A 57,671-nucleotide genomic window follows, 5' to 3' on the forward strand; every position below is an offset into this window, starting at 1 on the left:
CAAGAACCTCAAGGACTTCTCCGAGAACAACGACTCGACCACCTGATCGATTCGTCTCGTCTGATTTCGAGCGGCTCCCCGGGCGACCGGGGGGCCGTTTTCACTTTAAGCTGCGAGCTTCGAGCTGCGAGTTCTGGGGCTGAAAGCTGAAAGCTGAAAGCTGACAGCTGATAGCTATGAGCTCCCGGGTCGAAGAAGCACCGAGGTGCGAATCAGCAACGCCCGAGCTCGCAGCCCGATCACGGCAGCTCGACCGGGGCGCAGGTGCTCACGCCCGCCCCGACGATCAGGTAGGGCACGTCCTGCAGGAGCGGCGTGACCTGCCCGGCCTGGGTCGAGTCGAGGAGCAGCACCTGGGTGTTCAGGCCGAAGCCGTCGTCGGTGGTGACGAAGATGTAGAAGCGGCCGCCCCAGTGGGCGAAGGCCCAGGCCATCACGTCGCCGGAGAGGTTGGGCAGGGCCCAGCTCTGGCCGTTCACGCCGGTGCCGGTCCCGATCTCCGCCACGTAGGTGCTGGTGGTGCCCGGGAAGTAGCCGTAGAGCTCGGCGCTGCCGGTGCCGGTCAGCTCGGGGCCGTACTCGCCCGCGGCGAAGGGGCCGACGGTGCGGGCCTGGAGGGTCGCCGGATCGATCGCCCCGATGGTGCCGGTGCCCGAGCCGTCCGCCGCGCCGCCGGCGACGAAGAGGGTCTCGTCCGGGGAGCCCGGCGCGTCGGCGACGAAGCCCATGCCGAAGAGCTCGTAGCCCCCCGTCCCCGGGACCCAGGCCTTCCGGGTGCAAGCAGAGGGGTCGGCGGTGTCCACCGCGAAGATCTCGCCGCTGGTGTAGAGCACCCAGGCCTGGCCCTCGCGATCCACCGACATGGAGAAGGGCTGGCCGGCCCCGCTGCCCCACGCCGGCAGGGAGGCGGCGGCGTTGCAGGTGAGGGTGCCGAGGAGCTGGAAGGTGTTCGCGCCGCCCGCGGGATCGAAGGAGAGCAGCTCGTTCGCGTCGTCGACCACATAGATCAGCCCGGAGCCGGCCGCGCAGCCGTTGGAGACGCACTGCCCGTTCTGGCACTCGGCGATGCCGCAGGCCTCGGTGAGGGCGCCGATGCTCCCGTCGGCGTTGCAGGCGTGGACGTCGCCGCCGGAGCAGACGCCGCTCCCGGCGGGGTTGCAGTCGACGCAGCCCAGGTCCGGGAGGCAGCGCTGGGGGGCGCCGCAGGTCTCCTGATCGACGAAGACGCCGTCCTGGCAGACATGGAAGTCGTAGGCCACGCAGCGGGTCTCGCCCGCGCTGCAGTTGGTGGCGCCGCCGTCACTCGTCCCGCCGCCGTCGCCGCCCGTCCCACCGTCGGAGCCGTCCCCTCCTCCCCCGCCGGAGGGGCAGGCGGTGAGGAGCGTGGCGAGGGCGAGCAGGGCGAGCTTCTTCATGGGGTCCTCCAGCGCAGAGCGGGGACCCTAGCATCGGCTGCGAGCTGCGAGCTACGAGCTGCGAGCTGCGAGCTGCGAGCTGCGAGCAACAAGGTCTCCAGCCGCAGACCCGCGAGGCAACGAGCTCGTAGCTCATGGCTCGTAGCTCACAGCCCGATCACCCCTCCCATCGCGGCACGATCGCCAGCGTGCTCGAGGCACTACCGGCCATCGCCGGAACCGCGGTGCTCGAGTGCTGGCCCCCCATCCAGCGCCAGGGGTCCTCGATGCGCACCGGCTTCCCGTCGCGGGTGAGGAGGAAGGCGACGTCGTAGCAGCCGCGCCCGTCGAGCTCGAGGGTGCGGAAGGCCGCCGCGGCGAGGATCGGCCCGTCGCCGGGGGGCCGCACGTGGATCCGCCGCTGCCGGCGGCCCTCGGCCTCGAGGGTGTAGTAGCCGGTGAGGGGGATCAGCCCGCGCCGCCAGCCCCTCGCCCGGGGGCTGTGGAGGAAGCGCTGGAGGGAGGCGGTGAAGCGCCCCGCCCCCGGTCGTCCCAGGAGCATGGTGGTGACGAAGGGATCGCCCGAGATGCAGTAGGCCAGCTGGCCGGTGGAGATCACCGCCCGCGGCTCGAGCCGGACCCGGGCGCGGAGCTCGGGGAGGAGCTGCTGGAGGGTGGGGAGGGTGAGGGATTGGGAGATCGCGTCCATGCAACCAACTTAGATCCGCCCCCTGACACTCCGGCTGCGGGGTCGGGCCGGGGGAAAAGCCGTGCACGAGCACGTGCACGTACACGTGCACGGGTTCTCCCCGGAGCCGGGGTCGGTCCTGGGGTACGATGGCCCCATGCGCTGGGGACTCTGGCTTCTCCCGATCCTGCTCCTCCTACCGGCAACCGCCCGACCGGATGAACCTCCCCCCTCCCCCCTCCAAAATCACCACCAGAAGATCCTCGCCTTCGCCCTCGAGGCCGACGGCGTGGATCCGGTGCTGGCCAGGAACCTCACCCGCCTCTTCACCTTCAGCCTCCGCCAGACCCTCCCCGACCGGGAGGTGGTGGGGCAGTGGGAGGTCCGCGACCTGCTGGCCCTCGAGGGGCAGAAGCAGCTGCTGGGCTGCGAGGAGGAGGGGGGCTGCCTGGCGGACATCGCCGGCTCCCTCGGCGCCCAGGTCCTGGCCACCGGCGCCATCGGGCGGATCGGCAACCGCTACCTGGTCGATCTGCGGCTGATCGACGTGGCCGAGGCGAAGATCCTCCGCCAGGTCTCCGAGCAGGTGCTCGGCGACGAGGAGATGGCGGCCGAGGCGGTGAGCCAGCTCGCCGCGAACCTCGCCGATCCCTCCCGCCCCGTCGGTCAGGGCCTCCTGCAGGTCCAGGGGCGGGGCGAGGTCAGCCTCGACGGCGAGCCCGTCGGCGCAGCCCCCCTCCAGCGCCTGGCGGTGAGCTCGGGCCACCACACCCTCCTCTGGCAGCCGAAGGACTCCCCCCGCCCCACCGGCGAGCGGCAGCTGCGGGTCGACCCCTACACCCTGGTCGAGGTCCTCCCCGAGCCACGGCAGGTGGAGTGGGACCTCAAGGCGATCTACGCCAGCGATGGCATCGGCACCTCGCCCGGCGTGCAGCTCAACCGGAAGGTCGACGGCGCCACCACCAACACCGACACCCAGACCTCGGTGGTCTACCGCTCGCGCATCGGCTGGATGTTCCCGATGGGGGTGGGCCTCCACATCAGCCACCAGCTGGAGGCGGGCTCGGTCGCCATGGACCTCTGGTCCCTCGGCGTGGGCTACCGCTTCGGCGGCAAGCTCCGCTTCCACCAGGCCCTCGATCTCGCCACCGGGACGGTCTACCACCTCGAGGGGCTGCTGGGCGCGAGCTCCTCCGACGACAGCGCTCCGGCCAACGGCGTCATCTCCACCTCGGAGGTGACCTACACCCTCGACCGCTACCTCGAGCTGGGCCTCTCGCTGGGCATCACCTGGGGCGCCGTCGATCTGGGCAACGACAACCGCCTGGCCATCACCTCGGGGAGCCTGATCCTCATGGCCGGCCTCCCCCCCTGGACCCCGAAGGGGCCGCCCCAGCAGAACTTCTACGAGAGCCCCTGGTTCTGGACCGCGGCGGGGGCCGGCCTGACCGGCTTCATCCTCTCGGGGCTGCTGCTCAACCCCCTGCGCGGGCTGACCACCACCGAGCCCTGACGCGGGGCGAGGAAGGGGGAGGCGATCCGCTGCGGATCTTTTCTGCTCGATGCGGTAGATGCAGGCCATGCCTTCCTTCGACATCGTCAGCAAGGTGGACCGGCAGGAGCTCGACAACGCCCTGAACCAGGCCCGCAAGGAGATCTCCCAGCGCTACGACTTCAAGGGCACCGATGCCGCCATCGAGTCCTCGGAGAAGGGCCTCATCCTCAAGGCCAACTCCGAGGGCCGGGTCGACGCCATCTGGGAGGTCCTCCTGGGCCGCCTGGTGCGGCGGGGCCTGGCCCCCGAGGCCTTCACCCGCGGCAAGCACGAGGCCGTCGGCACCCGGGGCGCTCGCCAGACGATCTCGATCCAGGAGGGCATCCCCGAGGACGCCGCCAAGAAGATCACCAAGCTGATCAAGGGCTCGAAGCTGAAGGTCCAGGCCGCCATCCAGGGCGACGTGGTCCGCATCACCGGCAAGAAGCGCGACGACCTGCAGGCCGCGATGCAGCTCCTCAAGGGCGAGCAGCTCGAGATCGCGATGCAGTTCGTGAACTTCCGCGACTGAGCCTGGCCCCGGCCTACGGGGCGTAGGTGTAGGTCAACGCCGCCAACGCATCGATGGCCGGCACCTCGACCTCCTCGCCCACCGCCGGGAGCTCGAAGGGGACGTAGCCGTCGGCGCTCCACACGACCCACACCCGGTCGGCCTGCTCGAGGGCGTCGTCGAAGGTCGCGCGAACGGCGGTCGGGAGGCCCCTCTCGTCGACCGCCTCCATGACGAGCCGGACCCCCTCGATCGAGAAGGGCTCCCCCGCCCGGAAGGGCCGATCCGGATCCAGCATCACCGTCTCGTAGCCCGAGTCGAAGAAGGCCCCCTCGGTGGTGAGCCGGAGGGTCCGCTCGTCGACCCGGCTGACCACCAGCGCGCTCATCCCCGTACTCAGGGTGATGATCCGCTCCGGGGGAGACAGGCCGAGCCCCTCGCGGACCATCCCGGCGTGGGTCGTCCAGAAGAAGTCGAGGCCGTGCAGGATGACGAGGGTCCGGCCGCGAAGCTCCCCGACCCGATCGAGCGAGCGGAAGGCGCTGGTGATCGGCGCCTGGATCTCGTGGGGCTGGTAGGTGCGGAAGGGCTTCGCGAGGGGCGAGAGGACGAGGTGGAAGAGGACCAGCGAGCCGATGAGCAGGCGCGACCTCCGGCGAGCCCAGAACGCCTCGAGGCCCGGCGCCGGGTGGCGGGCGATCAGCTGGGCGATGAGCCCCATCCCGCCGAGGGTCGCCGCGATCAGGTTGCGGTCGGAGGCCTGCGCGGCGCAGGCGGGCAGCAGACTCAAGACCGTGGCGGTGGCCCAGAAGGCGGCGAGGCGGTCGGTCTTCAGGAGCCGCCAGAGGATCGCCACGAAGAGCAGGACGCCGCCCCCGACGATCAGCGTCAGGATCGGCAGGGCCTGGGGGGGCACATAGGCGAAGAAGTCCGACTGCACCGGCGTGAGCAGGCCCTGCAGCAGCCGGGGGAGGCGCTCGGCGGCGGACGCGAGGTAGCGCAGGGGATCCCGCACCGGATCCACGTAGTAGCCCGAGCGGCCCGCGCCGTAGCCGAGGAGATCGTAGGCGACCCGCCACAGCACGCAGACCAGCGCGGCAGGCGCGAGGGTGGCGAGGCGGCGAGTCCATCGGCCGCGCTCGAGGAAGAGCGCGTAGGAGAAGAGGTAGGCGGTGATCGCCAGGGCGGTCTCGCCGGCCAGCAGGCCGAGGGCGAGGGCGAGGGGGGCCAGCCAGGCGCCCGGCCGCCAGCCCTCCCGCCGCCACCGGAGGTGGGCGAGGAGCGCGAGGAGGGCGAAGACCAGGGAGACCAGGGCCTGCCGGTTGGCGATCCAGCCCACCGTGAAGCCGTGGGTGTCGTCGATGGCGTAGAGGAGCGCGGCGAGGGCGGCCAGCTCGGGGGTCGGCATCACCTTCCGGTAGAGGAGGCCGGCCAGCAGGACCAGCGCCGCGTACCAGAGGAGCGAGTGGGCGTGGGCGATCGCCGGGCTGTCGCGCCAGAGGGCGTGGTCGAGGGCGAGGGTGAGCGAGGAGAGGGGCCGCATCAGCCGGGCGTCGAAGCCGTGGGTGGCGTGCCAGGGCAGCCGGCCGGCGTCGCAGGCGACCTGCCGGTGCTCGGCCGCGGGTGGGATGCGGTAGAGGTCGAGGGGGCTGCGCGCCAGGTCGGGGGGCGCGTCCTCGGCCTGCATGGCGAGGTGGAGGAAGTCGTCGAGGACCCGGCCGCCGCCGAGGGCCGGCAGCGAGAGCACCACCGCGAGGGCGACCGCCCACGCCAGGCTGACCCGGCGAACCACGCCAGCGACGAGTCTGGTGGAGAGCGACATCACTCCTCCCGGCAGGAAGTGAAGACCAGCGAGACGTCAGTCTACCGCGGACCGGCTGGCGCTTGGGGGCGCGCGGGGAGCGGGGCCGGGCGCGTGCTCGGGGACCGACTCAGAACGCGTTGGCCGGGCCCAGGTAGAGGGGCGGCCCGCGGAACGCGGCGTCGAGGAGGTCGGCGGCCTTCTCGCTGCCCTTGCTTCCTTCGATGAGGCCCATCGCCAGCAGGCGGCGGGCGGCGCCCTGGCCGGCGTGGATCTGCGCCAGGCAATCGATGGAGAGGTGCAGGCGCTCCTTCACCCGGCGGCCGCGCGCGAGGCGCGCTCCCTCGGGACCGAAGGTGAGGTCGAAGTCGCCGCACTGATCCTCGAAAACCGGATCCTCGATGCGCAGCCCCACCCTCCCCCGCACGCCGTTGAGGGCCGGCGCGGGGTGCTCGGCCAGGGCGTCGGCGAGGCGGACCAGGCGCAGCATGGCGCCCCCGCCCACGAAGCCGGCGGGGCTCATCGGCCCGAGGCCGGCGGGCTGCCCGACGATCCCGCGGTGGCGCGAGACCAGGAGGGCGTCCCCCGGGGGGAGGACCAGCTCGACGGCGGTGTACTGCTCACCGAGGGCCTCGAGGGCGCCCAGGAGGCCGCGGTGGGCGGCGGGGCGCTCGGCGCGCAGCTCGACCACCCGGCAGAGCTGATGCGGGAAGGAGGGCTGGTCGGGCACCTCGAAGAGGAGGTAGCCGTCGACCTTCCCGGTGCCCGGATCCACGTGGACCAGCTGCTCGGGAGCCCGCGAGAGCACCCTCATCTTCCACCACCAGGCCGTGCGCTTCAGCTGCCCGGTGGTGCCCGCCCGCTTGCGCTCGTAGAGGGCGCGAATCGCCGGCAGGTCCCGGGCGGTCGCCCGGCGGACGTTCGTGCGCTCGGGCGAGGCGGGCAGCTGGCCAGGCGCGACCCGCAGGTGATCGCCGGCCTCGACCTCGCCGTAGCCGAACTTCCGGTAGAAGGACTCGCGGAAGGCGTAGAGCATCGAGAGCGCCACCTTCCGCCGCCGGATGTGGTGGAGGACGTCGTGCATCAGGGCCTCGGCCACCCCCCGGCGCCGGAACTCGGGCAGCACCACCACCGCGGCGATCCCGGCGAGGGGCCGATCCGCACCGCAGAGGCTCATCTGCAGGCGCAGGGCCGTGGCGTGGCCGGCGATCGTTCCCCCGATCGTCGCCACCCGGGTGTCGGCGAGGCGCCGGTGGGGGTGCTCCTCGTAGTAGCGCTCCCAGCGCGCCTGCTCCCCCAGCTGGAAGCTCCCCCGGGCGACGCGGGCCAGGGCCTTCTTCTCGTTCTTGCGCGAGGCGCGCAGCTTCGGGGCCGTCGAGGAGGAGCTCGCCATGGCCCGTGCATAGCATGCCGCGTGGTACCCTGGAGCCTCCATGCCCCCCCGTCTCCGGAGCCTGCTGAAGGCGTTCAGTCTCGTCCTCCTCCTGCTGCCGGGGGCGGCCCGGGCCTGGACGCCCTTCGCGACCTGCGGTGCCACCGACAGCCACTGGAGCACCCTCCCGGTGTCCTACCGGATCCACCAGGCGGGCTCGGCCGACCTCCCCTTCGCCACCGCCGAGGCCCGCATCGCCGACGCCTGGGCCGAGTGGGCGCGGCCCTGCTGCAGCGACTGGTCGGTGAGCTACGGCGGGACCACCACCGTGCGGGCCAACGACTCGTCTCCCCTCCACGTCCTCTCCTGGGAGGAGAACAGCTGGCCCAGCTCGCTGGGCAACGTGAACTCCACCATCGGCGTGGCGATGATGGTCTACGGGATGGGCTGCGAGTTCTCGGGCGGGGACATCCTCTTCAACGGCGTGGGCTTCATCTGGACCGACGGCAGCCCCGGCCTGGGCGGCCGCGTCGATCTCCAGAGCATCGCCACCCACGAGGGCGGCCACTTCCTGGGGCTGGGCCACACCAACGTGTCGGCGGCCACGATGTACCCGGTCTACGACAACGGGATCGCCCAGCGCAGCCTGGACGCCGACGACGAGGCCGGGGTCTGCAGCCTCTACAACCGCAGCTGCGGTGAGATCGCGTGCGAGAACGGCGTAGACGACGACGGCGACGGCGCCACCGACTGCGTGGACTCCGACTGCAACGGCCGGGCCTGCGACGGCCTCGGGCGCACCTGCAGCGGCGGCGCCTGCGTCTGCCCGGGCGGCGGCACGGAGGCCGCCTGTACCGACGGCCTCGACGAGGACTGCGACGGGCTGACCGACTGCGCCGACGCCAACTGCGACGGCGCCTCCTGCGGCAGCGGCGCCCTCTGCCAGGGCGGCGTCTGCAACTGCCCGGGCGGCGAGACGAGCGAGAGCTCCTGCGGCGACGGCGCCGACAACGACTGCGACGGCTTCACCGACTGCCTGGACAACGACTGCACCGGGGTGACCTGCGCCGCGAACGGGAGGTGGTGCTCGGGCGGCGCCTGCGTCTGCTCCTGGGGCGAGACCGCCGAGTCGAACTGCGTCGATACGGTGGACACGGACTGCGACGGCTTCACGGACTGCGCCGACAGCGACTGCGCGGGCGTGAGCTGCGGAGGCGGGGGCGCCACCTGCACCGGCGGGGTCTGCGACTGCCCCGGAGGCGAGGCCACCGAGACGACCTGCGGCGACGGGCAGGACAACGACTGCGACGGCTGGCCCGACTGCCAGGACAACGACTGCCTCGGCGTGACCTGCGGCCCCTTCGGGGTCTGGTGCTCGGGGGGCGCCTGCGTCTGCTCCTGGGGCGAGACCAGCGAGTCCTCCTGCGGCGACGGCATCGACTCGGACTGTGACGGCGCCACCGACTGCCAGGACACCGACTGCGCCGAGGGCGCGGTCTGCGGGGCCAACGGCCGGGTCTGCGCCGGCGGCGCCTGCGTCTGTCCGGGGGGCGCCTCGCCCGAGATCGACTGCGGCAACGGCGTCGACGACGACTGCGACGGCGCCCGGGACTGCCTCGATGCGGACTGCGGCGGTGAGACCTGCGGCGCCAACGGCCGCTGGTGCTCGGGCGGCAGCTGCGCCTGCCCCTGGGGCGAGAGCTTCGAGTCGAGCTGCAGCGACGGCATCGACTCGGACTGCGATGGCTACACCGACTGCGACGACACGAACTGCAGCGGCCAGGCCTGCGCGGCCAACGGCTGGATCTGCTCGAGCGGCCTCTGCGTCTGCCCGGGCGGGCAGAGCAACGAGACCTCCTGCACCGGCGGCGGCGACGAGGACTGCGACGGGCTCGTCGACTGCGCCGATCCCGACTGCGACGCCCTCGGCTGCGGCGACGAGGGGCAGGTCTGCAGCGGGGGCGCCTGCACCTGCAGCGGCGGGGAGGCCAGCGAGGTGTCCTGCTTTGACGGCAGCGACAACGACTGCGACGGCGCCACCGACTGCGTGGACGGCGACTGCCTGGGCCAGGCCTGCGGCGCCAACGGGCGGGTCTGCAGCGGCGTCTCCTGCGTCTGCCCCGGGGGCGAGCCCACCGAGGCGAGCTGCGACGACTCGGCCGACAACGACTGCGACGGCCTCGTCGACTGCGCCGATCCCCACTGCGACCTCGGCGCCTGCGGCGCGAACGGCCGGGTCTGCCTCGGCGGCGCCTGCGCCTGCCCCGGGGGCCAGGCCAGCGAGACCTCCTGCGGAGACGGCAGCGACAACGACTGCGACGGCGCCGTCGACTGCGCCGACCCCGACTGCCAGGCGGCCGCCTGCGGGCCCAACGGCCGGGTCTGCGCCGCCGGCGTCTGCGGCTGCCCGGGCGGCGAGGCCCAGGAGCAGAGCTGCGACAACGGCCTGGACGACGACTGCGACGGCGCCACCGACTGCGCCGACCCCGACTGCAACACCGACCCCTGCGGCGCGAACGGCCGCCTCTGCGCCGGCCTCACCTGCGTCTGCCCCGGGGGCGAGGCCAGCGAGGTGAGCTGCTCCGGCGGCCTCGACGAGGACTGCGACGGGCTCGTCGACTGCGCCGACCCCGACTGCACGGCGGCGACCTGCGGACCCAACGGCCGCACCTGCAGCGCCGGCGTCTGCAGCTGCCCCGCCGGCGAGCCCAGCGAGAGCTCCTGCGTCAACGCGGTGGACGACGACTGCGACGGCTTCACCGACTGCGCCGACTCCGAGTGCGGCGGCCTCGCCTGCGGGGCCAACGGCCTGACCTGCAGCGGCGGCGCCTGCGTCTGCCCCGGCGGCGAGGCCAACGAGACCGACTGCGGGGACGGCGTCGACTCCGACTGCGACGGCCTCACCGACTGCGCCGATCCCGGCTGCGGCGGCGTGGTCTGCGGCACCAACGGCCGGGTCTGCTCGGGCGGCGCCTGCGGCTGCCCCGGCGGTGAGGCCACCGAGACCTCCTGCGGCGACGCCCAGGACAACGACTGCGACGGCGCCATCGACTGCCTCGACGCCGACTGCGGCGGCGCCGCCTGCGGGGCCAACGGCCGCACCTGCAGCGGCTCGCTCTGCCTCTGCCCCGGCGGCGAGGCCAGCGAGAGCAGCTGCAGCGACGGCGCCGACAACGACTGCGACGGCGCCACCGACTGCCTCGACAGCGACTGCACCGGCGCCGTCTGCGGGGCGAACGACCTGGCCTGCGTGGGCGGGGCCTGCGTCTGCCGCTGGGGCGAGGCCAGCGAGAGCGACTGCGGCGACGGCATCGACTCCGACTGCGACGGCGCCACCGACTGCGCCGACCTCGCCGCCTGCGGCGGCCAGAGCTGCGGCGACCACGGCCGCCTCTGCTCGGGCGGCAGCTGCGTCTGCCCCGGGGGGGAGGCCACCGAGGTCACCTGCACCGGCGGCGGCGACGAGGACTGCGACGGCCTGGTCGACTGCTGGGATCCCGACTGCGTCGGCACCTCGTGCGGACCCAACGGCCGGGAGTGCGTGGTGGGCGGCTGCGTCTGCGCCGGCGGCGAGGCCGCCGAGGCCACCTGCGGGGACGGCACCGACAACGACTGTGACGGCCTCACCGACTGCGCCGACTCGAACTGCATGGGGGACCCCTGCGGCCCGAACGGGATGGAGTGCCTCTCGGGCACCTGCAGCTGCCGCTGGGGAGAGACCGTCGAGAGCGACTGCGCCGACGGCATCGACTCCGACTGCGACGGCGCCACCGACTGCGACGACAGCGACTGCGGCGGACAGGTCTGCGGCGCGGGCGGCCGGGTCTGCAGCGGCGCCACCTGCGTCTGCCCGGGTGGGCAGAGCGCGGAGACCACCTGCACCGGCGGCGGCGACGAGGACTGCGACGGGGCCATCGACTGCGCCGACAGCGACTGCGCCGGCGCCGCCTGCGGCGTGAACGGCCGCCAGTGCATCGGGACCACCTGCCAGTGCCCGGGTCAGGAGGCCAGCGAGAGCACCTGCGACGACGGCACCGACAACGACTGCGACGGCACCACCGACTGCCTCGACAACGACTGCAACAACGACGCCTGCGGCGCCAACGGGATGCAGTGCTTCGGCACCGCCTGCCTCTGCCGCTGGGGCGAGACCGTCGAGAGCGACTGCGCCGACGGCATCGACTCGGACTGCGACGGCGCCACCGACTGCGACGACGGCGACTGCGGCGGTCAGGTCTGCGGCGCCGGCGGGAGGCTCTGCAGCGGCGCCACCTGCGTCTGCCCGGGCGGGCAGAGCGCGGAGGCCACCTGCACCGGCGGCGGCGACGAGGACTGCGACGGCGCCATCGACTGTGCCGACAGCGACTGCGCCGGCGCCGCCTGCGGCGTGAACGGCCGTCAGTGCATCGGGACGACCTGCCAGTGCCCCGGAGGAGAGGCCCTCGAGGCGACCTGCGGGGACGGCACCGACAACGACTGCGACGGCACCACCGACTGCCTCGACAACGACTGCAACAACGACGCCTGCGGCGCCAACGGGATGCAGTGCTTCGGCACCGCCTGCCTCTGCCGCTGGGGCGAGACCCTCGAGAGCGACTGCCTCGACGGCATCGACTCCGACTGCGACGGCCTGACCGACTGCGCGGACAGCGACTGCAACGGCGACAGCTGCGGCTCGGGCGGGCGGGTCTGCGCCGGAGGCGTCTGCTCCTGCCCCGGCGGCTCGAGCCTGGAGATCTTCTGCACCGACGGCGCCGACGACGACTGCGACGGCCTGACCGACTGCGCCGACCCCGACTGCGCCGGCCTCTCCTGCGGCCCCTTCGGCCTGCGCTGCATCACGGGTGCCTGCGCCTGCGGCGGGGGCGAGGCCAGCGAGGCCACCTGCGGCAACGGCGGGGACGACGACTGCGACGGCCTGACCGACTGCGCCGACCCCGACTGCAACGCCCGCAACTGCGGCCCCAACGGCCTCGCCTGCCTCGCCTCGGTCTGCGCCTGCCGGGGCGGCGAGGACCCCACCGAGCTCACCTGCGACGACGGCCAGGACAACGACTGCGACGGGCAGACCGACTGCACGGACGCCGACTGCAACGCCGCGGCCTGCGGGCCCTACGGCGAGCTCTGCTTCGGCGGCGCCTGCGCCTGCCCGGGCGGAGAGCCCCTCGAGCTCACCTGCACCGGCGGCGGCGACGAGGACTGCGACGGCCTCGCCGACTGCGACGATCCGGACTGCGACGGCCTGGCCTGCGCCTCCGAGGGCGAGCTCTGCCTGGGCAGCAGCTGCCTCTGCCCGGGGCCGGCGAGCGAGAGCTCCTGCAGCGACGGGCTCGACGAGGACTGCGACGGCCTGACCGACTGCGCCGACGCCGAGTGCGCGGGCCTGGTCGAGTGCACCTGCACCCCGGTCGACACCTACGAGGTCTCCTGCGTCGACGGCCAGGACGACGACTGCGATGGAGCGGTCGACTGCCTCGACGCCGACTGCGACGGGGTGGACTGCGACGCCCTCGGGCGCGCCTGCACTGGCCTGGCCTGCGCCTGCCCCGGCGGCAGCACCGAGGCCGACTGCTCGGATGGCTTCGACGAGGACTGCGACGGCCTGACCGACTGCTCCGACGCGGACTGCGCTGGCGCGGCCTGCGGGCTGCCGGGCGAGCTCTGCTTCGGCGGCGCCTGCGCCTGCGACACCGGCGAGACCACCGAGGTCGACTGCGGCAACCTCGGCGACGACGACTGCGATCAGGCGGTGGACTGCGACGACCTCGACTGCGAGCTCGACCCCCTCTGCAACCCCACCGACGGCGGCATCCCCGATGGGGGCACCCCGGACGGCGGGGACGACGGCGGCCTCCCGGACTCCGGTCCGGACCCGGACGGCGGGGCTCCCGACGGCGGCGACGACGGCGGCCTCACCGACAGTGGGATCCCGGACGGCGGTGGCGACGGTGGCGCGATCGACGGGGGCGAGCCCGACGGCGGCCTCCCCGACGCGAGTGATCCGGACGCGGGTCCCGCCGACGGTGGTTCGGGCGAGGAGCCGGGCTGCGAGTGCGGCGCCACCGGGAGCGGGGCCGCCCTGGGCTGGCTGCTCCTGCCCCTCCTGCTGGTGCTGCGCCGGCGCCGGGACTAGCCTGCCGCCATGCTCGAGCTCATCTGCAAGAAGACCTGAAGCACCTGTCGCAAGGCGGTCGCCTTGCTCGACGAGAAGAAGATCGCCTACCGCTACCGCGAGTACACCGAGGAGCCCCTCTCGGCCGAGGAGCTGAAGGCGGTCCTGGCCAAGCTGGGTCTGGGCCCGAAGGATCTCCTCCGGAAGAACGACAAGGCCTACAAGGAGCTGGGGCTGACCGGGAAGGAAGCGGACGGGAAGCTCATCAAGCTGATGGCCGAGCACCCCACCCTGCTCCAGCGCCCCATCGGGGTGAAGGGCCGGAAAGCGGTGGTCGGCCGGCCCATCGAGAACCTGCTGGAGTTCTAGGCGCCCCCTGGGAGAAGCCGAGGACGTGCACGTGGACGTGTACGTGGACGGGTTCTCCAATGTGCCCGGACGCGGTAGATCCGTCCCTCACCCTTCGAGGAGGACCCGATGGATCTGTCGAAGCTGCGAGTGAACGGCGCGCGTCTGCGCGAGACCCTCGAGACCATGGCCAAGATCGGCGGCACCCCCGCCGGCGGCGTCCAGCGCCTGGCCTGCTCCGACCTCGACAAGCAGGGCCGGGACCAGCTCTGCGCGTGGTTCCGGGAGATCGGCCTCGAGATCACGGTCGATCAGATGGGGAACATCTTCGGCCGCCGCCCGGGCAAGCAGAACGACCTGGCGCCGGTGATGAGCGGCTCCCACGCCGACTCCCAGCCCAAGGGCGGCCGATTCGACGGCATCCTGGGCATCCTGGGGATGCTGGAGGTGCTGCGGACGATCCACGAGAACGAGGTCGAGACCGAGCGCCCCCTGATCGTGGTCGACTGGACCAACGAGGAGGGCTCCCGCTTCGCCCCCGCCATGGTCGCCTCGGGCGTCTGGGCCGGCGAGCTGGACCTGCAGTGGGCCTACGAGCGCACCGACATCGACGGCAAGAAGCAGGGGGATGAGCTCGAGCGGATCGGCTACAAGGGCGAGGCCCCCTGCAAGGCCTTCCCGGTGCACGCCTACTACGAGTACCACATCGAGCAGGGCCCCATCCTCGAGCGCGAGGGCAAGCAGATCGGCGCCCCCAAGGGCATCCTCTGCCTGCACTGGTACGACGTCTACCTGGAGGGCGAGGCCAACCAGGTCGGCCCGACCCCGATGGAGGGCCGCCACGACGCCCTCTGCGCCGCCTCGGAGATGATCCTCGCCGTCGAGGCCCTCCCCGGGAAGATGGGCGGCAACATGGTCGCCACCGTGGGCGAGATCCAGAACGAGCCCAACTCCCGGAACATCATCCCGGACAAGCTCCACTTCACGGTGGACATCCGCTCCTGGGACGACGAGCTGGCCCTCAAGGCCTGGGACGGCCTGCGCGGGCAGTTCGAGGAGATCGCCGCTCGCCGCGGCTGCCCCATCCGCATCGAGGAGACCTGGCGGGTGGAGCACGCCCCCTTCGACGAGAAGCTGGTGGACCGTGTCCTCGAGAGCGCCGAGCTGCTCGGCTACTCGAACATGCGGCACGTCAGCGGCGCCGGCCACGACGCCAGCTACATGAACCACGTCTGCCCCACGGCGATGATCTTCGTCCCCTCCATCGACGGCCGCAGCCACGTGGAGGTCGAGGAGACCACCTGGGAGGACTGCGAGGCCGGCGCCAACGTGCTGCTCCACGCGGTCCTTGCCAGCGCCAACGAAACCGAGTGATCTGCCCGCTCCCCCACCAACCGAACGGTAGGAACCAATGACGACTCAGCTCGACTTCACCACCCTGGATCTGCAAGACGCCCTCGACCTCGCCATCCTCATCGAGAAGGAGGCCGAGGAGCGCTACACCCAGTTCGCGACGATGCTCGGCGCCACCGACGGCGCGGAGATCTTCGAGAAGATGTCCCGCAACGAGAAGGCGCACGGTGACGAGCTCCGCGCGAGGCGGGAGAAGCTCTTCGGCGACGCCCCCTCGCGGATGCACGAGGACATGATCCAGGACGTCGAGGCCCCGGACATGCACCAGCCCAGCCACGGGATGTCGGTGCGGGCCGCCCTCGAGGTCGCCATGAGGTCGGAGAAGAAGGCCCACGACTTCTTCGCCGCCGCCCTGCCGAGCATCGAGGACGCCGAGGTGAAGGCCCTCTTCGAGGAGCTGCGCGACGAGGAGATCGAGCACCAGCAGCTGCTCGAGGAGCAGATGGGCCGCTACCCCGAGACCCTCGAGCCGGACATCGACCCCGACTCGGTCGAGACCCCCGCGCTCTAGCCTCCACCCGCTGCACGCGCGCTTGCGGCCCCTCGGTCCGGACTCATAGGGTGTCCGGACCAAGGAGGAGCCATGAGCGCGATGAGTGAGAGCCTCCGTCTGCTCTGGGAGACGGCCCTCGAGCTGGAGCAGTCCATCGACACCCTGCCCGGCGCCGAGCCCCTCGACGCCGCCGAGGGCCGCCGCTTCCTGCTGCGGATGCTCGCGGCCAGCGTCGACACCTTCGTCGAGCACGACGACGTCGACCGGCCCGCCTTCCACCACGCCGAGTCGCCGATCCGCAAGATGTTCGCGGACTGCCCGGACACCGACTACCTGCGGGCTCCCCTGCAGGTGGGCGGCGGCCGCGCCTACCGGCTGCGGGGGCGGATCCCCGAGGGCACCCTCTACGTGGGCATCCTCCTCTACGGGAAGGGCGGCCGGATCGGGAACCGGCTCACCGACGCCGAGCTCGCGCTCGACGCCGAGGGCCGCTTCGAGGTGACGATCGCCTGCGAGGAGCAGCCCGGCACCTGGCTGAAGGCCGACGGCGACGAGACGGCCGTCCTCGTGCGCCAGTACTTCGGGGACCGGGAGCAGGAGGCGCCCCTCGAGGTCGAGATCGAGTACCTGGGAGAGCCCGCCGCGCCCGCGGCCGTGGATCCCGAGCGCCTGGCCGCCCGGGTGGGCAAGTCCGGGCGGATGCTGCGGGCCATCTTCCAGCGCACGCGCATGGCCCACCAGATGGCGAGCTCCGTGCCCCCGAACACCTTCCTCCAGGTGCCGGGCGAGCAGCTCTTCCCCACCCCCGACAACCGCTACAGCGTCGCCTGGTTCCGCCTGCCGGAAGGGGGGAGCCTGACGATGCGCGGCCGCCTCCCCGAGGCGCGCTACGTCTCGGTTACCCTCTACAACGCCTGGCTGGAGAGCCTGGACTACGAGCGCCACCGGATCTCGCTGAACCACCGGCAGATCGTCTGCGGCCCGGACGGCAGCTTCGAGCTCACCCTGGCCGACGGCCCGGCCGCCGGGCCCAACGCGCTCGACACCGCCGGCCACCGGCAGGGCTACCTGCTGGTGCGCTGCCTCCTGCTCGAGGGCGAGATGCCCGAGTTCGAGCTGGTCGAGGCATGAGCCTCCCTGCCCCCCACCGGCCCGCCCTGGCCCGGGCCGCCGATCTCTGGGACCGCCTGGGCCGCGGCCTGGGGCTGCGCCGGGACTGGCTCACCCCCGAGGCCCTCGAGGAGGACGCGGCCCGGATGACCGGGCTCTCGGACTTCGGCCCGGACGACTACCGCGAGGGCCTGGAGGTCTTCTGTCGCTCCCTGGCCCGGGACGCGCACCTCGACGTCGTGGGCCGCGCGGTGGTCCGCTCCTTCCTCCGGCGGATCCTGGGCAACCGCCTGCTCCTGGTCGAGCACCGCAAGCACGCCCCGGCCCCGGTCGAGCTCGTCCGGCCCCTGATCGTGATGGGCCTGCCGCGCACCGGCACGACCCACCTCCACCGGCTGCTGGCCCAGGACCCCGCCGCCCACGGCCCGCCGGCCTGGACGCTCTGGCGTCCCCTGCCCCGCCTCGAGGGCCCGGACCGGCGGCGCGAGATCACCATCCAGGCGCTCGAGGGCATGCGGACCCTGAGCCCCGAGCTGGACTCGAAGCACTACCAGGAGGCCGACGAGCCCGAGGAGTGCTACCACCTCCTCGACCCCTCCTTCCGGGCGCCGGGCCTGACCATGCTCTGCCAGGCCCGCTCCTACTGGGAGTGGGTGAGGGGCCAGGACATGCGGCCGGCCTACCGGATGTACCGGGAGTACCTGGAGATCCTCCAGGCCTCGGCGCCGGGGAAGCGTCTCACCCTCAAGACCCCCCTCCACACCCCCTACCTGGAGGAGATCCTCGAGGTGATCCCGGACGCCTGCTTCGTGCAGACCCACCGGGACGTGGTCGAGGTCGCCGGCAGCATGGCGAGCCTGGCGCACTCGATGTTCGCGGTGACCTCCCCCCGGGTCGATCCGATCCAGCTCGGCGAGCTCGTGATGGATCTCTTGCGCTGGCTGGCCGAGGCGACCCTCGCCCAGCGGGAGGCGCGGGAGCTGCCGGTGGTGGACGTGGCCTACCGGGACCTGCTGGCCGATCCCGTCGGGACGGTCGGGCGGATCCACGAGGTGCACGGCCTGCCCTTCACCGCCGAGGTGGAGGCCGCGGTCCGGGCCGGCGCCGAGAGGCGGCCCCAGCACCGCAAGGGCACCCACCGCTACGAGCTCGCCGACTTCGGCCTCAGCGAGGCCCGGGTGCGCGAGGCCCTCGCCCCCTACGTCGAGCGCTTCCTCGGCGCCTGATTCAGAAGGCCGCGCCGTCGACCCGCCGCCCGGGTGAGTGGGGAAGGCCGGCGGGGGTGGTGGCGTGTTGCACGAAGGTCCCCGTCAGGTCGGGGTAGCGCGTGATCGAGGTGTCCGCGTCGCCGGCGGGCAGGGGGTAGGTGACGCTGTCCAGCACGACGCTCAGCGGATCGAGGAGGGAGACGGTGTCCCCCGCGTTGTTGAGCCCCAGGCTGCCGGCGGTCTGCACCTGGACGTTGGCCGGCCAGAGGCAGGAAGGCGTGCCGCCCCCGAAGACGACCATCACCCCGCCGGCGGGCAGCCCCACCGAGAGGAAGGTGTGGCGCTGCGCGGTCCCGTCCCAGAGCGACACCCCGCCGAGGTCGAGATCGACCCCCGAGACGTTCACGATCTCGACGAACTCGTCCTCGCCGGAGCTGATCAAGCCGTCGCAGTTGGCGTCGCCGAGGGTGGGCGAGGGGTCGGCCAGCAGCTCGTTGATCACGAGATCTCCCGGCAGCGGCGCCCGCCCCAGGCTCTGGCAGCTGGAGGCGTCGAAGGCGCTGATGTCGGTGTCGGCGAAGGACTGCAGGCGGTGGACGTCGTACTCGGTGGCGAGCCCCCGGAAGTCGAAGGTGGCCCCCACGCAGAAGCCCAGGGTGGTCGTGCTGTCGGCCCGGAAGACGACGCCGGTGGCGGTGCCGTAGCTCACCGTGAGGTCGAGCCCGCTGATGGCGGTGACCGTGATGCCGTCCACCCGCACCAGCTCGGACTCGAGGCCCTCGGAGGGGACGATCCCGGCCGAGAGGTTCTGGCGCAGGGTGTTCACCGCGTTGCCGGAGGAGAGGAGCTGCACCGGGTCGTGGAGGGTGATCTCCTGGAGGCCGTGGTAGTCGGAGACCTGGGTGACGTGCATCCGGATCTCGTCCCCCACCTGCACGTCGGGCACCCAGCCGAAGCCCTCGTAGACCGAGATCGCCGGCCCGGTGGTCCCCACCTGGAGCGCGTAGCCCTGGTCGCTGACGTAGGTGACCAGCGCCGGGCAGAGCTGCAGGCTCACGGTGGCGTTGGCCACGCCCGTGGCCGCGGCCCGCACCGCCCCGATGCCCACGCAGGTGGCGCTGCAGTCGCTGTCGTTGGCGCTGCTGCAGGCCCCGGGGCAGCAGCCGTCGCCGCCGACGCAGGCGGTGATCGGCACGTTGGAGCAGACCAGATCGCAGCTCCCGGCGCTGCCGCTCGAGCTGTCGGTCGTGCAGACCTGCCCGTCGTTGCAGGTGGCCGGGCAGTCCCCGTCGCAGGTCTCGTTCGTGTCCACGTAGCCGTTGCCGCAGGAGGGGCCGCAGTCGCTGTCGTTGCCCGCGTTGCAGGCGCCCCCCGGGCAGCAGCCGTCGCCGCTCACGCAGCTGGTCCGGGGTTGGTTCACGCACTCGAGGTCGCAGCTGCCCGCGCTGCCGATCGAGGAGTCGGCGGTGCAGGCCTGCCCGTCGTCGCAGCTCGCCGGGCAGTCCCCGTCGCAGGTCTCGTTCACGTCCACGTAGCCGTTGCCGCAGGAGGGGCCGCAGTCGCTGTCGACCCCGGCGTTGCAGCCCCCGGGGCAGCAGCCGTCCCCGCTCACGCAGGTGGCGATGGTGTTGTGGAGGCAGGCCGCCGTGCAGTTGCCGGCGCTGCCGGTGAGGGTGTCGGTGGTGCAGACCTGGCCGTCCTCGCAGTTCGCCGGGCAGTCCCCGTCGCAGGTCTCGCCGGGATCCAGGGTGCCGTTACCGCAGGCGTCGGAGCAGTCGTCGTCGCTGGTGGAGTCGCAGGCGTTGGGGCAGCAGCCGTCGCCGTTCTGGCAGGCCGTGATCGGGGCGAACTCGCAGGCCGCCGAGCAGGAGGAGACCGTGCCGGTGAGGGTGTCGGTGGTGCAGACGTCCTGATCGTCGCAGCTCGCCGGGCAGTTGCCGTCACAGGTCTCGCCGGGGTCCACCACGCCGTTCCCGCAGGCGTCCGAGCAGTCGAGATCGCTGGCCTCGTTGCAGCCGCTCGGGCAGCAGGCGTCGCTCGCCGCGGTGTCGCAGACGGTGATCGCGTCGTGGCGGCAGAGGGCCGAGCAGGTCTCGGCGCTGCCCTCGAGGCCGTCGACGGTGCAGGGGTTGGCGTCGTCGCACTCGGTGGGGCAGTCGCCGTCGCAGGTCTCGCCGGCCTGGAGCTCCCCGTCGCCACAGCCCTCGTCGTTGACCGCGCCGAAGCAGCCCGCCGAGAGCGAGATCGAGGCCACGAGGATGGCGAGCAGTGGGTGGGTGATCTTCATCCGATCCTCCTCCTCCGGAGAGGAGAGCGTACCACCCCCGGCGGCGCGGCGGAGGGCGCCCCCGATCTGCTATCCTCGGCCCCAGGAGAGGGAGGGCGATGCACACACGCTGGCTCCAGGGCCCGCTCGCCGCCGCCTTGCTGGCGGCCGGCGGCTGCGGCGCCTTCGCGACGGTGGGGGTGGACCCGCCCGCCGATGGCGGGCGCGACGCCGGCGGGGACGGCGGCCCGGACGGCGGAGTCGATGCGGGCCCGGACGCCGGCGCGCCCGATTCGGGCGAGGACGGCGGCGGTGACGCGGGCAACGGTGACGGTGGGCTCCTGCCCCTCGGCAGCCGTTGCAGCCGGGGCGAGGAGTGCGCCACCGGCTCCTGCGACAGCACGGGCTGGGGCTACCCGCCGCCGACCTGCACGGCCTACTGCGACGCCGCGGACACCGCCTGCCCCGAGGGAGGGGTCTGCGCCGTCCCGGGGGCCTTCAGCGGGGCCTGCGTGCGCGCCTGCCAGGGCGACGACGACTGCCCCGAGGGCTTCACCTGCGAGTTCCTCGGCTCGGGCCCCGAGATCTTCGGCTGCCTCGCCAGCGGCCACTTCTGCGACCCCAAGGCGGTCGTCTGCGACGCCCTGCCCCCTTCCTGTGGCGGCGGCGAGTTCCCGGTGGTCGATCGGGGCTGCTGGGGGCCCTGCGTCCCCTGGGACGCCTGCCTGCCCATCGCCTGCGACCCGGAGCTACCCCACGAGGGCCAGTGTCCGCCGGCCTACGTCTGCTACCGCAGCACCCGCACCTGCGGGCCGCCGCTCTAGGACTCCGCCCAGCCCCGACGCCCTAGCGGACCATGGCGGCGATGCGGGCCACGGCCTGCTCGAAGGTGGCCGGCGTCAGGAAGGAGAAGGACTGCTCCCCGAAGAGGATGTGCGCGCCATCGTGGATGACCTTCGGCTTGCGCAGCTCCAGCCTTCTTCCGTCGATGAAGCAGCCGTTGGTCGAGCCGGGATCGGTCAGCCAGTACTGCTGCTCGAGCCCCTCCGGCGCGTCGGGGTCCTCGGGCCAGGTGACGTAGGCGTGGAACTTCGAGATGGAGGCGAAGGGCAGCGGGATGTCGCAGTTGCTGGTCCGCCCGATGATGATCCGGTCCGAGTAGAGCGCGCCGGCGGCCTTCACCAGCGGGTAGACCGGCAGGTCCGGGGTCAGGGGCGCGGCGTAGGAGAGCTGCGGCATGGAGGCGCCCAGCAGGGCGGTCCGGAAGTCGGCGGCGTCCGCCACGGACTGCTGGTGCGAGTGGTGGAGCAGGACCGGCCGAGCGTTCTCCAGGAGGAAGAGCTCGAGCGGCTGCGTCTCGTGGGCCTCGACGAAGGAGGCAAGGGTGAGAACCTCGCTCATGAACCGGCTCCCCGGATCATACACTGCCCGGATCGAACCTTTCACCTCCTGCCCGGATCGGACCCGAGGCCGCGGTCCTAGGGGGGGGACCCCTGCCCGGCCCGGGCGGCCTGGACGGTGGCGAGCGCACCGACGAGGGCGTCGAGGGTGTAGGGCTTGGCGAGCCAGGTGACGGTCCCCACGTCGGGCAGCGGGGTGTCCAGCGGGGCGCCCGAGGAGACCACGATCGGCAGCTCGGGGATGAGCTCGCGCAGCTGCACCAGCACCTGCCCGCCGCTCAGACCGGGCATCGACCAGTCGAGGAGCACCGCGTCGATGACGCCGGACTCCCGCTCCATGAGCTCGAGGGCGGCCGCCCCACCGTTCGCCTCCTGCACCTCGAAGCCCGAGAGCTCGAGCAGCCTCCGGGCGGCGAGGCGGACCATCGGCTCGTCGTCGACGATCAGGATCCGTCCGGTGGTCATGGGTGCCTCGCTCTCCCGGGGCTCTTCGGCGCTGCGAGCCGGTCGCCCCAGGCCAGGCAGATAGACCCGGATCCGGGTCCCCCTCCCCGGCGCCGTCTCGAGGCCGATGGCGCCTCCGAGACCCCGCACGACCCCGTGGACCACCGCCAGCCCCAGACCCCGGCCCTCGCGCTTGGTGGAGAAGAAGGGGTCGAAGGCCCGCTGCCGCGCCTCCGCGTCCATCCCGGAGCCGTCGTCCCGGACCTCCACCACGACATACTCACCGGGCTCCAGGCGATCGGAGAGGGTGGCGGCCCCGCCGCCCTCGTCGATGGTGACGACCTCGGTACGGATCACCACCGTGCCCTCTCCGCCCAGGGCCTCCGCGGCGTTCCCCGCCAGGTTCATCACCACCTGATCGAGCTGGGCGCCGTCCGCCATCACGCCGGGGAGGCCCGAGCAGAGGCGCGTCTCGACCCGCACCGCGCCGGTCCGGATGGCGTCGAGGAGGGGGAGGAGCAGCTCGATCCGGTCGTTCAGATCGACCTCGGAGAGCTCGCCCTGGCTCTGGCCGGCGTAGGCGAGGAGCTGACCGGTGAGCCCGCGGGCGCGCAGCGCCGCCTCCCGGATGTGCTCGACGGCCTGCCGCCGGGGCCCCACCTCGAGGTCGGCCAGCGCGGCCTCGGCGTTGCCGAGGATCCCGACCAGCAGGTTGTTGAAGTCGTGCGCCACACCCCCGGCGAGCACCCCGATGCTCTCCAGCCGCTGGGTCTGCCGCGCCCTCGCCTCGATCTCCCGGGCCCGCCGCTGCTCGGTGATGTCCCGCCCGACGATCAGGCGGACCGGCTGGCCGTCCAGGGTGGCGTTGCGCGCCGCGACGGAGCCCCACCGGTAGGAGCCGTCGGCCCGGAGGAAGCGGATCTCGGTGGGCTCCACGTCGCCGCTGGCGATCCGCTTCAGGACCCGGGCCCGGTCGTCGGCGTGGATGAAGTCCACCGCCGGCCGCCCCACGACCTGCTCCCGCTCGATTCCCATGAATCGGAGACAGGCCTCGTTGACGTCGAGGATGAAGCCCTCCCGGTGCAGGACCATCACCTCGGAGCTGGCCTCGGCGTGGAGCCGGTACCAGGTCTCGGCGCGCTCCCGGGCCTGCTCGGCCTCGAGGCGAGCCAGCAGGGAGCCCACCAGGGTCGCGACGGAGCTGAGGGCGGGCGGCAGCTCACGGGGGAATTCGAGCTCCTTGCCCCACCAGAAGGCGATCACGCCCCAGGGCTGCCCCCGCACCATCATCGGCACGACGAGGCCGGCGGCGATCCCGAGCGGTTCGAAGAGGGCCCGCACCGGCGCCTCCAGCCCGGCGACCTCGAGGAGGATCGGCTCGCCGGCGAGGAGCCGCCCGGCGAGCTCGGGGGCGGTGGCGAGCGAGTAGCTCCAGTCCGGCGCCTCGAACTCTCCCCAGCGGGCGAGCTTCTCGACCTCCTGCTTCGCGAGGTCGATGCGGTAGAGCGAGCCGGAGCCCGCCCCCAGCTCGGTGACCAGGAGCTCGAGGAGCCGGGTGAGCCCGGTGTCCGCCTGCTCCAGGCGCACCTGGGAGACCGCGCCCGAGACCTGCGCCAGCAGGTCGAGCCGCCCCCCCTTCAGGCCTTCCCCGCTACCCGGCATCCTGTATGACTACCACCGATCGGAGACGCCTCGCACCCCGAACCAGGCCCTCGTCAGAGATCTCGATCGACGTAGCCGGCGACCCGGTGGGCCAGGGCCATGGCGGGCATCATCGGGTTGGCGCCGGGGCTCTCCGGCAGGAGGCTGGTGTCGGCGACGTAGAGGCCGTCGGTGCCGAAGACCGCGCCCCGCAGGTCGGTGCCGTGGGCGATGGGATCGGTGCCCATCTGCATGGTGCCGAAGACGTGGTTGCTGGCCACGGTGAAGTCCGTGATGCTGAACTTCTCGCTGCGAAGCTTCTCCACGATCTTCCGGTCCCCGGTGGAGGGGGGCAGGCTGTCCAGGCCCAGGATGACCTCCTCGGCGCCCACCGCGAAGAACATCTCGGTGAGCGTGGCGAGGGCCTCGACCAGGCGATCCACGTCGCCCTGACCGAAGTGGTAGGTCATGTCCGTGCCGAGGCCCGGCACGTGGTTGACCCGGCCGACGGAGTCCTGACCGCTCACCCAGGCGTCGAAGGGCGCCATCTGAGCGTAGCGGGCCAGCTTCTCCTGCAGCTCCCGGCCGAAGCCGGCGAAGCGGAAGGCCATCAGCGAGGGCGGCGCCCAGATCGACTCGAGCTTGATGCCGCGATCCATCAGGTCGAGGCAGTGGTAGCCCTGCGAGGCGCCCGCCCAGGGCAGGACCTCCTCGCCGAAGACGCCGAGCACCAGCAGGCCCGGGTGGAACATCAGGTTCCCGCCGATGCCCTCCCGGCGGAAGCCGCTCTTCTGGATGATGACCGGGTTCTCGATGGCGCCCGCGGAGAGGATCACCGCCTTGGCGTGGATGGTGACCCGGTGCGTGCGCTGCCCGTTGGTCGGGTGCATCACCCGCCCGACGACGCCGCGCACCCGGGTGCCCTTGGTGATCAGCTCCTCGACGACCACCGAGGAGATGACCTTCCCGCCGGCGGCGAGCACCTCCGGGATGCCCCGCTTGTCGGTCGAGAGCTTGGCGTCGTTGGGGCAGCCGGTGAAGCACTCGCCGGAGCCCTTGCAGCCGGCCTCGTTGCGCTCGATGACCAGGGGGTTCAGGCCGATGGCCCGCGCGCCCTGCGCGAAGAGCTCGTTGCGCCTCCCCTGGATCGCCGGGTCCACCGGCCGCACGCCCATGAAGCGCTCGACGGCCTCGTAGTCGGCGGCCAGGCTGCCGTTGCGCAGGTCGATGCCGGTCTTGGCCAGCCACCGCTCGTGCGCCTCGTCGGAGGAGCGCATGCAGATGGCCGAGTTCCAGACCGAGCCGCCCCCGAGGTTCTTCGCCCGCATGGAGGGCATGACGGTGTTGCCCCGGGTGGTCCGCATCCCGCCGTCCCAGAAGAAGCGGGAGAGCGTGCGGCCGGCATCCTTGCGCCGCTCGTGGGGGCGCACGATGGGGCCCGCCTCGAGGACGATGACCGAGCGACCGGCCTCGGCCAGTCTCCTTGCTGCGAGGGCCCCGCCAGGACCGGAGCCGACGACCACGACATCACAGGTCTCGACGATCTCGTCGTCGTGGTCGGCGTACTCGAGGACGCGTGCGTCCCGGCGGGTCAGCTTTTTTTTCCGGCGCTACCTCCGGCGGCCGCGGCCTTCTTCGGCTCCGGGACCGGGCCGGCGCCCTTCTCCACGCCGGCGACGGCCTTCACCTTCTTGGCCGCGGACTTCACGGCGTCGGTGACGGCGGTCTTGCCCAGCGCGAGGGCCGGGCCGGTGGAGGCGCCGTACATGCTCTGGATGGCGCCCTCGTAGCTGTCGAGGAAGTACTGGATGTCCTCGTCGGTCAGCGTGATCGGCGGCAGGATCTTGATGGCGTTCAGGCCCGGGCCGGGCACCTGGACGATGACCTGGTGCTCGGTGAAGAGCCGGACGTTCATCGCGGCGCCGAAGCTGGCCTTGTCGAAGGCGCCCATCAGGGCCTGCTGGGCCTTGAGGAGCGCGCTCGAGTCGGTGTTCTTGAAGTAGGTGCCGATCATCATGCCCTTGCCCGCGACGCGGTCGATGACGTCGTAGCGGGTGGCCAGATCGTTGAGGCCGGCGCGGATCTTCTGGCTGACCCGGGCGGCGGCGGCCGGGGCGTCCATCTCCTCGAGGACGTCGAGGGTCGCCAGCCCGGCGGCCATGGCGAGGTTGTTCTCGCCGAAGGTGGAGAAGTAGATCGGCCCGGACTGGAAGCTCTTGAAGACCTGATCGTAGACGTGCTCACCCACGAGCACGGCCGCCACCGGCATCTGACCGCCGGAGAGGACCTTCGAGAGGGTCACCATGTCGGGCAGGATCCCGGCGGCCTGGAAGGCGAACCACTTCTCGCCGAGGCGGCCGAAGCCGGTCTGCACCTCGTCGAGGACCAGCAGGGTGCCGAACTCGTCGCAGAGCTTCCGCGCCTCGCGCAGGTAGTCGTGGTCGAGCACGTCGAGGGTCATGCCCTGGCAGGCCTCCATGAAGAGGGCCGCCACGTCACCCTTGGAGAGCTCGCGGCGCAGGGCGGCGAGGTCGTTGGGGCGGATCGAGGTGCAGATCGGCATCCGCGGCTCCATCCCCTCCTTCATCTGGTTGAAGCCACAGAGGCTGATGGCCCCGTAGCTCCGCCCGTGGAAGGCGCCCTCGAGGTGGAGGTAGCGCCGCCGCCGGGTGACGAAGCGGGAGAAGCGGATGGCCACCTCGTTCGCCTCGGCGCCCGAGTTGGCGTACTGCACCTTGGAGAAGCCCTTGCCGGCGAGCTTGAGGATCCGCTCGGCGAGGAGCCCGCCGAGGATCGAGGCGTTCACCACGCAGAGGTTGGGGACGTCCATCTCGACGACGTCGCGGATGGCCGCGTTGACCTTCGGGTGGTTGCGCCCGAAGAAGTAGACGCCGCCGCCGGAGAGCAGGTCGAGGTAGCGCTTCCCCTGGGTGTCGAAGAGGTAGTGCCCCTCCGCCCGCACGAAGGGCGTGTTCATCCCGCCCATCTGGAGCATCTTCATCAGACGGGGGTGGACGTGCTTCTGGTCCAGGAAGTCGCCGGACTTCAGCCGCTCCTGGATGAGCTCCTTCATGCTCATGACTTGAACTCCTTGGTGTACCCGTAGGTGTCGTAGACCTGCTGCCAGCGCTCGTAGACGAAGTCGGCGAGCTCCGGCTCCATGGTCAGCTTGTTGACCTTGTAGCCCTTGAGGGTGTCGAGGTAGGGCGTCAGCACCCGCTCGAAGCGCTCCCAGTCGGGCAGGTTGAACTTGTCGTAGATCTCCCGCAGCACCCGGGTCTCGTTGCCGATGAAGTCGCCGTAGGCGATCTCGACCAGGTTCTGCTCGGGGATGAGCTCTCGGTCCTCGATGATGCGGGTGAAGAGCCGCTCACCCAGCAGCGCGGTGTGCTCCCAGCGCTGATCGAGGAAGGCCTGCTCGGGGCGGCTCAGGAAGTTCTCCCAGTCCACCTTCGAGCGCATGTGCACCATCGAGCGGAAGACCCGCGCCGGGTGGCGGTGGATGTGGATGAACTTGGCGTCCGGGAAGAGCTCGAGGAGCATCCGGATCCGCGCCGAGTGAGGGCAGCTCTTGAGGATGACGCGCTTGCCGCCGGTCGCCAGCATCATCTTCTTGATGAAGAGGGTCACCGCGTTCTTCCAGATGCGCCGCTCCTCCTCGGTGGCCTCGAGGAAGTCGATGTACTTCTCGTACTGGGCGTAGCGGTCCGGGAACATCAGGGCCGAGTAGAAGGAGAGGCCGCCGGTGAGCTTCAGCAGGCCGATCTCGTCCTCGGCGGGCTCGAACCAGCCGTGGGCCATGTTGTCGTAGGTCCGGGTCGGCGGCAGGGCGTTCTTCAGCAGCCTCGGTCCGATCTTGCCGGTGGCCAGGAAGCTGGAGGGGAAGACCACCTGATAGACCGTGGAGTAGGTGTGGTTCGGATCCCTGCCGAGCAGCCCGTGGAGGTGGGTGGTGCCCGAGCGCCAGTGCCCGATGACGATCAGCGGGGTGGGATCGATGTCCATCTGGGCCAGCTTGCTGGCGTACATGGCGTCGTCGACCCGCCCCAGGAGGGTCGAGGGCAAGGAGAGGCCGCCGAGCATGGCCACCCGGTGGAGGTAGTCCAGGTTCGGCTTCCAGCCGCCGGCCTTCAGCATCTTGAGAAGGGCACCGGTCTCGATGCCGGTGGCCAGCTGCTCCTGCGACCACCTGTCGATCAGCTCGTTCGCGCGCATGGCGCCTCCTATCGATGGTCCGAGGAGCTCCCGGCCGCTTCCTTCACGGCGGGCGCCTCCTCGGAGGTCTGCGACCTCTCGGCCGCCTCGCGCTGCTGAGCGCGGATGATCTCGTCTCCCGGGCGGATGCCCATGGCCTGGCCCACCTCGGCGTTGTCCACGTAGGCCCAGAGGAGCAGCCCCCGCAGCGCCTGAAAGAGCAGGCGCGCGAAGTAGAGGGGGTTGTCGTTCCAGAAGCGCAGGCTCTTGTCCCGCTCCTCGGGGGAGAGCCGGCTGAAGGTCGAGAGGCTCCTGGGCCGGGTCACCAGGGCCTGGACCTCGAAGCCCACGAGCATGGCCCGGATCATGATCTGCTCCCGCAGGGGGAGGAAGGAGAGCATCTCCTCGAAGTAGGCCACCACGTGGGCCTCGCTCCCGGAGATCGGCAGGCCGGCGTCCGGGGGGAAGACCGTCTCGGCCAGGGCCTCGAGGATCCGCGCCTCGGCGGAGGTGAGGGGGGGCAGCTTGGGACTCCACCCATCGATGAAGGGCAACTTCATGGTGTACCTCTATCCTCTCGGCGGCCGATCCCCGCCCGGGAGGCGGCCGCCCGCCTCGCCGCAGGATCCGGCGAGGAGGGCCCGAAAGGAGGCTTGGAATAGCCTTTGCCCCGCAGGGGGTCAAGGCGCCGATGGAGGCCTCTACGACGACCGGAGGATGGTGGGCGTGAAGGTCCCCATGGTACGCCGGAGGGGCAGATGGAGGTCGACGCGCGAGCCCTGGAGACGGTCGACGATCGCTTCCTCGTGGCCCGGGCCAACGGGGGCGACCGGGCCGCCTTCGACGCCCTCTACCAGCGCCACAAGGGCTGGGTCCTGGCCCTGGCCTGGAAGCTGACCGGCTCGGAGGCCGACGCCCTGGACGTGCTCCAGGAGAGCTTCGTCTACTTCTTCGGGCGCTTCCCGGGCTTCGAGCTCACCGGCGCGCTTCGCAGCTACCTCTTCCCCCTGGTCAAGCACCAGGCCATCAGCCTGATGCGCCGGCGCCGCCGCTCGGTCTCCCTGGAGGCCGAGGAGGAGGCCGGGCGGCCGGAGGCGGAGCCCAGCTTCCAGCCGGCCCCGGACCACGACCTGGAGGTGCGCCTCCAGAGCCTCTCCCCCGGCCACCGGCAGGTGGTGCACCAGCGCTTCGTGCTGGGGATGAAGCTCGAGGAGATCGCCGAGGCCCTCGAGATCCCCCCGGGGACGGTCAAGAGCCGCCTCCACCACGCCCTGCGCAAGCTGCGGGAGCGGGAGGAGGCCGAGGACGCCTCCCTCGAGCGGGGCCCTCCGTAGCGCGGCCGCGCCCCGGTCCGGAGGATCCCGTGATGAACCTTTTGCCCCCGCCCGCCGCTACCCGATAGAGACCACGAAGCCATGACCACCCACCCCGACATCCTCGAGCTCGAGCTCTCGCGCACCGGCGAGGCCAGCCCGGCGACCGAGCAGCACCTGGAGGCCTGCGAGGCCTGCCGGGCGGTGCTCGCCGAGCTCCAGAGCCTGGAGGCGGGGTTGATGGACGAGGTGCCCGAGATCCCGATCCCCGAGGCGGTGGACCGGGCGGTGGCCGCGGCGGCCGACGCGGCGGTGGCCCGCGCCGAGGCGCAGCGGGTCGAGTCCGACGACGCCCGGATGGCCGAGTTGATCCGGCCGAGCGTCTTCCGGCGGCTCCTGCCCTACATGGGGGCGGCCTCGGCGGCGGCGATCATGATGATCACCCTGACCTCGGTCTTCGGGGACAACGTCCGGGCCCTCTTCGGCGCCTCGGCCGACGCCCTGGCCGGCAACGAGTACCGGGAGCCGATGGCGGGCGTCTCGGGCCAGGCCCTGGAGGGGCACAAGAGCCTGGGCGACTTCTCCGAGAACAACGGCCCCAGCGAGGGCTTCGGGGGCGAGCTCCACAAGGGCCTGGAGATCTACGAGGAGGACGGCTCGCCGGCGGCGGACTGGCCCGTCGGGGTGGAGATCGTGGAGGAGGCCTGGCGGCTGACCTGGACCCCGGACGGCTCCCGGAGCGGCGCCCTCGAGGTGACCCTCGGCCTGCCGGCCGGCACCCAGCCCGGCCCCCTGAAGGCCCTGCACGAGGGCGACACGGCCCGGCAGGCGCTCCTGCCCGTGATCGGCTCCGAGCAGCGGCTGCGAGTGTGGGTGGTGCGGACGACCCCCAGCCAGGCCCCCCTCGAGGTGCGGGTGCAGGTGGAGGGGCCGGCCGGCACGCCCCGGATCCTCTCGGCGAGCTTCACGCCCACCGGAGGCGCCCCCGACCCGGTCACCCCCGGCCTGGGACCCGGCTGATACGACTCAGTGCGGCGCAGCCAGGGATGATCTGGAGACGATCCGGGCATAGGATGCCGGTCTTCGAACCTCCAGTCTGGAAGGAGCCTCCATGTCCCTGCCGAAGATCCGTCTGATCACCCTCGATCCCCGCAAGCAGAAGGCGGATCTCCTGGTACTCCCCGTCTACGCCGGCGAGCTCGGCTCGAAGAAGAAGCGGCGGGAGCTCCTCGACCGCACGGCCAAGGCCTTCCGCGGCCAACTCGAGGCCCTGGCCAAGGCCGAGAAGTTCACCGGCAAGAACGGTGAGGTGCTGGAGCTTCCCACCCAGGGCAAGCTGCCGGTGACCCGCCTGCGCCTGGTGGGCCTGGGCCGCAGCGGCCAGAAGAGCAGCCGCCGCCTGCGGGTGGCCGTGGCCGGCGCCCTGCGGGTCGCCCGCTCCCGGGACACCCGGACGGTGATCGTGGCGATCCCCGAGGACCAGCAGACCGCCATGGGCGTGCGCGGCGCCGCCGAGGGCGCGGTCCTGGGCGCCTACGCCTTCGATCGCTACCTCTCCCCGGGCAAGGACAAGCGGGGCCTGGTCCCCGTGCGCGAGGTCGCCCTGGCGGGCAACCCGAAGGACGAGGCGCAGAAGGCCGCCGCCGCCCTCGGCTTCGCGATCGCCGAGGCCACCTGCATGGCCCGCGACCTCGTGAACGAGCCCGCGGGCGAGATGACCCCGCTGGAGCTGGCCGATCGCGCCAAGGCCCTCGCCGCCGCCCACGGCCTGAAGTACCGGCACCTGAACGCCGCCCAGATCCAGAAGGAGAACATGGGCATGTTCTGGGGCGTGGCGCGGGGCTCGGACATCGAGCCGCGGCTCATCGTCCTGGAGTACCAGCCCAAGCAGAAGACCGAGGACAAGGGCATCGCCCTGGTCGGCAAGGGCGTGACCTTCGACTCCGGCGGCTACGACCTGAAGGGCCCCGCCTTCATGCTCGACATGAAGATGGACATGGGCGGCGCCGCCGCCGTCATCTCGGTGATGCGGGCCGTGGCCGAGATCGCCCCGCCCTTCCCCGTCGTCGCCTACGCCGGCGCCTGCGAGAACCTCGTCTCGGGACACGCCTACAAGCCCGGCGACGTGCTCAAGAGCCGCAAGGGCAAGACCGTCGAGATCAACAACACCGACGCCGAGGGGCGGCTGGTGCTCGGCGACGTCCTCGACTACGCCTGCAGCCACGGCCACAAGACGGTCATCGACGTGGCCACCCTCACCGGCGCGGCCATGGTCGCCCTCGGGCCCTACACGGTCGGGCTGCTCTCGAACGACGACGCCCTGGCCAGCAGCCTCAAGGAGGCCAGCAAGGCGGCCGGCGAGGACTTCTGGCGCATGCCGCTGAACCCGGCCCTGCGCGAGCAGCTCAAGAGCTCCATCGCGGACCTGCGCAACACCGGCGAGCGCTTCGGCGGCTGCATCACCGCCGCCCTCTTCCTCGAGAACTTCGTGGGTGAGGGCGTGGCCTGGGCCCACCTCGACATCGCGGGCCCGGCCTACGCCACCAAGCCCAAGGGCGTGGACCCCAAGGGCGGCACCGGCGCCAGCGTGCGCACCCTGGCCCAGCTGATCCTCGACCGGATGAGCGCCAGCTAGCCCGAAAGGCCCGGCCAGAGCGAGCGTGGCGAGGGAAGGTCGCGAGACTCCGGGGGGAGGAGCCGATGGGGCAGAGGTGCGCGCGGCGCACCGGGCCGAGCGCAGCGAGCGGACGCTCCTGGTCGGCCGGATCTTCGCCGCCGCCCTGCTGCCCACCATGGGCTACTTCATCTTCCAGGACATCGTCCTCCTGGGCGTCGGTGACGGCTGGCTCTGGCGCCTGACCGCCATCGTCCCGGCGCTGGCCTTCCTCCTCCTCTCCCTCGGCCCCCTGAAGCGGCGGCCCGACTGGGTGGCCCCCGTCCACGCCCTCACCCTCGCCGGCGCGGTGGTGAACATCTGCGGGCTGACCTTCCACCTCTTCGCCCAGGAGGGCGTCCCCCTCGAGCACCGCTACGGAGCCGTCACCGGCATCGTCCTGTCGCAGGGCGCCACCTTCGTCTTCGCCGCGGGCGCCCGCCGCTTCCTGGCGCCGGTGCTCCTCCTCCCCCTCGCGGCCCTGCTGATCGGCCTGCTCGCCCTCGGCGCCCTCGATCGCGAGTCGCTGACCCTCTTCAGCAACCCCGTGGTGATGGCCGGCGCCCTGGTCGCCTCGGCCTGGGTCTTCGAGCGGATGAGCCTGCGGGAGTTCGAGGCCCGGCGCCTGGCCGAGCGCCGCCACACCGACCTCGCCCGCACCCTCGGGCGCCTCTCCCACTCGAACGAGGAGCTCAGCCTCCTGGCCAACGCCCTGGCCCACGATCTGCGCCAGCCCCTGCAGAGCATCACCCTCCTCATCGAGGTGCTCGAGCGGCGCCTCGCCGGCCGGGGGACGGGCAAGCCCGCGGACGAGATCGTCAAGGACCTGGGAGAGATCGCCGATGGCATGGCGGACCGGATCTCGAACGTCCTCGAGTACGCCCGCCTCGACACCCGGATGCCTCCGAGGATCGACGTCGATCTCGGCGCGGTGGTCGAGCACGTCCGCCGGGATCTGCAGGCGGCGCTGGAGCGGAGCGGCACGATCCTCCAGGTCGGGACCCTCCCGGTGGTCGCGGGAGACGCCTCCCAGCTGGAGATGCTCTTCCAGAACCTGATCGAGAACGCCATCAAGTACGCCCGTCCGGGCCGGGCGCCCACGATCCGGATCCACGCCGAGCCCCTGGGCGACCTCGTCCGGATCTGGGTCGAGGACGAGGGCCTGGGCGTCACGGAGGCCGAGGCCCGGCGGATCTTCGAGCCCTTCGAGCGGCTCAAGCGCGGCGAGACGAAGCCGGGCCTGGGGCTCGGCCTCGCCGCCTGCAAGAAGATCGTGCGGCGGCACGGCGGGGAGATCGGCGCCGAACCCGGCCGGGAGGCCGGCTCCCGCTTCTTCTTCACCCTGCCGGTGAGGGGGCTGACCCCGCTCCCGGACCTCTCCGACGAGTAGCGCTAGCGCTTGAGCTGGAAGAAGCGCACCGGCCGGCTGCGGCCGCGCACCTGCTGCTCGTCGCGCTTCTCGAGATCGCCGGCCTCTCCGAGGAGCTCGACGGTGGCGGATCCGATGAGGACCTCGCCGTGCCCCGCCAGGGCCTGCAGGCGGGCCGCGACGTTCACCGCGTCGCCGATGGCGGTGAAGTCCATCCGGTCGAGGTTGCCGATGTTGCCCAGCATCACCTCGCCGGTGTTGATCCCCACCCCGGCGTGGACCGGGATCTGGCCCCGATCCTCGCGATCGACGTTCAGCGCCTCCAGGCCCCGCACGATGGCGGCGGCCGCGTCGACGGCCGAGCGGGCCGCGTGCTCGGGCGAGCCCCGGGAGAAGATGGCCATCACGTTGTCGCCGATGAATTTGTCGATGAAGCCGCCGTGGTGCGTGAGGGCCTCGACCACCACCCGGAAGTAGTCGTTGAGGAGGCCGTGCAGCTCGTGGGGGTTCAGGCTCTCGGCGATGGTCGTGAAGCCCCGGATGTCGGCGAAGAGGATCGAGCAGGTCTGCAGCTCGCCGCCCAGGTCGAGCTTGTGCGAGCGCGCCAGCACCTGCTGCACCAGCTCGCGCGAGACGTAGCGCGAGAAGGACTCGACCAGCAGCTCCCGCTCGGTGATGTCGTCGAGCACCACCACCGTGCCCTCGGGGTTGCCGGCGGCGTCGTACATCCGCTGGGCTCGGGCGAAGACCGAGATCGTCTGGCCGTCCCCCCGGTTCAGCTTGAGCTTGGTCAGGCCGATCCGCCCCTCGCTGCGAACCCGCTGGACGAGGGCGGCCACGTCGAGGTTCACGACCTCGGAGAAGTCCTCCACCGACTTGCCGAGGACCCGCTCGGCGGGGATGCCGAGGATCTCCTCCATCCGGGTGGTGTAGAGGTTGACGATGCCGTCGTGCGCGGCGACCACCATCAGGCCCGAGGTGAGGCTCTCGATCACCCGCTGGTTGAATTCGTTGGCCTGGATCAGCGCCTCGTTCACCGCGACGTTCTCGGCCTCGAGCTGCGCCTCGTAGCGCGCCTGCTGCTGGGAGAGGCGGTTGAGCTCCTGGTTCTTGGAGCGGAGCTGCTGGTTGGTCACCTCGGCGAACATCCCGGCGGCGGTGGTGAAGAGATCGAAGATCCGGGTCTCGAGCTCGGTGTAGCCCTCGACCCCGTGCAGGTTGCCCCCGTTCTCGGCGGCGATCACCTTGCGGACGGCGGGGATGACGCAGAAGAGCGCCTGGAGGAAGTCCGAGATCGACAGCCCCTGCTGCACCCGCCGGGTCGAGGTCACCCGGAACTGATCGAGGAGGCGATCGGCGTCGTCGTCCTCGAGGAAGAGGAGGCTGCTCTCGATCATCGCCTCGACCTGCACCCTCAGCTCCGCGGGGTTGAGCAGGGCGTAGCGAGGCAGGCGCTCGGTGATCCGGGCCTGGGTGGCCTCCACGATGAGGTCTTTGTTCGCATTGAGGATGTCGAGAGCGCTCACGCGGCGATCCTAGCCACGCTGCGTCATCCCGGGAACCCCGGCGGAGAAATGGTGTCCAAGCCCTTCAGACGAACCGGTTCGCCCGCCCCTGCCCCCCGGCCCGCGATAGGATGGCCATGGACACCGCCGATCTCGCCCTGCTCACCCCCCACGAGGCCTCCTCCGAGCCCTCGGAGGCAGGGATCGACGAGCCCGAGGTCACCTACTTGCAGCCCTCCGACCGCCGCCTGATCGCCCGGATCCGCCAGGGAGACGAGCGCGCCTTCTCCGAGCTGGTGAGCGCCTATCAGGACCGGATCTTCTCCCTCTCCCTGCGGATGATGGGCAGCCGGGAGGAGGCCGAGGACCTCACCCAGGAGGTCTTCGTCGCCCTCTACCAGCACCTGGGGCAGTTCCGGGGCGAGGCCCAGCTCTCGACCTGGATCTTCCGGGTGACCCGCAACCGCTGCCTCAACCGGCTCAAGTACCTGGGCCGGCGCTCGGCTGGGAAGGTCACCCCCCTCGACAGCGTCCCGGCCCGGAACCTGGCCGAGTCCTCGGGGCGCTCGCCGACCCAGCCCGATCAGCACCTCGAGGGCCTGCAGCTGCAGGAGACCGTCGAGGCGGCCCTGCTGGAGCTCGGTGAGGAGCAGCGGATGATGGTCCTGCTCCGGGACGTCGAGGGGCTGGCCTACGAGGAGATCGCCGAGATCTGTGAACGACCCGTGGGGACGGTGAAGAGCCGTCTGCATCGCGCCCGCCTCGCCCTGGCCGAGGCCGTGAGCCGATCCCACCAGACCCGGCCGCCCGCCGCCGCGGGCGGCGCCAAGGAAGAGGAAACCCCATGAGCGCGGATCACACCGAGATGGTCGAGCGCCTCTCTCCCCTCCTCGAGGGTGAGCTGCCCCCCGACGAGCAGCAGGCCCTGGAGACCCACCTGGAGGGCTGCGAGGACTGCCGCCAGCAGTACGAGGCGCTGCGCCGGACCACCGAGGCCCTCCGGAGCCTCCAGCCCCACCGGGCCCCGGCGGATCTGGAGGCCCGCGTGCGCCGGCGGGTCCGCCGGCGGGACAAGGTCCACCACCTCCCCCGCCCGCCGACCTGGCCCCAGGAGCTGCTCTCGGCCGCGGTGCTGGCGGTGATCGTGGGCGCCACCGTCACCCTCTCGGGCCGGATCCTGGTCCCCGGCGGGGACGAGAACCTCTCGGGCGGCCCGGCCGCCACCGGCCTCTTCGGCGACCGGATCCCCGACGTGGTCGAGGTCCGCTTCGCCGCGGGGGACGAGGGCGCGGCCCGGGCGGTGGTGGCCGCCGCCGCGGACCTCGGCGCCCGCACCCTCGGGGGCGCCCCCCTGCGGCCCGGCGAGCCCCTCTCCGAGGTGGGGATGGCCTTCACCCTGCCCAAGGAGGCCCTGGCCGTGATCGTCCCGGACGGCATCGCCGAGGTGGTGGCGGTGCCCGACGACGAGGCCGATCCGAGGCCACCCGCGGGCTGGATGCTGGTGAGGGTGCGGGTCTCGGGGCAGGGACCCTGACCACCTCTGACCACCCGCAGCCCGGAAGTTGTCGTTTTTTCGCCTGGGCCCCCGGCCTCGACTAGGGTCGGGGGCGGACATGGCGATTCGATCTACTGCCCTCCTCGCCCTGGCGATCGGGCTGGGCGCGCCCTCGCTCGCGCGCCCGGACCAGAGCCCCACCGACGCGCCGGCGCTCCTCGCCCTGGTCGCCGCCTCCCCGAGCGATCCCGGCCGGGCCCCCGAGGCCCTACGCGAGATCGCCGCCCGCCTGGAGGGCCGGGACCCCCAGGGCGCGCTGCGCCTGCTGGAGGCCCTGCCGGAGACCCTCTCGGCCAGCGCGGCCGCCCTCTTCCTGCGCGGTGAGGCCCTGCGAGAGCTGGGGCGCCCGGAGGAGGCCGTCGGGGCCTTCGAGGGCTCCCTGCAGCGGGACGCCCTCCTGGGCGACCGCCTGCGTCTGCACCTGGGCGAGGGGCTGCTGGAGCTGGGGAGGCTCGGCGAGGCCGCCGCGGTCCTCGGAGATCTCGATCCCCAGAGCCCCCACCATCCGGAGGCGCTGCTCCTGCGGGCCCGCGCCCTGCGCGAGGGCGGCCGGCTCGACGAGGCCCGGCCCCTCCTCGAGGACGCCCTGCGCCGGGAGACCGTCGGGCGACGGGCCGAGGCGCTGCGGCTGGAGCTCTCGCGGGCCCACCTGGCCGCCGGAGACCTGGACGCCGCCCGGGGGATGCTGGAAGCCAACGTGCTCCACGGCAGCGTGGCGGCCTGCCGCGAGGCCCTCGAGGTGCTCGCGGCCCTCCCCGCCCCGGACGGGGATCCGACCTGGCAGCGCCTGCGCCGGGCCGAGCGCGCCGGGGACGCGGGGCTGCGGGCCCTCTCCCGGGACGAGCGCCCAACCTCCTCGCGCCCGGCCCGCTGGGCCGCCTACCTGCGCGCCCGCCGGGCCGAGGCCGCCGGGGAGGCCGCCCTGGCGGTGGCCCTCGATGGAGGGGTCCTCGACCCCGGGGGCGAGCAGCGCACCGAGGAGGGCCTGCGGGCGGCGGCCCTGATCGGCCTGGCCCGGGGCCTGACCACCCTCGGCCGGCTGGGGCCCGCGCGGGAGCGCTGGCTGCAGCTGGCCGCCGAGCACCCGGCCCACCCGGAGGCCCCCCGGGCCCGGATCGCGGCCGCCGAGCTCTCCCTGCGGCAGGACGACTTCGCCGAGGCCGGCCGCGCCCTGCAGGCCTACCTCCTCCTCTACCCCACCGATCCCGGCCGCCCCCGCGCCTTCTTCCTCTGGGGCTGGGCTCGCCTCCGGCAGGGGGAGTACGCCGAGGCCGCCGAGCTCTTCGCCGGCGCCCTCTCCCGCCCCGCCCTGGCGGCGGACGAGGCGGACACCCTCGGCGGCAGCCGGATCGCCGCCGCCGCCCGGGCCCGCTACTGGCACGCCCGCAGCCTGGATCTGGCCGGCGAGGCCGAGGCGGCCGCCGACTCCTACCGGCAGCTCCTCTCCCGCCACCCCCTCTCCTACTACGCGGCCCTGGCCCGGGACCGGCAGGTGGAGCCCGCCCTGGAGCCCCCGAGCGATATTGGCGCCAGCCCGGATCACGGGGACCTCGACCCCCGGGTGCGCCGCGCCCGCCAGGCGGCCTGGCTCGGCCTGCGCAAGGAGGCCCGGCGGCAGCTCGGCCCCCTCCTGGCCACCCCCTCCCGCGCCCGCCACCCCCGCGACCTCCTCGAGGCCGCGCGCACCCTCGAGGCCCTCGGGCAGCGCGAGACCGCCCGCTTCCTCTACCGCTCGGCGATGGTGCACGACGGCGGGGGTCTGCTGCCCGGCGAGCGGGAGCAGGCGATGCAGCACGCCTTCCCCCGCCTCCACCAGGACCTGATCGAGAAGGAGGCCCGTCGCTGGTCCATCCCTCCGGCCCTGGTCTTCGGGCTGATCCTGCGGGAGAGCGCCTTCAAGCCCTGCGCCCGCTCCAGCGTGGGCGCGCGGGGCCTGATGCAGCTGATGGGGCCGGCGGCCGCGGACGCCGCGGGGGACCTGGGGCTGGCGGCGCCGAGCGCGGACGCGCTCTGTGATCCGGCCCTCAACGTGCGCCTGGGGACCTGGCACCTGAAGAAGCTCCTGCGCCGCTACGAGGGCGCCGAGGTCCTCGCCGTGGCGGCCTACAACGCCGGCGCCGGCACCGTGGACCGCTGGCGCGAGCGCGACCCCGGCATGCCCCTGGACGTCTGGGTCGAGGAGATCCCCTTCGACGAGACCCGGGTCTACGTCCGGGCCGTCCTCTCCGCCGCCCGGGGCTACGCCTGGACCTGGGAGCGCCCCTCCACCCGGGGCGTCGGAGCCGGGGTGGGCACCCGCGTCACGGCGGCCCCTCAGCGGTAGATCCTTTCTCCGGGCCGTGCGTCAATGCCTCCATGAAAAGGGAGGCCTCCATGCGCACCGTCCGAACCCGACTGCTCGTCCTCGCAGCCCTCGTGATCGGGATCACCCCGCTCACGGCAACCGCCCAGGGCATCCTCATGCCCACCGAGCCGGGCCTCGGGCCCCTGCAGATCGGCCACCAGCGGGTGACGGTCGACATCGTCGACGGCACGGCGGTCTCGAAGGTCGACATGACCTTCCACAACCACACCAACCGCCAGCTCGAGGCGACCTTCATGTTCCCGATGCCCCAGGGCTCGGCCCTGCAGGACTTCTCCCTCTGGATGAACGGGAAGAAGACCAAGGGTGAGGTGCTCGAGGCGAACAAGGCCCGCCAGATCTACGAGGGCATCGTCCGCCGGATGAAGGACCCCGGCCTCCTCGAGTACGTGGACCACGAGCTCTTCCGCGCCCGGGTCTTCCCGGTCCCGGCGAACGGCGACATGCGCATCGAGATCGCCTTCTCCCAGGTGCTGAAGTTCAGCGACGGCGTCTACACCTACGAGTTCCCCCTCGCCGCCGGCAAGGTGAGCGGCGCCCGGGCCTCGACGACGATGAAGGACTTCACCTTCACCGCCGACATCAAGTCCAAGACGGCGATCAAGTCGGTCTACTCGCCGACCCACAAGATCGACGTGCGGCGCCCCGACGATCACTCGGCCAAGCTCGGCTTCGAGAAGCTGCGCGAGAACCTCGATCGCGACGTGCTGCTCTACTACACCGTCGGCCGCGGCGACGTGGGCATGAACCTCCTGACCCACGCCGAGAAGGGCGAGCCCGGCTACTTCCTGCTGATGGTCAGCCCCAAGCAGGAGTGGCAGAAGAAGGAGGTCATCGGGAAGGTCGTCACCTTCGTGGTCGACACCTCGGGCTCGATGGCCCGCAAGAAGCTCGACTCGGCGAAGAAGGCCCTGACCTATTGCCTCGAGCGCCTGCTCCCGGAGGACCGCTTCAACATCGTGCGCTTCTCCACCGACACCGAGCAGTTCCGGCGGCAGCCGGTGAAGGCCAGCGACGACAACGTCGAGGCCGCCCGGCGCTTCGTCGACGACTTCTACTCGAGCGGCGGCACCGCCATCCACGAGGCCCTCACCACCGCCCTCCAGGACGCCCCCGAGGACGGCGCCCCCCACCTGGTCGTCTTCCTCACCGACGGCGAGCCCACCGTGGGCATCACCGACGAGGCCCGCCTGGCCTCCGAGATCGCGACCCTCAACGAGAAGAAGAAGAGCCGCATCTTCGCCTTCGGCGTCGGCGACGAGCTGAACGCGACCCTCCTGGACCGCCTCGCCTCCGAGAGCGGCGCCTCGGTCGAGTTCGCCCGGGACGGCAAGGAGACCGAGGTGAAGCTCTCGGGCTTCTACAACCGCATCGCCTTCCCCGTGCTCTCCGACGTCGCGGTCGAGCTGGACGGCGCCCGCGCCTTCGACATCTACCCGCGGACCAGCCCGGCCCTCTTCAAGGGCAGCCAGATGATCGTGGTGGGCCGCTACCGCGAGCCGGGCACCCACGCCGTCTCCCTCTCGGGCAAGACCGGCGCCGAGACCAAGAAGTACGACGAGAAGCTGAAGTTCCCGGCCAGCGAGCCCGAGCACGAGTTCATCGCCCGCCTCTGGGCCGTGCGGAAGGTCGGCTACCTCCTCGAGCAGATCCGCGTGCACGGCGAGAACGCCGAGCTCAAGGAGGAGGTCACCCGCCTGGGCAAGAAGTTCGGCATCGTGACCCCCTACACCTCCTACCTGGTCGTCGAGGACACCCCGATGCCCACCCCGGGCCCGCGCCCCTTCCCGGATCGCCCGCCGCGCCGGGACTTCGAGGGCCGCGCCTCCGGCGGCGCCGCCCCCGCGGCCGCCCCGCCCCCCGAGGCCTTCGCCGCCGACGAGGCCATGGCGCCCCGCCGGGCCGAGCGGGAGAAGAAGGCCAAGGCCCTCTCGGGCAGCTCCTTCTCCACCCGCACCGGCGCCGACGCCATCGCCACCTCGGGCGCCATCAAGGCCCTCAAGGAGGAGGCCACCCTGGGTGACGCCGGCGGCACCACCGTCCGCCGGGCCTCGGGCCGCACCTTCGTCTGGAAGGACGGCGCCTGGACCGACTCGGACTGGAAGTCGGGCGCGAAGATCCTGAAGGTCGCCTACCTCTCCGACGCCTACTTCGAGCTCCTGAAGTCCCAGCCGAGTCTCAAGAAGGCCCTGACCCTCGGCGAGCGGGTGAGGATCATGATCGACGGCAAGCGCGGCGTGGAGATCGCCGAGGCCGGCGAGAAGGACGCCGCGAAGGTGAAGGCCTTCCTGAAGTAGGTGAAGCCCGCCTCCCCCGGCCTGACCGACCACCGCGTATTCGCCCTGCTCTTCGCGGGCGTGTACGCGGTGGTCTACGTCCTGCTCCAGGAGCCCTTCGCCGACCCCGGCCGGCTCCTGATGGAGAAGGACCAGATGGAGCTCCTCTACGAGGCGCTGATCGGCAACCCGCGGGGCTACTCGATCGGCACCTCGGAGATGAACACCCTGCCGGTGCTCCAGCTCGGCTACGCCCTCTTCTTCCTCTTCGGGCAGAGCCTGGTGGCGCTCTTCTGGACCCTGATCCTCCTGAAGCTCGCAGCGCTGCTGGGCACCTGGTGGCTGCTGCGCCGGCACCTGCCGCCCCTCCTCGGCGAGCTCTTGGCCCTGCTCTTCCTCTTCGACGCCCACCGGCACTGGGACTACTGGAGCGCCTTCCTCCCCAACACCCACAGCGAGCCCCTCGCGCTCGTGCTCCTGCTCTCGCTCGCGCTCTTCCACGCCCGCGGGCGGATGGCCTTCTTCCACACCGCCAACGTCACCGTCTGCCTGCTGATGAACTTCCACTTCGTCAACGGGATCCTCCTGCTGGTGCCGGCGCTGGTGGCCTGGGTGAACCGCGCGCGCTTCGGCCGGCGCGACTGGCTCCTCCTCCCCCTGCCCTACCTCGTGCTGGGCCTGCTCTTCCTGCCCCAGCTCGCCCACCTGCCCTCCCTCCTCACCCAGGGCGCCGCTCCCGGCGGGCCGCCCCCGGCCGCCCGCACGATCGCGATCTCGGCCGCGAAGCTCTTCGCCGGCCAGAGCGCCCTCGGGCTGCTGGGCCTCTTCGGCCTCGGCTTCGTCCTGAAGCGGAGCTGGCGGGCCCGGCCGGGCGGCGGGCTCGTGGAGGGGCTCGCCCTCGCGACCCTGGCGAGCCTGCTCGCCCTCGCCGGCGCCTACCTGCTGGTGGGAGAGATCCTGGTGCTCGAGGCGGCCTACCGCCTGCGGGCCTTCCTGCCGGCGATCGTCCTAGCGCACTTCTTCGTGCTCCTCGAGGTCATCGCCTGGGCCGAGCACCGGAGCACCCGGGGCGTGCTCGTCTCGCTGGCCCTGCTGCTCGTCTCCCTCCACGCCCTCGAGCGGCCCGGGCGGCTGCTCTCGGGGGAGCTACCGCGACCGGTGCGCTCCGCGGCGCGTCACCGCAGCGCCCACCCCATCGCGTCCGGCGCGCGGCTGGGCGAGCAGATCTTCGAGGAGACCGGCGCGCGGGGCGCCGACCTCGGGGCGCGGGTCCACCTCGCCTCGCTCGAGAGAGAGCTGCGCTTCTTCGTCGAGGCCGCCAGCCGGCGCGGCGAGGCTCCCCCTCCCGAGGAGGGCGTCGAGCACGTCGTGGAGCTACGCTCGGCCGCGCTGGAGGCCACGATCCACCCGGTCCGCCCCTGCCTCCACCTGCCCGGGGAGCTGCCCTCCCTCGCCGACCCCCAGGCCGATCCCGCCGCGGGCTGGCGGGAGATCGACTGCCCCCCCGGGGCGGAGCGCCGCTACCTCTACGTGACGCTGCGCAAGGAGATGCCGCCCCCGGCGCCCCGGGCGGGCGGCACCGTGGTGGAGATGGTCGTCGCACCGGAGCTCGACTCCCCCTCCTGGGACGACGTCCGGCGCTACCGCTCGCGCGAGCCGGTGGCCTTCGCCGACCTCGGGGCCGAAGGGATCCAGGTCGCCGCCCCCACCGAGTCCCGCTCGCTCTCGCTCTTCGAGTCGCCGGTGATCCTCCCGGACTTCCCGGTCGCCGAGCGCTGACCGATCAGAAGCCCACGAGCCGGGCGATCTCCCAGGGGGGAGGCTCGGGGCGCACGGGGAGGCGGCCCGGATCGAGGGTCATCCGCCCGACGCGGTAGAAGTCCCGCAGCACCGGGAAGACCCGGCCGATCCCGTACTTCGTCTGACCGGCGAGGCGCTCGCGGTGGTGGACCTCCACCTCGGCGATCCGGGCTCCCCCCGCCGACGCCAGGGGGACGATGAAGCGGTGCAGCCCGGGCTGAAGGTGGAGGCGCCGCGCGACCTCCCCCCGGTAGACCCGCAGGGTGCAGCCCAGATCGTGGATGGGGAGACGCAGGGTGCCGCAGATGAGGGCGTTGGCCGCCCGGGAGGGCAGCCGGCGCGAGAGGAGGCGGTCCTTGCGGTCCCGGCGCCAGCCGGTGACCAGGTCGTAGCCCTGCTCGAGGAGCGCGATCATCGGCCCGATGTCGGCCGGGTCGTTCTGGCCGTCGGCGTCGAGGGTGACGACGATCTCCCCGCTCGTGTGGGCGAGGCCCGCGTCCAGCGCGGCGGCCTGCCCCTGGTTGCGGGCGAAGATCACCAGCTTGAGGGTGGGCTCGGCCTGGGCCCGCGCCTCGAGGTACTCGCGGCTTCCGTCGCGGCTGCCGTCGTCCACCAGGACGATCTCGTAGCTGCGGCCGAGGGCCGCGAGGGCGTCGCCGAGCTCGGCGAGGAGCGCCTCGAGGTTCGGACGCTCGTCGAAGACCGGCAACACGACGCTGATGGCCGGTGTGCTCTGCTCTCGCTCCACCTCGCTCATGGAGCGGCGTAGATATCCCGCCGGGGTCGGGACGGCCAGTTGCCAAGACCTCGACCCGCCCCATAGCCTCTCCTGCCGTGCCCTCCTCCCCTCCCGCTGCTCGCACGCTCTTGCGGCTCGGCCTCCTGATCCTCCTTGCGGGTCTGGCGCTCGCGCCGCTCCGGGCGAGCGCGGCGGGCTACTTCGTCCCCCCGGGGAACGAGGCCTACTACCTCGCCCTCTCCCGGCGGCCGGCCATCGCCGAGTGCGGCTGGGAGGCCGCGGGCATCACCCTGGGACCCCAGACGGTCCGCTACACCTTCACCGACCCCGGCGAGGGGGTCGAGGCCACGGTGGAGCTCGCCCACCCGGCGACCTGCGAGGCGCCCGCGGCCGGCCCCGAGACCGCCTTCTGCGTCTCCCTCGCCAGCCTGGACCGCCGCCCGGCCGGCAGCTGCGGCGCGGCCCTGCTGGAGGCCGAGCTGCGGGAGGCCATCCGCGTCCAGGCCGGCACGGTCCGCTGGATCGAGCCCTGGGACGTGGCACCGGCGGTGCTCCCCGTGGAGCCGCCCCCGAGCGCGACCGTCCCCGGCGACGACCCCGAGGAGCGCTTCTCCCTCTATCTCCTGGTCCTCGCGGCCTTCGCCGCCTGGCGGCTGCGGCGGTGGAGAGAGACGTGGGAGGGCTGGCTCTGGCTGCCCCCACGCGAGCGGCTGGCGCTCGGTGGCCTCCTCCTGGGCGCCGCGGCCCTCGGGCTGGGGCTCTACGGGCTCGACGGGGAGCGGGTCTGGTGGGTCGGCGAGACCGCCCTCGGCGCCGGCAGGCTCCTCACCCCCGTCTCCGATCCGGCCACCGAGGTGGGCCTCGCGCGGGCGCTCCTCTTCCACGACCTGGATCCCGGCCTGCGCCTGGCGCTGGCCCAGCTGGCCGGCGCCCTCGCCCTCCTCTACGGCTTCGCCCTCGCCTGGCGCCTGGGCGGCTCGAGCCGCCTCGCCCTCGCCGTGGTCGCGCTGCTGGGGCTCTCCCCCCTCCACGGCCGCCTCGCCACGGCGGAGCCGGGCCTCATGCTCTCCCTGGCCCTCGCCCTGGCCACCCTCCACGCCGCCGCCGCCTGGCTGGCCTCTCCGAGCGGTGAGCGGCTCTGGACGCTGGGCACCGCCTACCTGGCCGCCGCCTGGCTGGCGCTCGGCCCCATGAGCCTCCTGGGCCTCCCGCTCCTCCTCGTCCTCGCGCCCCTGGGCGCGCGGCCCGCGGCGGGGGAGCGCAGGCGCGGGGCGCTGGCGCTCCTGCTCCTGGGCTCGCTCCTGCTGGCGGCGTGGATCGCGCGCGGCTCACCGCTGACGAGCCAGGTCGCGGCCCCCGAGCACCTGACGATCCCGGGGATCCTCCTCCACTACCACCTGGTCCATCCGGTGCACGCCCTGCTGGTGATCCTGGGGCTGGCCGAGGTGCGCCGACTGCGAGGTCAGCGCCTCGTGCTGGCGCTCCTGGCCGTCCTGGGCGGCGGGGTCTTCTGGTTCGGCGCCGCGGCGGGGACCGGCTGGAGCTCCCTGCCGACCCTCGTCGTCCTCGGGCTCCCCCTCCTCCTCCTGGGGGGCGCGGGCGCCTTCCGGGCCGCCCGCTGGCTCCCCTCCCCGGGTCCGACGCGGCCCCTGGTGCTCGGCGCGACGCTGCTGCTCCTCCTCCACCACGCCCTCCTCTACCACGGCGTCTTCGGCCGCCTGCTCTTCTCCCCGGCGACGTGAGCGCCTCCTCCCAGCCTCCCCCGACCGGAGGACAGCGGCGGCTCGCCGGCCTGGTCGCGGGCGTCCTCGTGCTCGGCGGGCTCACCGCGGTCCTCCTCCGCCTCCCGGCGCCGGTGAGGGTGCAGAGCGACTTCGTGGCCCCGAGCCTGATGGTGGGGGACTGCCTGGAGCTGGGGCGCTGCGACTACCAGATCAACCCCTTCGGGGACGCGACGATCCTCGGGATCCAGCACGGCTCCCTCTTCGACGACGCCCTCCTGCTCGCCACCTTCCTGGGCGAGCCCCTCTCGACCTACCGGCTCTTCACCGAGCTCTCCGCCTTCGCCGCCCTCCTCCTCTTCTTCCTCTGGGCCCGCCGCTCCCTCTCGGAGGACACCGCGCTCCTCGTCCTCGGCGCCAGCCTCCTGGTCTGGCGGCTGCTCTGCCCCGAGGATCCCTCCTCGATCTGGAACCCGGCGCTCCTCCCCCTGCCGGCCTTCGCCTTCGCCGCCGCCGCCGCGAGCTACTTCCTCTCCCGCCGGCTCACCTACCTCGCGATCGCCAGCCTCTCCGCCGCCGTCGCGGCGCAGGCGCACGTGGCCGCCTTCGCCCTCGGCCTCCCCCTCGTCTATCTCCTCGCCGGCACCGAGCCCGCCCGCCGCGGCCGGCACGCCCTGGTCGCCGGCCTCTTCGCCTGGGGCGCCCTGCAGGTGGGCTCGCCGGCGATGTTCACCGACCTCTACCTGCCCCGGCCGCCCCTCGCCCTGCTCCTCCCGCTGCTCGGGGGCGGCCTGGTGGCCCTGGCGCTCCTCCTCCGGCTCGCCCGCCGCTACCCGCGGGGCGAGGGTGGCCTGCTCCTCTTCCTCGCCCTCACCCACCTCCCCCTCTTCGTCGCGATCCGGCTCCTGCGCCCGGAGGAGACCCGCTACGCCTTCAGCCTGGTGCCCGGCGTCGCCCTCGCCCTCGCCCTCCTCCCCGGCTGGCTCCTGGGTGCCGCCGGGCGCTCCTTCCCCCTCGCGGCGCGCTGGCCGGCCCGCCTCCTCGCCGCCGGCGCCCTCGTCGCCCTCCTCGCCGCCGGCCTCCCCGAGAGCGGCTCGAGGCCCGACCCGGCGCGGCCGGCCGAGGCGCCCGAGACCGTCCTGCCCGAGCTCGAGGGCGTGCGCAGCGTCGCCCTCTTCCTGCGCGAGCACACCCTCCTCGAGTTCCCCCAGGCCTTCCGCCGCCTGCGCGGCGGGATCCGCCTCAAGCCCGTGCTCAACGGCCTCGCCCTCTTCCTCCCGAGGGAGGGAGAGGCTCCCGCGCCCGCCCGGGCCGCCCCCGACCTGACGGTCTTTCCGCTGAGCAACCACTCCCTCCCCGACCCGCTCCCGCGGGACTGGTACCGGGTGGACCCGCCGGTGGGCCCGCCCTGGCTGCTGCGCCTGCGGGCGCCCACCCTCGACTGGGACCGCTTCGCGCTCCTGGTCGCCGACCCGGCGGACACCCGGCCGCCGCGCTGGCGCTCGGTCGACTACGCCTTCGCGCCCGCCATCCACCCGGCCGATCGCAAGCTGCTCGCCGCGCGCTCCGACGCCGGCCTCTCGCCCTTCCTCTACGGGCTGCGCGCCGATCCGATCCTCCTGCGGATCCCCTTCCGCCGGCCAGCCGGCAGCCCCCCCCTGCTCCTGGCCCTGCCCCCGCCGCCCCGGGATCCGGAGGGCCCCTCCGGCTGCGAGGGGACGATCCTCGGGGTCGAGGGCCTCGGCCCGCAGCAGCCCCTCCCCGCCCGCCACCTCCTCCTCCCGCAGAGCGAGGAGGAGCAGCGCGGGACCCTGCTGCTGGCTTACGCCCTCGGCGGCGCGCCCTGCACCTGGGGCAGCGCGGGGCTCCCGCCTCCGGTGCTGGAGCTCGAGGCGGCGGACGCCGGGCTCCTCTCGACGGTCTTCCCCGGCTCGGAGCTCGCCGGGCTCGAGGGGCTGCTCTCGGGCCGCGCTGCTCCCCGGGGCGCGGGCGAGCGCTCGCTGGTCCGGGAGGCCGACGCCCTGAACGCCCGTGCCCTCGATCGTGAGCTGCCCCTCGCCGAGCTGCAGCCCTGGCCCCGGGACTTCGTCCGCCACAAGGAGCCCCAGAGCGGCCTCGCCGTGAAGCTCGCGAGCGTCCTCGCCCTCTGGCTCACCTTCCTCGCGGCGCTGCTCCGGCTGCTCTGGCCGGGGCGCTCCTAGAAGAAGCCCTTGAAGGCCACCCGGACCAGCTCGACCACGTTGTCCGGCCGCACCCGCCGGGCCTGCCGCCAGATCTGCCGGGGCGTCAGGTAGAAGGCCCGCAGGGCCCGCTTCTGCATCCGGCGCAGGCCGTCGGCGGTCTGGGTGGGGGTGACCCAGATGGGCTCGTTGTCGGTGAAGAGGAGGTAGGAGGAGTAGCGGCGCCAGACGTCCAGGTCGACGCTGCCGTCCTCGCGCACGCCGGTCTGCAGCTCCCCCTTCTGCGAGAGCTCCTCGAAGAGCTTCGAGCCGGGATAGGGGCACAAGATCGAGAACTGGGCCATGTCGAGCTTCAGCTCGGTCGCGAAGCGGATCGTCTCCAGGCTCTCCTCGGCGGTCTCGGTCGGCAGGCCCAGGATGAAGAGCCCCTCGATCTGGATGTCCGAGTGGCGCTGCACGTTGCGCACCGCCGTGCGCACCTCCTCGAGGGTGGTGCGCTTGTCGACGATGTCGAGGAGGCGCTGCACCCCCGACTCGATGCCCAGGGAGAGCTCGACGCAGCCTCCCGCGTCCATCGCCTCGACCAGCTCGGGCTGCAGCAGCTTGACGTTGGCGTCGCAGCCCCACTCGACCTTCAGGCCCCGCCGCTGGATCTCCTCGCAGATGGCGAAGACCCGCTTGCGGTCGGCCATGAAGAGGGGATCCATGAGGTAGACGTAGGTCGCCCCGTACTCCTCCTCCAGCATCTGCAGCTCGTCGACCACCTGCTCGACCGAGTTGCGGCGCTGCTTGTGGCCCTGGTGCACCACGCAGAAGGTGCAGCGGTAGGGGCAGCCGCGGGAGGTCATCATGGTCTTGCCGACCTTGTCTCCGCCGCCGACGTAGTTCTGATTGCTGATCTCGCCGAGGTGGTAGAGCTCGCGCTTCACCAGGTCCCGGGCCGGGAAGGGCAGCTCCGCGAGCTCGTGGATCACCCCGGAGCCCGGGGTGCGAATCAACGCGCCGTCGGGCGCGAGGAAGGAGACGCCCTCGAGGGCCTCCAGGCCGCGGCCGGTCGCCGTCTCGCCGCCCCGCTCCCGCCAGACCAGGAGGTCGCGGAAGATGTACTCGCCCTCGCCGTGGACCACCAGGTCACAGCAGCCGTTCTTCAGGTAGGCCTCGGCGAAGACCGACGCGTGGACGTTGCCGAGGACGACCAGGATCTCGGGGTGCTCCTCCTTCAGCTTCTTGCCCAGGAGGTAGACCGAGGTCCCGCTGCAGGTGAGGGTCGAGAAGCCCACCACCTCGGGCTGGAGGGCCAGGAGGCGGCGCTCGACCTCGTCGAGGCCCAGGCCCTCGGCGTAGGCGTCGATCACCTCCACCTCGTGGCCGGCCTCCCGGGCCACGGCGGCGATGTAGAGGATGCCCAGGGGCTCGTACTTCTGGATGAAGACGGAGCCCACCCCGAACATCGCCTCCATCTCGTCGGGAGGGTTGACCAGCACGACCCGCATCAGGAGGAGAGTCTGGACCGGAAGCCCCGAGGGGTCCAGGCCCTCATGGCCCGGTGAATTCGGCTACGATGCGGCAGCCCAGCCCATGATCTCGATCATCATCCCCGCCTACGACTGCCGCGACGAGATCCAGGGATTGCTGGACGACGTCGGGCGCAGCGCCCTCCTCGCCGAGGGCGACGCGGAGGTGATCGTGGTGGACGATCACTCCACCGACGACACCGCGGCGGTCTGCGAGGCCCGGGAGGGGGTGCGGGTGATCCGCCAGCCCCAGAACGCCGGCCCGGCCCGGGCCCGCAACGTGGGCGCCGCGCACGCCCGGGGGGAGCTCCTGATCTTCATCGACTCGGACGTGCGCCTCCTGCCCGGAGGGGACATCCTCTCCGAGATGGTGAGGGTCCTGCAGGAGCGTCCTCCGGTGGACTGCGTCTCGACCCTCAGCTCACCCAGGCCAACCCGCGAGAGCGCCATCGCCTACGCGAACTCCATCTACCACGCCTACTACATGGACCGGATCCTGGCGGGCCGGGACGAGGTCGAGGGGCGGGTCATGTTCTTCACCACCCGCCTCGGCGCCATCCGCGCCCGGCGCTTCCGGGAGGCGGGCGGCTTCTACGAGTCGCTGAGGCGGGTGATGAACGAGGACGGCGAGTTCGGCACCCGCATCTACCACCGGGGCTACCGCTCCTACCTCGCCCGCCACCTCGTCCACCAGCACCGCTACCCCACGGGCTTCGGCCGCTACCTGCGCAGCTACTACCACTCGACGGTCGCCCAGGCGCAGATCGACCGCACGATGGACACCTCGGCCGACGAGTCCCTCTCCGCCGCCGAGAAGGGGCGCCGGCTCTACGCCCTCTCCTTCTGGCTCCTGCCCCTCCTCTTCGCCCTCCTGCCGGCCGCGGCCGCCGCCGCCCTCTGCGGGCTCTGGGTCCTGGCCCTGCCGCTGGTCCTCGGCGCCCTGGGCCGCCGGATGCGGGCCGAGACGCCGCGCCGCTACTGGGTGGGCTTCCACGCCGTCTACGTGGCGATCACCCCCTTCATCTTCGCCGGCTACGCCGTCGGGCTCCTGCGCCACTCGCTGGGCGACTCCCTCTTCGCCGGGCCGCCCTCGACGCTGGAGTACTTCCGGCAGGAGGCCGCTTCGTGAACCTCCGCCACGGGCTCCGCGCCGGGCGTCGCCTGCTGCGCGGCAACGTCGACGACCGGGTGGCGACCGCCATCTTCTTCGTCACCGACGACTGCAACGCCCGCTGCGACTACTGCTTCAACACCCGGCTCTCGCACCGCAACGGGGAGAAGACGCGCGGCCGGCGGCTCGACGCCGACGAGCTGCGCCAGATCGCGCGCCACCTCGGCCGCCTCTACCAGGTGATCCTGAGCGGCGGAGAGCCCTTCCTGCGCCGGGACCTCGGCGAGGTGCTCCGGGGCCTCCTCGACGAGTCCCGGCCGGCGATCGTCACCCTCCCCACCAACGGCTCCCTCCCCGAGCGGGTGCTGCCGGTGCTGGAGGAGGCCGCCCGGGAGCACCCGGCCACGGTCTTCAACCTCGGCCTCTCCCTCGACGCGGTGGGCGAGGCCCACGATCAGCTGCGCCGCCTGCCGGGGGGCTACGCGAAGGCCCTCGGCCTGGGCCGGGCCGTGCAGCGCCTGGGCCAGCGCCTGGGCAACGTGAACCTGGTCGTGAACAGCCTGGCGACCCGGGAGACCCTGGACGGCCTGCCCGCCCTCTTCGAGGCGCTGGCCTCGGCCTTCGAGGGCGCCGAGTGGTTCCACAACCTCCAGTTCGATCAGCGCCTGCAGGCCGACCCCCTGGAGGACCCCGCCCTCGAGGAGCAGCTGCGCCGCCTCCAGGCCCTCGAGCGCGAGGCCCGGGAGCGGCGGGCCGGGCGCCTCGGCCGGCTGATCGAGGGGGCCTACGTCGACGGCCTCAACGCCCTCCTGCGGCGTCAGCTGGGCGAGGGCAGGATGATCTACGCCTGCAACGCGGGGCGGAAGCTGATCGTCGTCGCCTCCGACGGCACCCTCTCGCCCTGCGAGCCCTTCCTCTTCGAGGAGCACTACGCCGCCCGGCGCAGCTTCGATCTGCGCGAGCACGGGCTGGACTTCTACCGGCTGCGGGCGACCCCCGAGTACCGGGCCGAGCTGGAGTTCATCGAGGCCGGGAAGTGCGCGGCCTGCCCCTGGTCCTGCGCGGCCATCACGAGCCTGCTCTTCGAGCCGGGACAGTGGCAGCGCTTCTGGGTAACGTGAGCGGATGTCCGGACCCACCCTGATCACCGGCTCCGCCGGCTTCATCGGCTCCCACCTCGCCGAGGCCCTCCTCGCGCGGGGCGACCAGGTCGTCGGGGTGGACGACTTCGACCCCACCTACGATCCCGCGCTCAAGGAGCGCAACCTCGAGGGACCCCGGAGTCGCGCGGGCTTCCACTTCGAGCGGCTTGACGTCCGGGACGCCGACGCGCTGCAGGCCCTCCTCGCCGCGCGGGGGATCCGCCGGGTCGCCCACCTCGCCGCCCGGGGCGGCGTGCGGCCCTCGGTCGAGGACCCCGAGATCTACGCCGACATCAACGTGCGCGGCACCCAGAGCGTGCTGCAGGCCTGCCTCGCGAGCGGCGTGGAGCAGGTGGTCTTCGCCTCCTCCTCCTCGGTCTACGGCGCGCGGGACGGCGGCACCTTCCACGAGAGCGACGCCGCGGATCGCCCGGCCTCACCCTACGCCGCCACCAAGCGCTCGGGGGAGCTGCTCTGCTACGCCGCCTTCCACGATCACGGCCTGCCGGTGACCTGCCTGCGCTTCTTCACGGTCTACGGGCCACGGCAGCGGCCGGACATGGCCATCCATCGCTTCCTCGAGCAGCTCGAGGCCGGCCGGCCCCTGACGATCAACGGCGACGGACTCCAGCGCCGGGACTTCACCTACGTCGACGACATCGTGGCGGGCTTCGTCGCCGCGCTGGAGCGCCCGGACGGCTACGCGATCTACAACCTCGGCAGCGGGCGGGAGGTCACCGTCCTCGAGCTGGTCGCCGCGCTGCAGGAGGCCGCTGGCCTGGAGGGCAGGCTCGAGCACGGCCCCGCCCACGCCTCGGACGTCCCCCACACCCGGGCGGACATCGGGCTGGCGCGGCGGGTGCTGGGCTGGGAGCCGCGGGTCCGCCTCGAGGAGGGCCTCTCCCGCTTCGTCGCCTGGTACCGGCAGCGGCCGGGCTAGACCGACGCGCGGGGCTCGCGGGCCGTGAGGTACTGCTTGTAGGTCCCCTCGGCCACGAAGAGGTCGAACCAGATGAGCACCATCAGGATGCTCCAGAGGGCGCGGCCGTTGTCGCGCTTCCGGGCGAGGTGCTCCTGCCAGAGGTGGTCGACGCCGGCGTGGGTGAGGAAGCCCGTGCGCTCGACCTTCTCCCGGGAGAAGTACTCGTCCGCCACCGGCTTCAGATCCCCCAGGAACCAGAGCGAGTGGGGCATCTCCAGCCCCATGTTCTTGCGCCCCGAGATCGCCTCGGGGATGTGGCCCCGCATCGCCTCCTTCTGGAGGTAGCGCCCCTTCATCCCCTTGAGCCGCAGCTCCGGCGGGACCCGGCTCATGTAGTCGTAGAGGATGCGGTCCATGTAGGGGAAGCGCGCCTCGATGGAGTGGGCCATGAAGGTGCGGTCGTTCTTCACCATCAGATCGCCGATCAGGTAGGTCTCGGCGTCGAGGGCGCAGATGCGGTCCAGCTCGTCGGTGAAGGGGTAGGAGTCGTAGATCTTCGCCGCCCAGTCTCCGGTGTCGATCATCCGGGCGGCCTTCGGCATCAGCCGGCGCTTGTCGGCGTCGGCGATGGTGTAGCGCCAGTGGATGTGGGACTGGGCCACGTCCATCTCGGCGCCCTCGGTGAAGCGCTTCGCCATGAAGTCGAAGGAGAGCTTGCGGTAGTCGGTGGGCAGGGCGTGGGCGACGCCGTGGGCGAGCTTGCGCAGGGGCCCGGGGGCGAAGCGCCGCCAGTAGTGACGCACCTTCCAGGCCCGGTGGGTCTCGTAGGCGGTGAAGGTCTCGTCGCCCCCCTCGCCCGAGAGGAGCACGGTGACGTCCTTGGTCGCCTCGCGGGCCAGCAGGTAGGAGGGGATGGCCGCGCCGTTGGCGCTGGGCTCGTCGAGGTAGGCCATGTGCTCGACGAGCACCTCCATCACGTCCCTCGGCCCCACGTGGATCTCGTGGTGGATGGTGTTCGCGAACTCCACCATGATCTGCTGCCAGCGCGCCTCGTTGAAGCTCTTCTCCCCCATCACCACCGAGTAGCTGTGCAGGTCGCGCTGCGGCCCGATGCACTCCCGGGCCAGCGCCAGGATCGAGGAGGTGTCGAAGCCCCCCGAGAGGGTCAGGCCCAGGGGCGCGTCGGCGATCAGGTTGCGCCGCACGCTGTCGAGCATCTGCTCGTAGAGACCGTCCCGGAGCTCCTCGAAGCTGGACTGCCGGTCCGCCTCGAAGTGCACGCGGTAGTAGCGCTGGTCCTCGGTGCGCCCGGTCGAGAGATCGATCTGGAGGCGCTCGCCTCCCTGGAGCTCCTCGACGCACTCGAAGGGCGTGTGGCGGCCGGGGATGTAGGCGAGGGTGAAGTAGTGGAAGAGGCCCTCGAGATCGATGTCGGCCCGGAACTCGGGCAGCTCGAGGAAGGCCTTGATCTCCGACGCGAAGTAGATCCGCCGCGGGGTCCGCATCAGGAAGAGGGGCCGGTTGCCGAACTGGTCGCGGACGATCCAGACCTTCTCCTCCCGCCGATCGTGGAGGGCGAAGGCGAACATGCCCGTCAGCTCCCGGCAGAAGTCGATGCCCAGCTCCTCGTAGAGGTGCAGGAGGGTCTCGGTGTCGGAGCTCGACTTGAACTCGTACTTCTCCCGGAGGCGGTACTGCTCCTCCAGATCGCGGAAGTTCGTGACCTCACCGTTGTAGGCGATGCTGATCCGGCCGTCGGCGCTGGTCAGCGGGAGGTCGGCGGCCGAGGAGAGATCGACCACCCGCAGGCGGGCGTTGCCCAGGATGCAGCGGCGGTCCTCGACCAGGGACTGCTGGTCGGGGCCCCGGTGGCGGACCCGCTGCACCATCGTCTGGACGGATCCCCGGTCTCGTTCCCCGAGATCCTCCCCCAGACCGATGACGCCAGCGATGCCACACATGGGCTCTGTGTGTAGCGCACGGGATCCTCGGGGGGCAACGACCTTGAGGGGCCGCGGCCTCCAGCCCACGATGGCTTCGTGCTCCCTCTCTGGCTCGTGGTACCCTTGCGGGGGCCGAGGGACGGAATTTGGCGACGAAGACAGCAAAGAGAGGGGAGCGACCGGCACCGCCCTCCCGCACCACGCTGCGCCGCGCGATCAAGGGGCTCCACCAGGTCGTCAAGCGCAAGAAGAACGACGTGCGCTCGATGGTGCGGCTGGCCCGCGCCCACCGCCTCCTGGGCAACGACGCGAAGAGCGCCCGCTGGTACACCGTCGCCATCCGCCTCCTCTCCCAGCAGGGCCACGGCCTGCGGGCGCTGGCCCTGGCCAAGGAGCGGCTGGCGGTCGCGCCCGAGGATCAGGAGAGCCTCCTGGAGCTGGCCTCCCTCTACGCCAAGCACCCCGACGCGATGGAGCGGGAGCAGGGGCGGGTCGCCCTGCCCCTCGCCCCGGAGGAGGACACCTCGGTCGGCCGGATCCCCCGGGACTTCACGGCCACCAGCGCCAAGGCCTTGAAGATCCTGGACGACGCCGACGAGGTCGAGCGGATCCACGCCGCCCTCGAGGCGGCCTTCGCCGACGAGATGGAGACCGCCCCCCGCTCCGGCGGCCGCTACGCCGACCAGGAGCCGCCGCCCGAGCAGAGCACGGACGAGGAGCGCGCCCTCTCCGCCGCCGAGGACAACGCGGCGAAGCCCCCTCCCCTGCCGCCGCGCAAGGAGGGGGGCCAGGAGGCCCTGGAGGCGGCCACCCTCGGCGGCCTGCCCCTCCTCTCCTCCCTGGGGCAGGGCGCCTTCATGGCCCTGATGCGGGACATGGAGCGGATCACCCTCGAGGACGAGGAGGTCCTCTTCGCCGAGGGAGAGAAGGCCCGCTCCTTCTTCATCGTGGCCGAGGGGGCCCTCGAGGCCCGCTCCGCCCGCAGCGGCACCGAGGCGCTCCTCGCCCGCCTCACCGAGGGCGAGGTGATCGGAGTCCTGGGCCTCTACTCGGGGCGGCGCCGCAACGCGACGGTCTCGGCGGACGGCCCGGCGGTGGTCTTCGAGGTCACCGATCGCCTCCTCTCCCGCCTCGTGAAGCAGCACCCCGCGGCGAAGCAGGCCCTGGCGACCTTCTACCGGCAGCGGCTGCTGGAGACCTTCCTCGGGAGCTGCCCCCTGATCCAGGACCTGCCCCGCGCCGCGCGGCTGAGCATCGTCGACAGCTTCGAGGAGACCCGCCACCCGGAGGGCAGCCTCCTGGTCGCCCCCGGCGAGGTTCAGAACAGCCTCCACCTCGTCCTGCGTGGGCGCCTCGAGGTCGAGTCCCGCCTCGAGGGTGAGCGGCACAACCTGGCCCACCTGGAGCGGGGCGACTTCTTCGGCTGCATCGCCGCCCTCACCGGCACCCCCAGCCGGGACCGGGCCCGCTGGTCCGAGGAGGGGCTGGCCGCCTCCCTCTCCCAGAAGCAGTTCAGCGAGATCGTCAAGCGCCACCCGGCGCTCCGCGCGCTGCCGCGGGTGCTGGCGGAGCGCGGGCTGATGGTCTCCCGCACCCTCTTCGTCGGCGAGACCGGCGTCCCCGGCTTCAAGCGCGAGGACGCCGCGAGTCAGGACGGCTAGAGCTCGAGGCCGAGCACCAGGCCGGGCCAGATCCGGCCGGTGTGGCGGCCGCTGGTGTAGGTGAACTGCGGCCCCAGCCACGCCAGGTCGGCGCGGTCCCCCTGGTCGGAGAAGAAGCCGTTGAGGCCGACGCCGCCGACGACCCGCACCTTCCAGAGCTTCACGACGGCCAGCGCGCTGAAGCGCCCCACCAGGGAGTAGCCGGCCATGTTCCAGGTGCCGAAGTGCTCGCTGCCGCCGGTGAGCTCGAGGTTCAGGGAGAGCGGCCCGATGAGCTTCTGCTCCACGCCCAGGCCGAACTGGGCCGTGAAGCGCAGGGGGCTGCTGCCCGGCGCCATGCCCATGCTGATGAGGCTGTAGACGTGGCGGCTGCCGAGCTTCAGGCCGGCGTTCAGCCCGTGGAGGTCGTCCCCCCAGAGCCGGAAGCGGTGGATGCCGCCGCCGATGAAGTTGAGGACGCCGATCGCCTCACCCTCCGAGCCGTCGACGGCGACGTTCACGACGCCGATCTGCCAGCCCTCGAGCTTGGTGGTGACGTTCAACACCGAGAGCTGGGTGCCCTTCAGCTCCGGGGTGATGTTGAAGCCGGCGGAGAGCTGGGCGCCGTGGACCGGGCCGTGGGCCACGTTGAAGCCCGCGGCGAGCTGACCCCCGCGGACCTCGCCCGCGACGTTGAAGCCGGCCGTCGCCTGCAGGCCCTTGAGATCGCCGCTGGTGATGTTGAAGCCGGCGGAGAGCTGCACGCCGGAGGTGTCGCCCCCGACGATGTTGAAGCCCGCGGCGAGCTGGCCCCAGCGCAGGTGTCCGCGGGCGATGTTCCCGCCGGCGGCCACCTGCAGCATCCGGGAGGAGCCCGCCAGCCGGTTGCCACCCACGGCGATCTGGGCGCCGGAGCCGCGGCCGGCCGAGTTGCCGACGAGGCTCAGCTGGAGGCCCTGCATCTCCTCGTCGACCAGGCTGAGCCCGAAGCCGAGGGCGAGCCCGTCGAGGGCGGTCGAGCGGGCCCCCAGGAGGTGGAGCTGGAGGCTGTGGCGGTAGGCGTGCTGCGGGGGCAGCGGGAGGAGGCCGAAGCCGAAGAAGCGGTCCTCGATCCGGGCGAGGTCCGCCGGGGGGAACTCGCCCCGGGCCACCGCCACCTCCCGGGGGATGATGCGCAGCCCCTCGGGCCCGAGGCCGGCGGGGGTGCCGCTCTCCAGGGTGATGCGCCCGGCCGAGAGCTGCTGGCCGTCGTCGAGGGTGATCTCGTAGGTGCCGGGCTGCAGCCCGAGGACGACCGGGCTGCCGGCGGGCTTCTTCAGCTCGGCGACGAGGTGGCCGGCGGTGTCGCGCAGGTAGACCCGGCCGCCGAGCTCGGCGGCGATGACGAGGGTGCTGCTCGCCTGGCGCAGGTCGGTCATGACCACGTCACCCGTGCCCGAGAGCTGGAAGTCGTAGTTCGGGTGCTGGGCGCCGCCCTGGGTGCGCTCGGTGCGGGCCAGGGTCTCGCGGAAGGCGAACTGGTAGGCCTCGGCGAGGGTGACGGTCTGGTCGGCGTCCGAGTCGGCGGCGCCGCGCAGGCCGGAGACCAGGTAGTGGGTGAAGAAGGAGCCCCCGATCCGATCCGACTCCTGCGAGGCCTCGTCGGCCGAGCTGGAGGTGAGGATCGCCTGACCCTTCACCTGCCGGGAGTCGTCCACCAGGAAGGGCGCGCGGGCGACGCCGCCCTTGGCCCGGGTCAGCGCGCCCGAGGCGCAGGAGTCGAGCACGGCGATCCGCACGTCGGTCTTCATGGCCTCGAGGGCCTTGCGCAGCTCACGGTAGCCGTAGCGCTCCTTGCCCAGGAGCAGCCCCTCCTCGTCGGAGTGGCCGGAGTAGTAGAAGATCAGCTCGATGCGATCCGCGCTGCCCGCGGCGGCCTGCAGGCGCTCCCGGGCGGTGACGAGGGCCTGCTCGAGGCCCTCGCGGTCGGTGTTCAGGGCGAGGATGCGGTCGGCGCC

At 72.4% G+C, this 57,671-nt stretch carries 40 protein-coding genes (1 of these 40 running past the window's edge); 24 read left to right on the plus strand and 16 right to left on the minus strand.

All coding sequences use genetic code 11. The features are described 5' to 3' along the window. Positions 1 to 239: 239 nt before the first annotated feature. Together P1V51_16930 and P1V51_16935 are read right to left on the minus strand one after the other, a co-directional pair. Entirely contained in the window at positions 240 to 1,415 is a 1,176-nt protein-coding gene (locus tag P1V51_16930) for a hypothetical protein (protein ID MDF1564728.1), read from the minus strand. A gap of 157 nt (positions 1,416 to 1,572) precedes the next feature. Further along, positions 1,573 to 2,103: a hypothetical protein gene (locus P1V51_16935; protein ID MDF1564729.1), complete on the minus strand. Its 531-nt coding sequence runs from the start codon at positions 2,101 to 2,103 to the stop codon at positions 1,573 to 1,575. Between the two features lie 136 nt (positions 2,104 to 2,239). Between P1V51_16935 and P1V51_16940 the strand changes: the two genes are divergently transcribed. Then, positions 2,240 to 3,595 carry a hypothetical protein gene (locus P1V51_16940; protein ID MDF1564730.1) on the plus strand — a complete coding sequence of 452 codons (1,356 nt, stop codon included), beginning with the start codon at positions 2,240 to 2,242 and terminating at the stop codon, positions 3,593 to 3,595. A gap of 67 nt (positions 3,596 to 3,662) precedes the next feature. Continuing rightward, a complete protein-coding gene (locus P1V51_16945; protein MDF1564731.1) occupies positions 3,663 to 4,148 on the plus strand; it encodes a YajQ family cyclic di-GMP-binding protein in 486 nt (161 codons plus the stop codon). A gap of 13 nt (positions 4,149 to 4,161) precedes the next feature. On the opposite strand, the gene P1V51_16950 is transcribed toward P1V51_16945, so the two are convergent. Together P1V51_16950 and P1V51_16955 are read right to left on the minus strand one after the other, a co-directional pair. Continuing rightward, positions 4,162 to 5,949: a hypothetical protein gene (locus tag P1V51_16950; GenBank protein MDF1564732.1), complete on the minus strand. Its 1,788-nt coding sequence runs from the start codon at positions 5,947 to 5,949 to the stop codon at positions 4,162 to 4,164. Positions 5,950 to 6,058: 109 nt separating this feature from the next. After that, on the minus strand, positions 6,059 to 7,321 hold the full coding sequence (locus tag P1V51_16955) for a GNAT family N-acetyltransferase (GenBank protein ID MDF1564733.1): 1,263 nt from the start codon (positions 7,319 to 7,321) through the stop codon (positions 6,059 to 6,061). 40 nt (positions 7,322 to 7,361) lie between these two features. On the opposite strand from P1V51_16955, the gene P1V51_16960 reads away from it, so the two are divergent. From P1V51_16960 to P1V51_16985, 6 genes are all read left to right on the plus strand, one after another. After that, the gene (locus P1V51_16960) at positions 7,362 to 13,433 is read left to right on the plus strand and encodes a matrixin family metalloprotease (GenBank protein MDF1564734.1); all 6,072 of its coding nucleotides are present in this window, start codon (positions 7,362 to 7,364) and stop codon (positions 13,431 to 13,433) included. 63 nt (positions 13,434 to 13,496) lie between these two features. After that, positions 13,497 to 13,781, plus strand: coding sequence for an arsenate reductase (glutaredoxin) (locus tag P1V51_16965; GenBank protein MDF1564735.1), 285 nt, complete (start codon positions 13,497 to 13,499; stop codon positions 13,779 to 13,781). Between the two features lie 108 nt (positions 13,782 to 13,889). Next, the gene (locus P1V51_16970) at positions 13,890 to 15,134 is read left to right on the plus strand and encodes a Zn-dependent hydrolase (GenBank protein ID MDF1564736.1); all 1,245 of its coding nucleotides are present in this window, start codon (positions 13,890 to 13,892) and stop codon (positions 15,132 to 15,134) included. A 37-nt stretch (positions 15,135 to 15,171) separates the two neighbouring features. Then, positions 15,172 to 15,684: a ferritin family protein gene (locus P1V51_16975; GenBank protein ID MDF1564737.1), complete on the plus strand. Its 513-nt coding sequence runs from the start codon at positions 15,172 to 15,174 to the stop codon at positions 15,682 to 15,684. 81 nt (positions 15,685 to 15,765) lie between these two features. Further along, positions 15,766 to 16,797, plus strand: coding sequence for a hypothetical protein (locus P1V51_16980; GenBank protein ID MDF1564738.1), 1,032 nt, complete (start codon positions 15,766 to 15,768; stop codon positions 16,795 to 16,797). After that, entirely contained in the window at positions 16,794 to 18,002 is a 1,209-nt protein-coding gene (locus P1V51_16985; GenBank protein MDF1564739.1) for a sulfotransferase, read from the plus strand. Before P1V51_16980 ends, P1V51_16985 begins: the two co-directional genes overlap by 4 nt. A gap of 1 nt (position 18,003) precedes the next feature. Here P1V51_16985 and P1V51_16990 read toward each other — a convergent pair whose 3' ends face one another. After that, positions 18,004 to 20,271, minus strand: coding sequence for a lamin tail domain-containing protein (locus tag P1V51_16990; protein MDF1564740.1), 2,268 nt, complete (start codon positions 20,269 to 20,271; stop codon positions 18,004 to 18,006). 98 nt (positions 20,272 to 20,369) lie between these two features. Here P1V51_16990 and P1V51_16995 point away from each other — a divergent pair, with 98 nt between their 5' ends. Continuing rightward, a complete protein-coding gene (locus P1V51_16995; protein ID MDF1564741.1) occupies positions 20,370 to 21,074 on the plus strand; it encodes a hypothetical protein in 705 nt (234 codons plus the stop codon). Positions 21,075 to 21,096: 22 nt separating this feature from the next. Here P1V51_16995 and P1V51_17000 read toward each other — a convergent pair whose 3' ends face one another. From P1V51_17000 to P1V51_17025, 6 genes are all read right to left on the minus strand, one after another. Next, on the minus strand, positions 21,097 to 21,651 hold the full coding sequence (locus P1V51_17000; protein MDF1564742.1) for an FHA domain-containing protein: 555 nt from the start codon (positions 21,649 to 21,651) through the stop codon (positions 21,097 to 21,099). 77 nt (positions 21,652 to 21,728) lie between these two features. Beyond that, on the minus strand, positions 21,729 to 23,756 hold the full coding sequence (locus P1V51_17005) for an ATP-binding protein (protein MDF1564743.1): 2,028 nt from the start codon (positions 23,754 to 23,756) through the stop codon (positions 21,729 to 21,731). A gap of 53 nt (positions 23,757 to 23,809) precedes the next feature. Beyond that, on the minus strand, positions 23,810 to 25,258 hold the full coding sequence (locus P1V51_17010) for a GMC family oxidoreductase (protein MDF1564744.1): 1,449 nt from the start codon (positions 25,256 to 25,258) through the stop codon (positions 23,810 to 23,812). 68 nt (positions 25,259 to 25,326) lie between these two features. Further along, positions 25,327 to 26,814, minus strand: a complete 1,488-nt coding sequence (locus P1V51_17015; protein ID MDF1564745.1) for an aspartate aminotransferase family protein — start codon at positions 26,812 to 26,814, stop codon at positions 25,327 to 25,329. Beyond that, a complete protein-coding gene (locus tag P1V51_17020; protein ID MDF1564746.1) occupies positions 26,811 to 27,950 on the minus strand; it encodes a sulfotransferase in 1,140 nt (379 codons plus the stop codon). The genes P1V51_17015 and P1V51_17020 overlap by 4 nt, the downstream gene beginning before the upstream one ends. Positions 27,951 to 27,958: 8 nt before the next feature. Further along, positions 27,959 to 28,489 (minus strand): hypothetical protein, encoded by a 531-nt coding sequence (locus P1V51_17025; protein ID MDF1564747.1) that lies wholly within the window; start codon positions 28,487 to 28,489, stop codon positions 27,959 to 27,961. 198 nt (positions 28,490 to 28,687) lie between these two features. Between P1V51_17025 and P1V51_17030 the strand changes: the two genes are divergently transcribed. The 4 genes from P1V51_17030 to P1V51_17045 all read left to right on the plus strand — a co-directional run bounded on the left by P1V51_17030 (position 28,688) and on the right by P1V51_17045 (position 33,285). After that, a complete protein-coding gene (locus P1V51_17030; GenBank protein ID MDF1564748.1) occupies positions 28,688 to 29,263 on the plus strand; it encodes an RNA polymerase sigma factor in 576 nt (191 codons plus the stop codon). An 81-nt stretch (positions 29,264 to 29,344) separates the two neighbouring features. Continuing rightward, positions 29,345 to 30,262, plus strand: a complete 918-nt coding sequence (locus tag P1V51_17035; GenBank protein ID MDF1564749.1) for a hypothetical protein — start codon at positions 29,345 to 29,347, stop codon at positions 30,260 to 30,262. 91 nt (positions 30,263 to 30,353) lie between these two features. Continuing rightward, on the plus strand, positions 30,354 to 31,877 hold the full coding sequence (locus P1V51_17040) for a leucyl aminopeptidase (GenBank protein MDF1564750.1): 1,524 nt from the start codon (positions 30,354 to 30,356) through the stop codon (positions 31,875 to 31,877). Positions 31,878 to 31,953: 76 nt separating this feature from the next. After that, positions 31,954 to 33,285, plus strand: coding sequence for an ATP-binding protein (locus tag P1V51_17045; protein ID MDF1564751.1), 1,332 nt, complete (start codon positions 31,954 to 31,956; stop codon positions 33,283 to 33,285). A gap of 2 nt (positions 33,286 to 33,287) precedes the next feature. Here P1V51_17045 and P1V51_17050 read toward each other — a convergent pair whose 3' ends face one another. Next, the gene (locus tag P1V51_17050; GenBank protein MDF1564752.1) at positions 33,288 to 34,790 is read right to left on the minus strand and encodes an adenylate/guanylate cyclase domain-containing protein; all 1,503 of its coding nucleotides are present in this window, start codon (positions 34,788 to 34,790) and stop codon (positions 33,288 to 33,290) included. 116 nt (positions 34,791 to 34,906) lie between these two features. On the opposite strand from P1V51_17050, the gene P1V51_17055 reads away from it, so the two are divergent. The 5 genes from P1V51_17055 (at position 34,907) to P1V51_17075 (ending at position 42,741) form a co-directional block, all read left to right on the plus strand. Further along, the gene (locus tag P1V51_17055; protein ID MDF1564753.1) at positions 34,907 to 35,617 is read left to right on the plus strand and encodes a sigma-70 family RNA polymerase sigma factor; all 711 of its coding nucleotides are present in this window, start codon (positions 34,907 to 34,909) and stop codon (positions 35,615 to 35,617) included. Next, entirely contained in the window at positions 35,614 to 36,303 is a 690-nt protein-coding gene (locus tag P1V51_17060) for an anti-sigma factor (protein MDF1564754.1), read from the plus strand. The genes P1V51_17055 and P1V51_17060 overlap by 4 nt, the downstream gene beginning before the upstream one ends. Positions 36,304 to 36,382: 79 nt before the next feature. Beyond that, positions 36,383 to 38,647 (plus strand): transglycosylase SLT domain-containing protein, encoded by a 2,265-nt coding sequence (locus P1V51_17065; protein MDF1564755.1) that lies wholly within the window; start codon positions 36,383 to 36,385, stop codon positions 38,645 to 38,647. 50 nt (positions 38,648 to 38,697) lie between these two features. After that, positions 38,698 to 40,983 carry a VIT domain-containing protein gene (locus P1V51_17070; protein MDF1564756.1) on the plus strand — a complete coding sequence of 762 codons (2,286 nt, stop codon included), beginning with the start codon at positions 38,698 to 38,700 and terminating at the stop codon, positions 40,981 to 40,983. Next, on the plus strand, positions 40,984 to 42,741 hold the full coding sequence (locus tag P1V51_17075) for a hypothetical protein (GenBank protein ID MDF1564757.1): 1,758 nt from the start codon (positions 40,984 to 40,986) through the stop codon (positions 42,739 to 42,741). Between the two features lie 4 nt (positions 42,742 to 42,745). On the opposite strand, the gene P1V51_17080 is transcribed toward P1V51_17075, so the two are convergent. Then, on the minus strand, positions 42,746 to 43,519 hold the full coding sequence (locus P1V51_17080) for a glycosyltransferase family 2 protein (GenBank protein MDF1564758.1): 774 nt from the start codon (positions 43,517 to 43,519) through the stop codon (positions 42,746 to 42,748). Positions 43,520 to 43,596: 77 nt separating this feature from the next. On the opposite strand from P1V51_17080, the gene P1V51_17085 reads away from it, so the two are divergent. Both P1V51_17085 and P1V51_17090 read left to right on the plus strand, forming a co-directional pair. Continuing rightward, on the plus strand, positions 43,597 to 45,243 hold the full coding sequence (locus P1V51_17085) for a hypothetical protein (protein MDF1564759.1): 1,647 nt from the start codon (positions 43,597 to 43,599) through the stop codon (positions 45,241 to 45,243). After that, entirely contained in the window at positions 45,240 to 47,423 is a 2,184-nt protein-coding gene (locus P1V51_17090; protein ID MDF1564760.1) for a hypothetical protein, read from the plus strand. The genes P1V51_17085 and P1V51_17090 overlap by 4 nt, the downstream gene beginning before the upstream one ends. Here the strand turns inward: P1V51_17090 and P1V51_17095 are convergent. Then, positions 47,420 to 48,895, minus strand: coding sequence for a radical SAM protein (locus P1V51_17095; protein ID MDF1564761.1), 1,476 nt, complete (start codon positions 48,893 to 48,895; stop codon positions 47,420 to 47,422). The two genes, P1V51_17090 and P1V51_17095, sit on opposite strands and share 4 nt — an antisense overlap. A gap of 85 nt (positions 48,896 to 48,980) precedes the next feature. Between P1V51_17095 and P1V51_17100 the strand changes: the two genes are divergently transcribed. Genes P1V51_17100 through P1V51_17110 form a run of 3 tightly spaced genes read left to right on the plus strand, consistent with a single transcriptional unit; the run spans position 48,981 to position 52,109 of the window. Continuing rightward, positions 48,981 to 50,045 (plus strand): glycosyltransferase family 2 protein, encoded by a 1,065-nt coding sequence (locus tag P1V51_17100; protein ID MDF1564762.1) that lies wholly within the window; start codon positions 48,981 to 48,983, stop codon positions 50,043 to 50,045. Beyond that, positions 50,042 to 51,148, plus strand: a complete 1,107-nt coding sequence (locus tag P1V51_17105) for a radical SAM protein (protein ID MDF1564763.1) — start codon at positions 50,042 to 50,044, stop codon at positions 51,146 to 51,148. Before P1V51_17100 ends, P1V51_17105 begins: the two co-directional genes overlap by 4 nt. A 4-nt stretch (positions 51,149 to 51,152) precedes the next feature. Continuing rightward, positions 51,153 to 52,109: an NAD-dependent epimerase/dehydratase family protein gene (locus P1V51_17110; GenBank protein ID MDF1564764.1), complete on the plus strand. Its 957-nt coding sequence runs from the start codon at positions 51,153 to 51,155 to the stop codon at positions 52,107 to 52,109. Here the strand turns inward: P1V51_17110 and asnB are convergent. Further along, positions 52,106 to 54,052, minus strand: a complete 1,947-nt coding sequence (gene asnB, locus P1V51_17115; GenBank protein MDF1564765.1) for an asparagine synthase (glutamine-hydrolyzing) — start codon at positions 54,050 to 54,052, stop codon at positions 52,106 to 52,108. The two genes, P1V51_17110 and asnB, sit on opposite strands and share 4 nt — an antisense overlap. Positions 54,053 to 54,180: 128 nt before the next feature. On the opposite strand from asnB, the gene P1V51_17120 reads away from it, so the two are divergent. Further along, positions 54,181 to 55,695 (plus strand): cyclic nucleotide-binding domain-containing protein, encoded by a 1,515-nt coding sequence (locus tag P1V51_17120; protein MDF1564766.1) that lies wholly within the window; start codon positions 54,181 to 54,183, stop codon positions 55,693 to 55,695. Here the strand turns inward: P1V51_17120 and P1V51_17125 are convergent. After that, positions 55,692 to 57,671: the 3' portion of a caspase family protein gene (locus P1V51_17125; protein MDF1564767.1), read on the minus strand. The gene runs 204 nt beyond the window's last position; 1,980 of the gene's 2,184 nt are visible here — the last part of the coding sequence; its start codon lies beyond the right edge, outside the window; the stop codon is at positions 55,692 to 55,694. The two genes, P1V51_17120 and P1V51_17125, sit on opposite strands and share 4 nt — an antisense overlap.

Source organism: Deltaproteobacteria bacterium, assembly GCA_029210625.1.
Lineage (GTDB): Bacteria > Myxococcota > Myxococcia > SLRQ01 > SLRQ01 > JARGFU01.

Coding starts and splice junctions, on each gene's coding strand:
- P1V51_16930 (MDF1564728.1), bottom strand. CDS start 1,415: ATGAAGAAGCTCGCCCTGCTCGCCCTCGCCACGCTCCTCACCGCCTGC.
- P1V51_16935 (MDF1564729.1), bottom strand. CDS start 2,103: ATGGACGCGATCTCCCAATCCCTCACCCTCCCCACCCTCCAGCAGCTC.
- P1V51_16940 (MDF1564730.1), top strand. CDS start 2,240: ATGCGCTGGGGACTCTGGCTTCTCCCGATCCTGCTCCTCCTACCGGCA.
- P1V51_16945 (MDF1564731.1), top strand. CDS start 3,663: ATGCCTTCCTTCGACATCGTCAGCAAGGTGGACCGGCAGGAGCTCGAC.
- P1V51_16950 (MDF1564732.1), bottom strand. CDS start 5,949: ATGTCGCTCTCCACCAGACTCGTCGCTGGCGTGGTTCGCCGGGTCAGC.
- P1V51_16955 (MDF1564733.1), bottom strand. CDS start 7,321: ATGGCGAGCTCCTCCTCGACGGCCCCGAAGCTGCGCGCCTCGCGCAAG.
- P1V51_16960 (MDF1564734.1), top strand. CDS start 7,362: ATGCCCCCCCGTCTCCGGAGCCTGCTGAAGGCGTTCAGTCTCGTCCTC.
- P1V51_16970 (MDF1564736.1), top strand. CDS start 13,890: ATGGATCTGTCGAAGCTGCGAGTGAACGGCGCGCGTCTGCGCGAGACC.
- P1V51_16975 (MDF1564737.1), top strand. CDS start 15,172: ATGACGACTCAGCTCGACTTCACCACCCTGGATCTGCAAGACGCCCTC.
- P1V51_16980 (MDF1564738.1), top strand. CDS start 15,766: ATGAGTGAGAGCCTCCGTCTGCTCTGGGAGACGGCCCTCGAGCTGGAG.
- P1V51_16985 (MDF1564739.1), top strand. CDS start 16,794: ATGAGCCTCCCTGCCCCCCACCGGCCCGCCCTGGCCCGGGCCGCCGAT.
- P1V51_16990 (MDF1564740.1), bottom strand. CDS start 20,271: ATGAAGATCACCCACCCACTGCTCGCCATCCTCGTGGCCTCGATCTCG.
- P1V51_16995 (MDF1564741.1), top strand. CDS start 20,370: ATGCACACACGCTGGCTCCAGGGCCCGCTCGCCGCCGCCTTGCTGGCG.
- P1V51_17000 (MDF1564742.1), bottom strand. CDS start 21,651: ATGAGCGAGGTTCTCACCCTTGCCTCCTTCGTCGAGGCCCACGAGACG.
- P1V51_17005 (MDF1564743.1), bottom strand. CDS start 23,756: ATGCCGGGTAGCGGGGAAGGCCTGAAGGGGGGGCGGCTCGACCTGCTG.
- P1V51_17015 (MDF1564745.1), bottom strand. CDS start 26,814: ATGAGCATGAAGGAGCTCATCCAGGAGCGGCTGAAGTCCGGCGACTTC.
- P1V51_17020 (MDF1564746.1), bottom strand. CDS start 27,950: ATGCGCGCGAACGAGCTGATCGACAGGTGGTCGCAGGAGCAGCTGGCC.
- P1V51_17025 (MDF1564747.1), bottom strand. CDS start 28,489: ATGAAGTTGCCCTTCATCGATGGGTGGAGTCCCAAGCTGCCCCCCCTC.
- P1V51_17030 (MDF1564748.1), top strand. CDS start 28,688: ATGGAGGTCGACGCGCGAGCCCTGGAGACGGTCGACGATCGCTTCCTC.
- P1V51_17035 (MDF1564749.1), top strand. CDS start 29,345: ATGACCACCCACCCCGACATCCTCGAGCTCGAGCTCTCGCGCACCGGC.
- P1V51_17040 (MDF1564750.1), top strand. CDS start 30,354: ATGTCCCTGCCGAAGATCCGTCTGATCACCCTCGATCCCCGCAAGCAG.
- P1V51_17055 (MDF1564753.1), top strand. CDS start 34,907: ATGGACACCGCCGATCTCGCCCTGCTCACCCCCCACGAGGCCTCCTCC.
- P1V51_17060 (MDF1564754.1), top strand. CDS start 35,614: ATGAGCGCGGATCACACCGAGATGGTCGAGCGCCTCTCTCCCCTCCTC.
- P1V51_17065 (MDF1564755.1), top strand. CDS start 36,383: ATGGCGATTCGATCTACTGCCCTCCTCGCCCTGGCGATCGGGCTGGGC.
- P1V51_17070 (MDF1564756.1), top strand. CDS start 38,698: ATGCGCACCGTCCGAACCCGACTGCTCGTCCTCGCAGCCCTCGTGATC.
- P1V51_17080 (MDF1564758.1), bottom strand. CDS start 43,519: ATGAGCGAGGTGGAGCGAGAGCAGAGCACACCGGCCATCAGCGTCGTG.
- P1V51_17095 (MDF1564761.1), bottom strand. CDS start 48,895: ATGCGGGTCGTGCTGGTCAACCCTCCCGACGAGATGGAGGCGATGTTC.
- P1V51_17100 (MDF1564762.1), top strand. CDS start 48,981: ATGATCTCGATCATCATCCCCGCCTACGACTGCCGCGACGAGATCCAG.
- P1V51_17110 (MDF1564764.1), top strand. CDS start 51,153: ATGTCCGGACCCACCCTGATCACCGGCTCCGCCGGCTTCATCGGCTCC.
- asnB (MDF1564765.1), bottom strand. CDS start 54,052: ATGTGTGGCATCGCTGGCGTCATCGGTCTGGGGGAGGATCTCGGGGAA.